57 protein-coding genes and 1 pseudogene (2 of these 58 running past the window's edge) are annotated in these 57,671 nt (G+C 34.8%); 15 read left to right on the top strand and 43 right to left on the bottom strand.

Annotated elements, in window-relative coordinates:
• A protein-coding gene (locus VHP32_08150) for a TonB-dependent receptor (protein ID HEX2787862.1) crosses the window boundary here: on the top strand, positions 1–1,622 show its 3' portion. Its footprint begins 799 nt before the window's first position; only the last 1,622 of its 2,421 coding nucleotides appear in the window; its start codon lies off the left edge, out of view; its stop codon occupies positions 1,620–1,622.
• Positions 1,623–1,714: 92 nt separating this feature from the next.
• Here VHP32_08150 and VHP32_08145 read toward each other — a convergent pair whose 3' ends face one another.
• Genes VHP32_08145 through VHP32_08130 form a run of 4 tightly spaced genes read right to left on the bottom strand, consistent with a single transcriptional unit; the run spans position 1,715 to position 6,102 of the window.
• A complete protein-coding gene (locus tag VHP32_08145) occupies positions 1,715–3,082 on the bottom strand; it encodes an aldehyde dehydrogenase family protein (protein ID HEX2787861.1) in 1,368 nt (455 codons plus the stop codon).
• 20 nt (positions 3,083–3,102) lie between these two features.
• Entirely contained in the window at positions 3,103–4,146 is a 1,044-nt protein-coding gene (locus VHP32_08140) for an NAD-dependent epimerase/dehydratase family protein (GenBank protein HEX2787860.1), read from the bottom strand.
• 4 nt (positions 4,147–4,150) lie between these two features.
• On the bottom strand, positions 4,151–4,882 hold the full coding sequence (locus tag VHP32_08135) for an SDR family NAD(P)-dependent oxidoreductase (protein ID HEX2787859.1): 732 nt from the start codon (positions 4,880–4,882) through the stop codon (positions 4,151–4,153).
• A complete protein-coding gene (locus VHP32_08130; GenBank protein HEX2787858.1) occupies positions 4,882–6,102 on the bottom strand; it encodes an anhydro-N-acetylmuramic acid kinase in 1,221 nt (406 codons plus the stop codon). Before VHP32_08130 ends, VHP32_08135 begins: the two co-directional genes overlap by 1 nt.
• A gap of 160 nt (positions 6,103–6,262) precedes the next feature.
• Here VHP32_08130 and VHP32_08125 point away from each other — a divergent pair, with 160 nt between their 5' ends.
• The 3 genes from VHP32_08125 to VHP32_08115 are packed head-to-tail and all read left to right on the top strand — an operon-like array spanning position 6,263 to position 8,811.
• Entirely contained in the window at positions 6,263–6,607 is a 345-nt protein-coding gene (locus tag VHP32_08125; protein HEX2787857.1) for an STAS domain-containing protein, read from the top strand.
• A 22-nt stretch (positions 6,608–6,629) separates the two neighbouring features.
• Positions 6,630–7,052 (top strand): ATP-binding protein, encoded by a 423-nt coding sequence (locus tag VHP32_08120; GenBank protein ID HEX2787856.1) that lies wholly within the window; start codon positions 6,630–6,632, stop codon positions 7,050–7,052.
• Positions 7,053–7,083: 31 nt separating this feature from the next.
• Complete coding sequence (locus VHP32_08115) at positions 7,084–8,811, top strand: PP2C family protein-serine/threonine phosphatase (GenBank protein HEX2787855.1); 1,728 nt, start codon at positions 7,084–7,086, stop codon at positions 8,809–8,811.
• On the opposite strand, the gene VHP32_08110 is transcribed toward VHP32_08115, so the two are convergent.
• The 11 genes from VHP32_08110 to VHP32_08060 all read right to left on the bottom strand — a co-directional run bounded on the left by VHP32_08110 (position 8,808) and on the right by VHP32_08060 (position 19,396).
• Positions 8,808–9,788 (bottom strand): thermonuclease family protein, encoded by a 981-nt coding sequence (locus tag VHP32_08110; GenBank protein ID HEX2787854.1) that lies wholly within the window; start codon positions 9,786–9,788, stop codon positions 8,808–8,810. The two genes, VHP32_08115 and VHP32_08110, sit on opposite strands and share 4 nt — an antisense overlap.
• A gap of 116 nt (positions 9,789–9,904) precedes the next feature.
• Positions 9,905–10,189 (bottom strand): 30S ribosomal protein S18, encoded by a 285-nt coding sequence (rpsR, locus tag VHP32_08105; protein HEX2787853.1) that lies wholly within the window; start codon positions 10,187–10,189, stop codon positions 9,905–9,907.
• 93 nt (positions 10,190–10,282) lie between these two features.
• Entirely contained in the window at positions 10,283–11,530 is a 1,248-nt protein-coding gene (gene lysA / locus VHP32_08100; protein ID HEX2787852.1) for a diaminopimelate decarboxylase, read from the bottom strand.
• On the bottom strand, positions 11,527–12,366 hold the full coding sequence (locus VHP32_08095; GenBank protein ID HEX2787851.1) for a 2,3,4,5-tetrahydropyridine-2,6-dicarboxylate N-succinyltransferase: 840 nt from the start codon (positions 12,364–12,366) through the stop codon (positions 11,527–11,529). Before VHP32_08095 ends, lysA begins: the two co-directional genes overlap by 4 nt.
• Before the next feature lies 1 nt (position 12,367).
• Positions 12,368–13,255: a 4-hydroxy-tetrahydrodipicolinate synthase gene (gene dapA, locus VHP32_08090; GenBank protein HEX2787850.1), complete on the bottom strand. Its 888-nt coding sequence runs from the start codon at positions 13,253–13,255 to the stop codon at positions 12,368–12,370.
• The gene (gene dapB, locus VHP32_08085; GenBank protein ID HEX2787849.1) at positions 13,256–13,936 is read right to left on the bottom strand and encodes a 4-hydroxy-tetrahydrodipicolinate reductase; all 681 of its coding nucleotides are present in this window, start codon (positions 13,934–13,936) and stop codon (positions 13,256–13,258) included.
• 16 nt (positions 13,937–13,952) lie between these two features.
• The gene (locus VHP32_08080) at positions 13,953–14,333 is read right to left on the bottom strand and encodes a hypothetical protein (protein ID HEX2787848.1); all 381 of its coding nucleotides are present in this window, start codon (positions 14,331–14,333) and stop codon (positions 13,953–13,955) included.
• Positions 14,334–15,677, bottom strand: coding sequence for a lysine-sensitive aspartokinase 3 (gene lysC, locus VHP32_08075; GenBank protein ID HEX2787847.1), 1,344 nt, complete (start codon positions 15,675–15,677; stop codon positions 14,334–14,336).
• A 5-nt stretch (positions 15,678–15,682) separates the two neighbouring features.
• Positions 15,683–16,720, bottom strand: a complete 1,038-nt coding sequence (asd, locus tag VHP32_08070) for an aspartate-semialdehyde dehydrogenase (GenBank protein HEX2787846.1) — start codon at positions 16,718–16,720, stop codon at positions 15,683–15,685.
• A gap of 9 nt (positions 16,721–16,729) precedes the next feature.
• Entirely contained in the window at positions 16,730–17,716 is a 987-nt protein-coding gene (locus tag VHP32_08065; protein HEX2787845.1) for a M20/M25/M40 family metallo-hydrolase, read from the bottom strand.
• A 174-nt stretch (positions 17,717–17,890) separates the two neighbouring features.
• A complete protein-coding gene (locus tag VHP32_08060; protein ID HEX2787844.1) occupies positions 17,891–19,396 on the bottom strand; it encodes a hypothetical protein in 1,506 nt (501 codons plus the stop codon).
• A 160-nt stretch (positions 19,397–19,556) separates the two neighbouring features.
• On the opposite strand from VHP32_08060, the gene VHP32_08055 reads away from it, so the two are divergent.
• The 4 genes from VHP32_08055 (at position 19,557) to VHP32_08040 (ending at position 22,247) form a co-directional block, all read left to right on the top strand.
• Complete coding sequence (locus tag VHP32_08055; protein HEX2787843.1) at positions 19,557–19,781, top strand: hypothetical protein; 225 nt, start codon at positions 19,557–19,559, stop codon at positions 19,779–19,781.
• Between the two features lies 1 nt (position 19,782).
• On the top strand, positions 19,783–20,166 hold the full coding sequence (locus tag VHP32_08050; protein ID HEX2787842.1) for a hypothetical protein: 384 nt from the start codon (positions 19,783–19,785) through the stop codon (positions 20,164–20,166).
• A gap of 145 nt (positions 20,167–20,311) precedes the next feature.
• On the top strand, positions 20,312–21,841 hold the full coding sequence (locus VHP32_08045) for a PAS domain-containing sensor histidine kinase (GenBank protein HEX2787841.1): 1,530 nt from the start codon (positions 20,312–20,314) through the stop codon (positions 21,839–21,841).
• A 1-nt stretch (position 21,842) separates the two neighbouring features.
• Positions 21,843–22,247, top strand: a complete 405-nt coding sequence (locus tag VHP32_08040; GenBank protein ID HEX2787840.1) for a response regulator — start codon at positions 21,843–21,845, stop codon at positions 22,245–22,247.
• A 1-nt stretch (position 22,248) separates the two neighbouring features.
• Here the strand turns inward: VHP32_08040 and VHP32_08035 are convergent, their stop codons facing one another.
• The 6 genes and pseudogenes from VHP32_08035 to VHP32_08010 form a co-directional block, all read right to left on the bottom strand.
• A complete protein-coding gene (locus VHP32_08035; protein ID HEX2787839.1) occupies positions 22,249–22,935 on the bottom strand; it encodes a ubiquinone/menaquinone biosynthesis methyltransferase in 687 nt (228 codons plus the stop codon).
• 2 nt (positions 22,936–22,937) lie between these two features.
• Positions 22,938–24,155, bottom strand: coding sequence for an FtsX-like permease family protein (locus tag VHP32_08030; protein HEX2787838.1), 1,218 nt, complete (start codon positions 24,153–24,155; stop codon positions 22,938–22,940).
• A gap of 44 nt (positions 24,156–24,199) precedes the next feature.
• Positions 24,200–25,231 (bottom strand): annotated as a pseudogene (gene prfB / locus VHP32_08025) (peptide chain release factor 2).
• 67 nt (positions 25,232–25,298) lie between these two features.
• On the bottom strand, positions 25,299–25,613 hold the full coding sequence (locus tag VHP32_08020) for a hypothetical protein (GenBank protein ID HEX2787837.1): 315 nt from the start codon (positions 25,611–25,613) through the stop codon (positions 25,299–25,301).
• The gene (locus tag VHP32_08015; protein HEX2787836.1) at positions 25,613–26,122 is read right to left on the bottom strand and encodes an isoprenylcysteine carboxylmethyltransferase family protein; all 510 of its coding nucleotides are present in this window, start codon (positions 26,120–26,122) and stop codon (positions 25,613–25,615) included. The genes VHP32_08020 and VHP32_08015 overlap by 1 nt, the downstream gene beginning before the upstream one ends.
• A gap of 84 nt (positions 26,123–26,206) precedes the next feature.
• A complete protein-coding gene (locus VHP32_08010; GenBank protein ID HEX2787835.1) occupies positions 26,207–27,268 on the bottom strand; it encodes a 3-oxoacyl-[acyl-carrier-protein] synthase III C-terminal domain-containing protein in 1,062 nt (353 codons plus the stop codon).
• A gap of 176 nt (positions 27,269–27,444) precedes the next feature.
• Here VHP32_08010 and VHP32_08005 point away from each other — a divergent pair, with 176 nt between their 5' ends.
• Entirely contained in the window at positions 27,445–28,665 is a 1,221-nt protein-coding gene (locus tag VHP32_08005) for a YCF48-related protein (GenBank protein HEX2787834.1), read from the top strand.
• 53 nt (positions 28,666–28,718) lie between these two features.
• On the top strand, positions 28,719–29,978 hold the full coding sequence (locus VHP32_08000; protein ID HEX2787833.1) for a YCF48-related protein: 1,260 nt from the start codon (positions 28,719–28,721) through the stop codon (positions 29,976–29,978).
• Between the two features lie 75 nt (positions 29,979–30,053).
• Here the strand turns inward: VHP32_08000 and VHP32_07995 are convergent, their stop codons facing one another.
• The 15 genes from VHP32_07995 to VHP32_07925 form a co-directional block, all read right to left on the bottom strand.
• The gene (locus VHP32_07995) at positions 30,054–30,980 is read right to left on the bottom strand and encodes a tyrosine-type recombinase/integrase (GenBank protein HEX2787832.1); all 927 of its coding nucleotides are present in this window, start codon (positions 30,978–30,980) and stop codon (positions 30,054–30,056) included.
• A gap of 17 nt (positions 30,981–30,997) precedes the next feature.
• Positions 30,998–32,335 carry a TldD/PmbA family protein gene (locus VHP32_07990; GenBank protein HEX2787831.1) on the bottom strand — a complete coding sequence of 446 codons (1,338 nt, stop codon included), beginning with the start codon at positions 32,333–32,335 and terminating at the stop codon, positions 30,998–31,000.
• 22 nt (positions 32,336–32,357) lie between these two features.
• Positions 32,358–33,965, bottom strand: coding sequence for a TldD/PmbA family protein (locus tag VHP32_07985; GenBank protein ID HEX2787830.1), 1,608 nt, complete (start codon positions 33,963–33,965; stop codon positions 32,358–32,360).
• A gap of 8 nt (positions 33,966–33,973) precedes the next feature.
• Positions 33,974–36,298 (bottom strand): type I DNA topoisomerase, encoded by a 2,325-nt coding sequence (gene topA, locus VHP32_07980; protein ID HEX2787829.1) that lies wholly within the window; start codon positions 36,296–36,298, stop codon positions 33,974–33,976.
• A gap of 32 nt (positions 36,299–36,330) precedes the next feature.
• A complete protein-coding gene (locus tag VHP32_07975) occupies positions 36,331–36,786 on the bottom strand; it encodes a DUF494 family protein (protein HEX2787828.1) in 456 nt (151 codons plus the stop codon).
• The gene (gene ybeY, locus VHP32_07970) at positions 36,786–37,247 is read right to left on the bottom strand and encodes an rRNA maturation RNase YbeY (GenBank protein ID HEX2787827.1); all 462 of its coding nucleotides are present in this window, start codon (positions 37,245–37,247) and stop codon (positions 36,786–36,788) included. Before ybeY ends, VHP32_07975 begins: the two co-directional genes overlap by 1 nt.
• Before the next feature lie 12 nt (positions 37,248–37,259).
• Positions 37,260–37,703, bottom strand: a complete 444-nt coding sequence (locus VHP32_07965; protein ID HEX2787826.1) for a hypothetical protein — start codon at positions 37,701–37,703, stop codon at positions 37,260–37,262.
• Between the two features lie 74 nt (positions 37,704–37,777).
• A complete protein-coding gene (locus VHP32_07960; protein ID HEX2787825.1) occupies positions 37,778–37,981 on the bottom strand; it encodes a cold shock domain-containing protein in 204 nt (67 codons plus the stop codon).
• Between the two features lie 183 nt (positions 37,982–38,164).
• On the bottom strand, positions 38,165–38,689 hold the full coding sequence (locus tag VHP32_07955) for a gamma carbonic anhydrase family protein (GenBank protein ID HEX2787824.1): 525 nt from the start codon (positions 38,687–38,689) through the stop codon (positions 38,165–38,167).
• A gap of 3 nt (positions 38,690–38,692) precedes the next feature.
• Positions 38,693–39,244, bottom strand: a complete 552-nt coding sequence (locus VHP32_07950; protein HEX2787823.1) for a ubiquitin-conjugating enzyme E2 — start codon at positions 39,242–39,244, stop codon at positions 38,693–38,695.
• Between the two features lie 89 nt (positions 39,245–39,333).
• Entirely contained in the window at positions 39,334–40,323 is a 990-nt protein-coding gene (locus tag VHP32_07945) for a LysM peptidoglycan-binding domain-containing protein (protein HEX2787822.1), read from the bottom strand.
• A 5-nt stretch (positions 40,324–40,328) separates the two neighbouring features.
• Complete coding sequence (locus tag VHP32_07940) at positions 40,329–40,529, bottom strand: (2Fe-2S)-binding protein (protein ID HEX2787821.1); 201 nt, start codon at positions 40,527–40,529, stop codon at positions 40,329–40,331.
• Positions 40,530–40,612: 83 nt separating this feature from the next.
• Positions 40,613–41,290 (bottom strand): cob(I)yrinic acid a,c-diamide adenosyltransferase, encoded by a 678-nt coding sequence (locus tag VHP32_07935; protein ID HEX2787820.1) that lies wholly within the window; start codon positions 41,288–41,290, stop codon positions 40,613–40,615.
• Between the two features lie 68 nt (positions 41,291–41,358).
• Positions 41,359–41,754 (bottom strand): hypothetical protein, encoded by a 396-nt coding sequence (locus VHP32_07930; protein HEX2787819.1) that lies wholly within the window; start codon positions 41,752–41,754, stop codon positions 41,359–41,361.
• A gap of 31 nt (positions 41,755–41,785) precedes the next feature.
• On the bottom strand, positions 41,786–42,979 hold the full coding sequence (locus VHP32_07925) for an aminotransferase class I/II-fold pyridoxal phosphate-dependent enzyme (GenBank protein ID HEX2787818.1): 1,194 nt from the start codon (positions 42,977–42,979) through the stop codon (positions 41,786–41,788).
• A gap of 134 nt (positions 42,980–43,113) precedes the next feature.
• On the opposite strand from VHP32_07925, the gene VHP32_07920 reads away from it, so the two are divergent.
• The gene (locus tag VHP32_07920; GenBank protein ID HEX2787817.1) at positions 43,114–44,103 is read left to right on the top strand and encodes an NAD(P)-dependent oxidoreductase; all 990 of its coding nucleotides are present in this window, start codon (positions 43,114–43,116) and stop codon (positions 44,101–44,103) included.
• A gap of 95 nt (positions 44,104–44,198) precedes the next feature.
• Complete coding sequence (gene argS, locus VHP32_07915; protein HEX2787816.1) at positions 44,199–45,842, top strand: arginine--tRNA ligase; 1,644 nt, start codon at positions 44,199–44,201, stop codon at positions 45,840–45,842.
• On the opposite strand, the gene VHP32_07910 is transcribed toward argS, so the two are convergent.
• From VHP32_07910 to VHP32_07890, 5 genes are all read right to left on the bottom strand, one after another.
• Positions 45,843–47,054, bottom strand: a complete 1,212-nt coding sequence (locus VHP32_07910; GenBank protein HEX2787815.1) for an MFS transporter — start codon at positions 47,052–47,054, stop codon at positions 45,843–45,845.
• Positions 47,055–47,213: 159 nt separating this feature from the next.
• On the bottom strand, positions 47,214–48,074 hold the full coding sequence (locus tag VHP32_07905; GenBank protein HEX2787814.1) for a hypothetical protein: 861 nt from the start codon (positions 48,072–48,074) through the stop codon (positions 47,214–47,216).
• Positions 48,075–48,168: 94 nt separating this feature from the next.
• Positions 48,169–48,693: a transposase gene (locus VHP32_07900; protein HEX2787813.1), complete on the bottom strand. Its 525-nt coding sequence runs from the start codon at positions 48,691–48,693 to the stop codon at positions 48,169–48,171.
• 105 nt (positions 48,694–48,798) lie between these two features.
• On the bottom strand, positions 48,799–49,011 hold the full coding sequence (locus VHP32_07895; protein HEX2787812.1) for a KTSC domain-containing protein: 213 nt from the start codon (positions 49,009–49,011) through the stop codon (positions 48,799–48,801).
• A gap of 215 nt (positions 49,012–49,226) precedes the next feature.
• The gene (locus VHP32_07890) at positions 49,227–54,260 is read right to left on the bottom strand and encodes an MG2 domain-containing protein (protein ID HEX2787811.1); all 5,034 of its coding nucleotides are present in this window, start codon (positions 54,258–54,260) and stop codon (positions 49,227–49,229) included.
• A 115-nt stretch (positions 54,261–54,375) separates the two neighbouring features.
• Between VHP32_07890 and VHP32_07885 the strand changes: the two genes are divergently transcribed.
• On the top strand, positions 54,376–55,077 hold the full coding sequence (locus VHP32_07885; protein ID HEX2787810.1) for a DUF2461 domain-containing protein: 702 nt from the start codon (positions 54,376–54,378) through the stop codon (positions 55,075–55,077).
• 76 nt (positions 55,078–55,153) lie between these two features.
• Entirely contained in the window at positions 55,154–55,969 is an 816-nt protein-coding gene (locus VHP32_07880; protein ID HEX2787809.1) for an alpha/beta hydrolase, read from the top strand.
• A gap of 55 nt (positions 55,970–56,024) precedes the next feature.
• Here VHP32_07880 and VHP32_07875 read toward each other — a convergent pair whose 3' ends face one another.
• Complete coding sequence (locus VHP32_07875; protein ID HEX2787808.1) at positions 56,025–56,711, bottom strand: DUF4397 domain-containing protein; 687 nt, start codon at positions 56,709–56,711, stop codon at positions 56,025–56,027.
• 50 nt (positions 56,712–56,761) lie between these two features.
• The gene (locus VHP32_07870) at positions 56,762–57,436 is read right to left on the bottom strand and encodes a DUF4397 domain-containing protein (protein ID HEX2787807.1); all 675 of its coding nucleotides are present in this window, start codon (positions 57,434–57,436) and stop codon (positions 56,762–56,764) included.
• A gap of 216 nt (positions 57,437–57,652) precedes the next feature.
• Here VHP32_07870 and VHP32_07865 point away from each other — a divergent pair, with 216 nt between their 5' ends.
• Positions 57,653–57,671, top strand: the 5' end (the start) of a protein-coding gene (locus tag VHP32_07865; protein HEX2787806.1) for a TIGR01777 family oxidoreductase. 908 nt of this gene lie beyond the right edge of the window; 19 of the gene's 927 nt are visible here — the first part of the coding sequence; its start codon is at positions 57,653–57,655; its stop codon lies beyond the right edge, outside the window.

The raw sequence follows: 57,671 nt of genomic DNA, 5'->3' as shown, positions 1-57,671 counted from the left end.
GGCTCGTTCGGGGAAGTTCTAAACTTGCAGGAAATTTTCAGAATAAATACGATGGTAAAGTTTATAACTCGGGATTTAATGAATGGAATGTCAATGGATACCTTGGTTTAAATAAAAGCTGGGGTTATTCACATCTGAATTTTAGTTTCTTTAATCAAAACCTTGGGATCGTTGAAGGTGAACGTGACAGTTCAGGAGATTTTGTTAAACTTGTTAATGAAAACGGTGAAGTTATCGAAGTTCCTGTAAATCAAAACGATTTGAATGGATATAATATCGATGTCCCAAAACAAAATATTCAGCATTTAAGAATATCAAATACATCAAATTTATTTTTTGGTAAAACAAATCTCGAGTTTTCATTTGGTTATCAAAAAAATATCAGAAAAGAATTTGCAAATCCACTTGATGAAAACGAAACAGAACTTTATTTCTTGTTGAATACATACGATTATGATGTTAAATATAACTTGCCTGCAATGAACGGCTGGCTTACTTCATTCGGCACAAATGGAATGTATCAGACGAATTTAAATGAAGGAGTGGAAGCATTAATTCCCGATTACAATTTATTTGACATCGGTGCATATTTAATCACACAAAAGAATTTTGGAAGATTTAGTCTGAGCGGCGGTGTTCGTTTTGATAACCGCCATGTAAATTCTAAAGGAATGTATTTTGACTCTGAAGGTTTAACTACATCTACAACAGATTCAATTAAGTTTTCTCCTTTCAATAAAAATTTTTCAAGTTTATCAGGAAGCATAGGATTTTCATATTTCTTTGATGAAGATTTTTCAATGAAGCTGAATATTGCTCGCGGATTCAGAGCGCCTAACATTGCTGAGCTTGGTTCAAATGGGGTTCATGAAGGCACAATAAGATATGAAATCGGAAACGATAACTTAAAACCCGAACACAGTCTACAGGGAGACTTAGGATTTTTTCTGAATACAAGCCACGTTTCATCGGAACTAAGCGTGTTTTATAACAGCATCGATAATTATATTTTTCTTGAAAAACTTATTAACACAACTGGACAGGACAGCATAGTATACCCGAAAGACCCGCTTGCAGTCTTTAAATTTGTTCAGGGAAATGCTTATTTACTTGGCGGTGAATTTTCCATAGACATTCATCCGCATCCTTTGGATTGGCTTCATTTTGAAAACAGCATCGCGTATGTTCTCGGTATTCAAAGAAACCAGCCGGATAGCATGAAATATCTTCCATTCATTCCTGCTGCCCGACTGCGTTCGGAGCTCAAAGCTGAGATAAATAAAATCGGAAGTTTTATTAATGACGGATATGTATTTGTCGAGGGTGATTATACTTTTGCACAGAATAATTATTTCAGTGCCTTTAATACTGAAACTGCGACTCCGTCTTATTTATTATTCAGTGCAGGTTTTGGCGGAGACATTATTAACAATAACGGCAATACAATCTTAAAATATATACTTTCGGTTAATAATATTTTCGACGTTGCATATCAAAATAATATGAGCCGTTTAAAGTATGCTCCCGAAAATCTGGCAACAGGAAGAGAAGGGATTTATAACATGGGGAGGAATATAAGCTTTAAGGTTTCGGTGCCGTTTATGTTCAGTGTGAAGAAGTAAAAATTTTTATCATTTTGAACGAAGTGAAGAATCCCATTTTAAAATCGAATGGGATTCTTCGTCGTTACACTCCTCAGAATGACACGGTGGGTTTATTTCTTATACGATACTTTCTTTGGAATTGTAAATTGTCTCATTCCATCAATTGAGCCGATATAACCAAAACCGCTTTGTTTGATTCCAACCCACGGAGTTCCTGGAACACCGCCGATGCCCTGATTCAAACCTATCATACCCGATTCAATTTTTCTCGCAAGCTCTTTGCCCTTGTTCACATTTTTTGTCCAAATTGTAGCTCCCAATCCGAACGTTGAGTCATTTGCTTTCTCCAAAGCTTCATCTGCATTTTTGACTTTCTGAATGCAAACAACGGGTCCGAAAGTTTCCTTTTGCATAATTGCGTGCTTGTCCGCTAAATCCGTTATCACAGTCGGCTCGATAAAAAATCCTTTATTCTCGATTTTCTTTCCACCGTATAAAATCTTTGCGCCCTTTCTTTCAGCTTCTTCGATTTGGTTTAACACATGATTTCTCTGGTTTTCACTTACCATTGGTCCCATATGAACGTCTTCTTTACCATTTCCGACTTTCCAGTCCTTAACATTCTTAAGTACAAGTTTTTCGAATTCATCTGCAATTTTTTCTTCAACATAAATTCTTTCTACCGAAACGCAAACTTGTCCGGAGTTTCTAAGTGAACCGTTGACAGCATACTTTGCTGCTTTATCAAGATCAGCATCTTTTAACACAATCATAGGATCTTTTCCGCCAAGCTCAAGAACGATTCTGTTCAATCTTTTTGATGAAGCTTCCATAATTCTTTTCCCGACCTCCTGAGAGCCAACAAAAGCAACCATATCAACGTCAGAAGTAATCAAAGTCTCACCAACCTCCTCAGCGCCCTGTAAAAGATTGATAGCGCCTTTTGGAAAATGCCTGTTATAAATTTCATAAACGGCTTTGCCGGTTAACGGAGTAAGTTCGGAAGGTTTAAAAACCACAGTATTGCCTGCAAGAATGGCAGATGTAATTAATGATTCAGGCATTCCGACAGGAAAATTCCAGGGAGTAATTACAGCAACAACGCCAATAGGTGCACGATGAAGTTCAGTAATCGTATTTTCATGTGAAAGCATTTGAGTATCAAACGCTTCTGTTGCCATTTCAACAGTTTCTTCAATTGCATATGAAGTCCCAAGAACTTCCCCGACAGCAGCTTTAATCGGTTTGCCCATTTCCATTGTAATCAATTCGCCGATTCTATCTTTTTCCTTTGCAAAATCTTTGGCAACTTTTCGCATTGCAGCAATTCTGTTTTTTAGTGGAACATTGCACCACTGACGATAAGCTTTTCGGGCAAGCTTTATAGCAGATGCAATTTCACCGTATGAAGAGCATTTAATTTTTTCAATCAACTCCCCCGTTGCAGGATTAATATCCAGAATAAATTTTTGTTTCATTGTGTTCATAGTAGTAGTAATTATAATGCTTTTTTAAATAAACCCAGAACTCCCTGCTTCCAGGCAATTCTGTGTGTTACGCCGGTTCCCTGTTGTATTTTATCCTTATTATCAAGATACCATTGATACGACCTTATCAGTGCCTGCGCATTTGAATATTGCGGTATCCAGCCGAGTTTCTTCTCGGCTTTTTCGATTGACACATAAGAATCGGTATCAGCCGTTCCGTATATCCATTTGTATAAAGGTGATACGTTTAATATTTCAAAAAATCTTAACATCGGCTTAATTAGCTTTGCAGGCGTTGTCATAATTTTAGAACCCGTTCCTGCATATTCAAGCATAGCGCCGACATCTTCATTTACTGTTTTAAATTCTTTTGCACCAACGTTGAATGTATCGTTGATAGTTTCCAAAGGTAAAGTTGAACATAAAAATATTGCCGTTACCAAATCTTCAACTTCAAAAAGCTGGTAGCGGTTTTTTCCGTTTCCGATAATCGGAATCTTAACACCTGACTCAACCCAATCGTAAAGAATCTGGAAAACCCCGAGACGTGCAGTTCCGATAAAGCTCTTTGGTCTTAATATTGCAATCGGCAATCCTTTTGCTCTGAACTCCTCGCAAACTTCTTCAGCCATTACCTTGCTTTCACCGTAAGGTCCTACACCGTGACGCTGATGGGTTTCATAAAGCGGATGAACGTCCGGAACTCCATAAACAGCAGTTGAAGAAATATGAACAACTCTGTTCACTTTATTTTTCAATGCTGCTTCAAGAACAGTTCTTGTTCCGCCGACATTTGTTTCATAAATGTCTTTTTTCTTCCATAGAGGAAGCGCCGCTGCGCAGTGAATAATCACGTCAACTCCGCGCATCATTTCATCCATCTGCTTAGGGTCTCGAACATCACCGTAAATATATTTGATTGCGGGATTATATTCTCCTTCCTCAAATGGAGCAATATCAAAGAATGTAGAATCTTTGAATGGTGTTATTTCATTTATCCTTGTTGCTATATGATAACCAAGAAATCCGGCTCCCCCGGTAACAACTACCTTCATCCTATTAATATTCTCCTAAAACTTTTATGATTGAATTTCTCACTGATTTAAATTTTTCCGATACTAAATCGAAAATTATGTTACTTATTTCTTCAGGTTTGACCCATTTCTTTATATCATCATCACTTCCCCATTCACGGTTGGCAGGTGTATCAATAATCGAAGGCACAACTGTGTTAGCTCTTATATTAAATTCTTTCATTTCTTCCGATACAGTATCCATTAACGAAATCACCCCGGTTTTGGCATAACCATAAGCAAATCTTGCCGGAGTTGTTTCCAAAGCCGCTAAAGCGCCAATTGAAACAATACGACCGAAGTTATATGTCCTCATATAAGTTAGGCATCTTCTTGTAAAATTCAACGTTGACATAAAATTAAAATCAAACATCCTCTTAAAATATTCGTTGTCCATATCCGCAACTTGTTTCGGAGGAGCAATGCCGCCAATTGTATTAACCAAAATGTCTATTCTATTCTTTTCAAGCTTTGCGACACTGTCAACAAAGTTATTCACGGAAATTTCATCGGTTGCATTACACTCGAAGCCGTAAATCTTTTTTAGTTTAAACTCATCATCTGGCTTTGATTCATTAAATACTTTCTTAAACTCGTCAATCGTAAGTGCAGGGACATAAACTTTCATCCCTTCGGAAGCGAACTTATTAACTATTGTTCTGCCTAATGCACCTGTTCCGCCTGTTACAATAGCAACTTTAGTTGAATTATCTGTCATCAGTTCGCAACACTTAATTTACCAAGGATAACATTCTTCTTAGCTCCCGTAACAGATAAAACATTTGCGCTGTTTCCTCTAATAGCTTCATTAGCAAGTAAAGCAAACAACAATGCTTCTTTGTTTTCTGCAGTTACACCCGAATGATTCATTACTACAACCTTTGCAGGATAAAGTTCTTCTAATCTTTTCTTAACATATAAATTCTTTGCACCGCCGCCGCTTAAAATAATTTCATCTATATCTGCATTTATAAAATTCTTAATACTGTAATCAATTGCGTAAGCAGTATATTCTGAAATGGTTCTTATGATATCTTCTTTAGGTATGTTTTTGACTTCTCTATCGCCGCCGTTGTTGGTGTTTTCACCAACAACAGAAAACTTCTCTAAAATTTTATTCAGCAATATTCCGTAATGCTCTCTGCCGGTTGACTTAGGTGGCTTGGCAGCAACATATTTATCTTCTGTTTTCAAGAAGGAAAAAAGTTTATCATTTATCTTACCTGAAAAAGCAATCTTTCCGTCTTCATCAAATTGTTTTGAGTAAAGAACATTCATAGCTCCATCAATAAGCATATTTCCGGGACCGCAGTCAAAAGCAATAATATCATTAAGATTTCCACCGGCTTGCAGATATGTTAAATTAGATATTCCGCCGATATTTATCAATATCCGGTTAAGTTTTTTATCTCTGAAGAGCACATGATCAAGATAAGGCACCAATGGAGCGCCATCACCACCAACAGCAATATCAGCCGTCCTGAAGTCTCCAATTGTTGTAATTCCGGTTTTATTGGCAATAACCGAAATATCACCCACCTGCAATGTGGATTTGAATGAATAATCTGAAATTTTGTAGTAAGATGGTATATGATGAATTGTCTGACCGTGAGAACCTATCAAATCTATGCTTTCTTTATTAATGTTATGTTTTTGCAGAAATTTGTTAATACAATCAGCAAATAAATGTCCTATCAGGAAATTTAATTTGCATATATTTTCAACGCTGGCGGTATCGTTTAATGAACAATTTAAGGTAAATTCCTTTATTTCCGGTAGAATTTTAAAGGAATCGAATGTTTTTACTTCAAAATTTGTTGTTTCAGAAGAACCCTTTACAGTCACTTGAATTATATCTACAGAATCAACGGACGTTCCCGAGAGAATTCCGATTATATTCAGCGATTCTTTATTAAAAACATCCTTTAAATTTTGCATCTAAATCTGTAACAAATATACACTAAATACGAATTATAATCTATGAAATAACTATAGTATATCAGAAACTATTGATTTTATATTATTTATTATCAGAAACTTATATATGTATTTAATATTACAATTATTTTCACAATTTTCGTGAAACTAAATTTTTAAAATGGAAGAGTTTAACATCGAGATTAAAAATAATGGGGATATAGCGAAATTATATCTAAATGGTTTTCTGGATGCCCATACCTCAAGCGAACTTGAAAAATGCTTCGAAAAGCTAATTGAGGAAAATAAATACAAAGTTGTGGTTAATTTCGAAAAATTGTCATATATCAGCAGTGCAGGGCTTGGAGTTTTTATGGCTTATATTGAAACTATGCGAGGAAATAATGGCGACATAAAGCTAACAAATATGACTGAAAAGATTTATAATATTTTTGACATGCTTGGATTTCCGATTTTATTCGAGATTTATAATGAAGAAAATACGGCTTTAGAAAAGTTTAATTAAGAAGATACACAAAGACGATAGAATGAATTCCGGGGGGAACAATAAAATAACGATAACAAGCTCAACGAAAAATCTTTCGGCAGTCCGAAATTTTGTTGAACATAAAGCTATTGAGCTTGGATTTGATTCAAACATCGTAAACCAGATAATTTTATCGGTCGACGAGGCTTGCACCAATATTATCAAATATACCCACCGATTTGATGAAAACGAAAAGATTGAAGTTAAGATTGATGTTAGAGATCGTGAGTTCAGAATCATACTAAAATACAAAGGCAGAGATTTTGACCCTAACAAAATGACAGAACCTGATATGAATGATTACTTTAATCATTTCAGAGTCGGAGGTCTCGGAATTCCTATGATGAAAAAATTCATGAATAAAGTCGAGTATAACCATAAAAGCCCGAATCAGAATTCACTGACTTTAGTAAAAATTATATAACCCTCTTTTAAAATTCCTGTTTCCCTAACCAATGGAAAAAACCGATAATCTTTCCAAACAGCTTGAGTTAAATTCTCTCATAGAATTTTCACAGCTTATCAACAGCAATCTGGATTTAAAATTTATACTTGGTAATATTTTGCTTCCTATAATGGGAAAAATGATGATTGGTAAAGGACTTATGCTCATCAAAAAAAATCCAGATAAAAAAGATGATATTTATTGTGTCGGTTGCGCAAAAGGTATAAAGCTTTTGGATGCAGAGCAAGAAATAGAATTTGAATTTCCTAAATCAGCTTATTTTGAATCGTCTGAGCTCCCTCAGGATGATAATTTTTTTGTAAAAAACGATTTAAGATATTTTTTCAAGGTTTATTTTGATAATAAGCTTCTTGGGGTTTTGTGCCTCGGGAAAAAAATCAACCCTAAAGATAGTTTATCTAAAAGCGAAATCATTTTTATAGAAACGCTTTTAAATCTTTCATCTTCTTCGATTGAAAACACAATTAAATTCAGCGAAATAAAACGCCTTAATGATGAATTAAGCAATAAGCTCACACAGCTTAATTCCCTGTTTGAGCTGAGCAAAGAATTTAATTCTAATTTTCTTGAAAAGGACAAAGTGCTTAAACTGCTCGGATTCACTTTATTAGGCAACCTTGGCATAAAAGATTTTGTGATTTTCACGAAATATAAATCTGATAAATTTTATCTGCTTTATTCAAATAAGAAACTTGATTTGGAAGGACATGACTTGAGTATTTTAGAACGTGTGAAACTTCCAGTATTTTTAAATGCTTCACATGAAAACTCTCTTATAAAATTTCTTGCATCAAAAAATTATGAGCTGATTGTCCCTACAATAAATGATAACGAAGTTCAGAATATAATTTGCCTTGGCAAAAAGTTAAACAAAACCGGATACAATCAAAGTGATATAGAATATCTTTCTTCAATTATCAATCTTTCTGTCATGTCAATCGAAAATGCTATGTTGTTTGGAGAATTTCTTGAAAAACAACAAATGGAAAGCGAACTGAGAATTGCAAGAGAAATACAAGTCGGTTTATTGCCAAAAGAAATTCCGCAAGTAAAAAATTATGATATATCAGCCGTTAATATTCCTGCTATGCACGTGGGTGGTGATTATTATGACATTATAAAATTAAACGATAAGAAAACTGCCTTTGTGATTGCAGATGTGTCAGGTAAAGGAACTCCTGCCGCGCTGCTTATGGCAAATATACAATCTGCTGTGCATTCATTTTTAAAAGTTTATGATGAAAATACTTTTGATATTTCAGACATAACTTTAAAAATTAATGAACTGATCTATGAAAATACAACTCCCGAAAAATTCATTACTTTTTTCTGGGGTATTCTTGATAATGAAACGCATAAGTTTGAATATATAAATGCGGGACATAATCATCCGGTAATTATTCGTGACGGAAAGGTAGAAGTGCTGGATAAGGGCGGCTTAATGATTGGCGTAATGAACTTTGGATTGAAATATGAGTCCGGTGAGATAGGACTTAACGAAAAAGATTTATTGGTTTTATACACAGATGGGGTTACCGAAGCGCAGGATGAGTTTAAAAATGAATATGGCGAGGATGCACTTATAAATTTACTTCAGGAGAGAAAAAATGAAAAATGCAAAGACATAGTTATTCATATTAAAACTGAGGTAGAAAATTTCTCAAAAAACTGCAAGCAATTCGACGACATAACAATTATTTCACTAAAACGGAATTAATTGATCCAAATTTGTTCAGGCGATTTTAAAACAATCTGATATCTATTTTTATATTTCTGTAACTTTCCTTTTACATAAATCGAATTCTCCATAAGTTCATCCATATTTAATTTACCCATCACATCTTTATCACTTTCAAAAACTACAAGCTCAAATCTTTCTTCTTTGCTTTTCGGAATTGTTATCAGATACGGAAATCTATTTTGCAAAACTTCACCGATATTTCCAAAAATAATTATTTCTTTATCAAGATTGCTCTCAAGCTGCGTAAACCCGTTATCATTGGTCAAGTTTATATATTGAGAATTATTGGAATAATTTTTGTCAAAATCACTTAACTGTTTCTCACGTTTGCTCCACCATTCTATTCTTAACGGATAATCAGGGTAATGCTGAACGGTATCATTCCAGATGCCAAGACGGTTTGTTCTCGCATAGTTCTGCGCATCGATAAATTCCTGGTGAAATCTTTTGCTGTTTCCGTATTTATTAAAATAAGGAGTAATTCCCTGCTTAACCGCTTCGATATTATAATTTATTTCATTGCCGTCTTTATAAACAATCATATAAACCAGATGCCTGTTGAACATATCTTTTACACGAGTCATATCGTCACGTTCAAGACGAACCGAGTCAGCATCTTTCATAAATTCTTCTGCCCATTTCCAGCTGTCATATCCGAATGGCGAGCTTGTCTTCGCGGGATATTTTGAATCACCTTTTTCCATTTGGTAATACTGAAGCCAAAATTCTCTGAGCTTGTTTGTAGATGCTTCAGCAGTATCACCTTTTATTGTTTCCTCGGTATCAATGAAAATTAATCTTGCCGAACCATCAAGCTTATCATATCTGAAAGTATCACCATCAGTGACTTTGGTAACCTTATAAGTCCCTAAAATAAGTTCATCATTTTGTGCATGACATGACGCAGCAATGAAAACAAAAAAATATACAAGAAGAAATTTTATTTTATTCATTAGTTTGAATATGATTTTGAATCTTAGTTGAATTAAGATTTAGACATAAAAAAAAAATCCTCACGAAAATTCGCAAGGATTTGTTATAAAATCAATAAACAAAAGACAATTTTATATTAATATTTTGTGCCTTCGCTGACGAAAGGAATCAATGCAAGATGTCTTGCTCTTTTAACCGCAACAACAAGCTTTCTTTGCATCTTGGCAGTAGCACCGGTAATTCTTGCAGGAAGCAATTTACCCTGTTCATTCAAAAATCTTGTTAATAATCTTGTATCTCTGAAATCGATATAATCTTCAACACCTCTTTCTTTAAAAGGGTCTCTTTTCTTAACGTTAAGATTTTTCTTAGCTGTTTGCTGAGTTAATTTATAATTTTCTTTTGGTTTAAGCTTTTTCATCAAATAAAAAATTTTGTGTAATTACAAATATACATAAAAATCAGCTTATTTTCAAGGGTTTGAAATCGGGATAAATACTGAAATATTATTAATTTAATTAATAAATATCTCTTTTGCGGGCTTATGAGAGAGAAAAAGCGGCATAGATTCAGTATATCCATACGCGCCTGCATTTAAAACTGCAAGAATATCTCCCTGCTTAATTTCTTCAATTTGTGATGCCTGATTAAATTCATCGAGTGAGGTGCAGAGCGGACCCGCAATAAGATAATTATCCTTAACTAAACGCTTCTCGATTATACCTGAAAGATTTACAATCGGATGAGATTGTCCGATAAGCGCAGGACGAATCATGTGGTGAATGCCACCGTCTATGATTGCAACTTTTTTACCTCCTGATTCCTTTGTGTATAAAACTTTTGTGATATAAATTCCACACTGCCCGCTTAAATATCTTCCCGGTTCGTAAATCATTTTTATCTTTTCAAGAAAGCTTGAGTATTTTTTATTGCGGTATAAAAAGTTTAATTCTTTTTTCAGCTTGTCAATATCGAGTTCAAATTCTTCTTCGGAATATGGGATTCCAAACCCACCTCCTAAATCAATAACTTCAAAAGATACATTGTATTTTTTTTCAAGCTCCATTGCAGTTTCGATAACCGCGATTGTATTTTCATAAATCCTTTTCCAGAATAAAATCTGTGATGAATTAAAAATATGAATTCCCTTTAAGCGAATATTCTTCGTTTTCTTTAAAGCTTCCATAAATTCATCTATTTGGTCTATGTCAATTCCGAATTTGCTAACTCCCATTCCACCGATGATTCTGTTTTCTTCACCTGCTTCGAACTTAGGATTAATGCGGACAAGAATTCCCTGTTTTCGTCTTTGTTCTTCGCAGATTTTATCAAGCAGTTCAAGCTCCTGAATTGATTCGACATTCACCGACATCAAATTTTTTCTGACGGCAAATTGAAGTTCTTCTTCAGTCTTTCCGGGACCCGTGAACATTATATCTTTCGATACAAACCCTGCGTCAATCGCTGCAGAAATTTCTCCAAGTGATGCAGTATCGCACCCAACACCAAGAGATTTTAAATGTTTTAAAATTTCAGGATTAGGATTACTCTTTTGAGCATAGAAGATTTTTATCTTTGAAGGTAAGTCTTGTGATAATTTATAATGCTGGTCTGTTACAACTCTGCGCGAATACAAAAATGCAGGTGATTCATAGCTATCGATATATTTTTTTAATTCATCGAGAGAATTCTGCTTGAAGAATGGATGAACTTTTAGCCAATGATTTTCATCTTTAACAAGTTCAGGGGTAAGTTCACTCATCTCAGAAGCTCCTCGAGCACAACTGCCGTGTCGGTTTTGCTGTCACGGTATTTTATTATCACCGGACAATAAATATGAACACCATATTTTTGTCCCATTCCGGAATTTATCGGTCTGCTTCCTGCAATTACTACAGCATTTTCAGGAATTATTAAAGGCTTGTCCTGAGTTTTCTTCAGAAACTCTCCTGTGGTATTATCAAATACAGGAGTAGAGGCATTTAAAATAACTCCTGTTCCAATAACAGCTTTTGTTTTAATAATTACACCTTCATAAAGTCCGCAGTTGCCGCCAATGAATACATCATCTTCGATGATTACCGGCATTGCACCGATTGGTTCAAGAACACCTCCAACTTGCGATGCGGCTGACAAGTGAACGTTCTTTCCAATCTGAGCACAGGAACCAACCAAAGCGTGGGAATCAATCATGCATCCGGTATCAATATATACTCCAATATTAATGTATGACGGCGGCATAACAATCGTTCCGTTTGCAATGTATGAACCGCACCTTATCGAAGAACCACCCGGAACCAAACGAATTCCGTCTTTCAAGCTGATGTTCTGCAACGGCAAAGTATCTTTATCAAAAAAATTCTGATTTTCATTTGAAATTTTCTCAAGCACTCCCGTTTTAAATCCAATCATTATTGCTTCTTTAACCCATTGATTAACCTGCCATTCATCACCGACTTTTTCTGCAGAACGAATTTTTCCCTCTTCAAGATATTTCAGAACTTCTGCAAATAACAATTTAATTTTTGATTTGCCTAAGTTATCTTTTTTAAATTCGCTGATAAAATTCAGAACTCTATCTTTTGGATTTTCTGCCATCTTAATAATTTATTCCTGAATCTATTATTGTTTGTTTCATAATGTCATTAGTTGCATCTGTTGAAATTGTGAGTGGAAGACGCAAAACATTTTCAATATGTCCGAGCAAATTCAATCCTGCTTTTACGGGTATCGGATTGCTTTCTACAAAACAATTCTTTAATAAATTTAATAATTTATGATGTTGTTTATTTGCTTCTTCAAAATTTTTATCAAGAATTAAATTAACAAACTGTGAAACCTGTTTTGGAGCAAGATTTGATGCAACGCTTATTACACCGACACCACCGAGTGTGCAGATTTCAAGTGTCTCGTCATCATTGCCTGAAATTACATTGAAGCTCTCACGTGCATATTTTAAAATTTCACTTATCTGGGTCATGTTCGATGATGCTTCTTTAATTCCGATAATGTTTTCAAGCTCACATAATTTCAAAGTTGTTTCAGAAGTCATGTTAATCGACGTTCTTGCAGGAACATTGTAAAGAACAATTGCTTTATCGGTTGCTTCCGATGCAACCTTGAAATGTTCATACATTCCCTGCTGGGTCGGTTTGTTATAATAAGGAGTTACAATAAGATAACCGTCAATATCATAATTTTTATACTCATTAATATTTTGAAGGACTTGTTTTGTGCTGTTTGAGCCAACTCCAACGATAACCGGAACTTCCCCTTTTGTTTCATCAAGAGTAATTTCGATTAATTTCTTTTTTTCATCTGACTCCAGACACGGAGTTTCACCTGTTGTTCCAAGTGGCACAAGATAGTGAATGCCGTTATCTATTTGTCTTCGAACGAGTTTTCGAAACGCATCGTAATCGACATCAAAGTTTGATTTGAACGGAGTTACTAATGCAGTTCCCGCACCTTTTAATTCTTTTAACATTTATATTTTATACTTTTCTTTGAATAAATCTTTAAACTCCCACACACCTTTTACATCTTCAAGCCATTCTGCAGCCATGATTGCACCAAGAGCAAATCCCCGGCGTGAAAATGCTTCATGCTTCAAAGAAATTTTATCAACTTGCGAAATAAAATCTATATCGTGAATACCTTTCACATCTCCAATTCTCTCAGAAGCAATTTCAATTTCTTTTCCCGTAACATCTTTCACAATTTCAGAAATTGATTTCGCAGTCCCTGATGGAGCGTCTTTCTTCTCAACATGATGAATTTCAGAAATTTCTATTTTGTATTCAGGAAAATTTAAAAATAATTTCGAAGCATTATTAACAAACTCGAAAAAGATATTCACACCAATAGAAAAATTGCTTCCGTATATCAAACTTTTATTTCTTTCTTTAAAATGATTTATAATTTCATCCTTATTTTCATTCCATCCCGTTGTTCCGACAACAGCTCCTGAAAAACTATCCGCAATCAGTTTGTAATTTTTATTAAATGCATCAGGTGAAGTGAAATCTATGCAGACACAGTCATGCTTTTCATTTTCACTTAAAGGATGATTTTCATCATAAATTTTTTCAACAATAACCCCTTTTTCGAGAAGAATATTCTCGATTTCCCTTCCCATTTTACCATAACCGATTAGACATATTTTCATAGAGAGCAAATTTCGTTCATAAAAGGAAGAATATATTTATAATATTTAAGTTATATTGAATTACTCCATTCATTTTAAAACATACTTGCAGTTCATCGTCTCGAAAATAATTTATAACACTGTTTGCTATTTTGTCAATATTGCAATATACTTCTATATAATATACTTCAGATGTAACAGTAAACTCTCCATTATCAATTTTAGTGGGTTTATCATATATTAATTCTAATGCAACATGTTTGATTGTATCATTTGAAAAAATAGGAATAAGTTTATAAAATGCTCTTACTGGTGAACTTCCTTTATAAAAGGAACCTGCATATGCAGAATTTTCATATATTTGCGCATTAGAACTGGAAACAATTAAAAGAAAAAATATGATCAATATTATTTTCATTTACTCAAAAAATTCTTTATGAAGAGTTTTTATAACAGAATCCATTTCATCACGCTGGACAACAAAAGATAAATTAATAACGGATGCTCCCTGCGAAATCATCGAAATAGTATAATCCCCCAGCACCTGAAAAATTTTTTTCTCAATGCCGCGTTCGTATTTCATGTTGTTGCCCACAATGCAAATTAAAGATTTATCCTCTTCCATTTTAACTTCAGAAAATTCGGATAGTTCATTTATTATATCATCGATTCTGTTATAACCATCAAGCGTAAGCGAGACATTAACCTCAGATGTTGTAATCAAATCAACCGACGTTTTAAATTTATCAAAAATTTCAAAAATTCTTCTCAAAAAACCATGCGCAAAAAGCATCTTAGGTGAATAAATATTTATTACCTTAATATCTTTTTTGCTCGTTATTGATTTAATTGTAAAGCCATTTTCCTTAACATCAGCTTTAATCAATGTTCCTTTAAACTTCGGATTTTTAGAATTTAAAATTCTGACCGGAATATTTTTTTCAATTGCAGGAACAATTGTCGAAGGGTGCAAAACTTTTGCGCCAAAAAACGCAAGCTCGGCAGCTTCCTTAAACGAAATTTCATCAATGATTTTTGGTGAGGAAACAATGCGCGGATCGGCTGATAAAACTCCATCGACATCAGTCCATATTTCGATTTCTTCAGCATTCATTGCCATTCCTATAATCGATGCAGTAAAATCCGAACCTCCCCTGCTAAACGTTGTAGTTATTCCTTCGTAAGTGCTTCCGATAAATCCTTGTGTCACCGCAACTTTCCCCGGTTCAATGATAGGACACAAAACCTCAGGAGTTTTTTCTTTTATTTCATTAAACATTGGTTCTGCATTCTGATAATTATCATTTGTCAACATAAACTTCTTCACATCAACCCATTCATTTTCAATCCCTCTATCACTCAAAGCTTCAGAAATAATATTAGTTGAAATAACTTCTCCAATGGAAGAGACTTTTGCCAAACTTCTTGCAGACAGTTCCGACAAAAGAAAAATTCCGTTCACAATATTTTCAAGTTCCTGAAATATTGAAATAATTTTACCGGTGATATTCTTCTGTCTTTGAGAATCGCTAATTAACTCTCGGCAAATCTTTAAATGACGCTCTCTTAATTCATCAAGAATCTCTTTTGTTTTTTTTCCATCGCCAATACAAGCGCTTTTGCCAAGCTGAATCAATGAATCGGTTGTCTTTGAAGTAGCGGATGAAACAACGACTGGTTTTCTTACAAGCCGTGTTTTAATAATTTCAATTGCATTATTTATTGCTTCAGCATCTTTAACCGATGTCCCACCGAATTTCATCACAATCATTTCAAGTACCCCTTATATAATAAATACTCAGCATTCAAAATTGCAGCACCTGCCGCACCGCGAACAGTATTATGTCCAAGCGCAGTGAATTTCCAGTCGAGGACATTGCATTTTCGTAAATTACCCGTTGTTATTGCCATGCCCTTGTCCTTATTTACATCAAGCAATGGCTGCGGTCTGTATGGGTCATCATAATAATAAATAAGCTTTGACGGCGAAGTAAAATAATTCGCAGCTTCGACAGAATCAAAACAAGAAATTATTTCCTCTCTCGTAGCTTTTTTATCAGTTTCAAATGATATACAGGTTGTATGACCGTCTTTTACCGGAACACGATTAACCGCGACAGATGTTTGTATATCAGCAAAATTTATTTTGTCATTTTTATACTCACCCAAAATTTTCGATAGTTCAACTTCAATTTTTTCTTCTTCATCTTTTATGTGCGGTATAACATTTCCTAAAATATCAAGCGATGCGACACCGGGATAACCTGCACCTGAAATTGCCTGCATTGTTGTTACAATTACGTTCTTCAAGCCAAATTTTTTAAAAATTGGGTAAAGAGCAATTGCAATAACAATAACGGAACAGTTAGGATTTGTAACAATATAGCCACCTGAATTCCATCTTTTTTTCTGACGTTCGATAATATCAAAATGAGATTCATTTATTTCAGGAATGCTAAGCGGAACGTCTTCATCCATTCTGTGATTTTTGGAGTTGCTCACAACGATATATCCGGCTTTTGCCATTTCATCTTCAACGTTTCCGGCAACACTTGAATCAAGTCCCGAAAATAAAATCTTCGCATCAAGTTCCGGTTTGCATTTTTTGATTATCATATTGGCAACAGATTCAGGAATATCAACATCCTGTTTCCAATTTACCTGTTCTTTGTATTTCTTTCCGGCTGAATTTTCCGATGCCGCAATTTCTGAAATTTCAAAATCAGGATGATTGTTTAACAGTGCAATTAATTTTTGTCCAACCGTTCCGGTACAGCCCAGTATTCCAACTTTAATTCTTGGCATCAGCTATAATCAATTTACAATTTTCTTATAAATATTCTTTACATCCTCAACTGCTTTATGCAAGTCGGCAATTTTGATGAACTCATCATTTGTATGCGCAACCAGAATGCTTCCCGGTCCATATAATAGCTTGTTCGGTATATTAGTAAATGATGGTGCGTCGGTGCAATAAGAGACAATTCCCGTTTCAAAACCATCAACAATATAAAACTCCATCGGATCATCGCTATAAAGAATTTCCATTTTTGATTTATCATCGAGCATCATAATCAATTTATCTATTATTTTATTGTGGCTTTCAAAAGTTGTTCTAAAAAACATTTTCATCGTTACAAAATCCGATACAACGTTATGAGCATTGTTTGATTCAAGCTTCCCGATGTTATAGGTTGTCTTACCTAAAATTTTATCATTACCGAAATCTATCTGATTCAATTTATTTATAAACCCAATCATTTTATCAATAGCATTATCACCAAGCTCGGGATATCCCGAATGACAATTTTTTCCGGTAAACGTGAATTGAAGGCACCAATTACCTTTTGAAGCTTTAATCAGAATATTTTCTGTTGGTTCACCAACAATTATAAAATCACAATTTTTAATGATTTCGTTGGCTTTTATTGCTCCGTGAGAGCCGTCCTCTTCCCCTGCAGTCATCAGCATTCCAAAGTCATTATAACCTTCTGCATTTAACTGCTTGCATACTTCAAAAAGATAAGCAAGCTGTCCTTTTGCATCACACGAACCACGTCCAAAGATTAAATCATTATCTTTGGCAGGAGGAATATACGGTGGAACGGTATCAAGATGGGAATTAAAAATTATTTTCGGTTCTCCCCACTTGAAAAAAACATTCAGCCGGCCTGATTCTGTTTTTTGAATTTCAACATCCGCATTTTGAGATTTATATTTTTCCGAAATGTATCGAGCAAGCTCATTCTCTTGCCCCGAAGTTGAGTCAAACCGCAAAATATCCATTAAGAAATCAATCACAAAAATTATTCTCCAAACAATTTAAGTTATTAATTTACTTTAAATAAAACTAAAATTAAATTTATTAATTAGGCAACCCGGAGCTGGATGTGGTTTCCTCACGGAATGAAACGGTATGTCTTCATAAAGAAGGAAGTAAATTTTTTCAAATCGAATTTATCCTTTTAAATACAATTATTTTTTTAATTCTTTTAATCTTTTAGTATATTTTTCTATCAGCCAATTAGCATAGCTAACATTTTCGGTTTGAAGCTTGTGTAAATTAAATTCAAGTTTCTTTTTTGAATCATGATTAAGAATTAATTTCTCAGCATAGAATAAAAACTTATTATATTTTATATAAAAATCTTTTGTAAGGAGTTTATCAACTCTCAATAATTCCCTGTGACTGTGAATCAAATGGATAATACCGTCAAAATCGCCTGTCGAATAATAATTTTTCAATTTAAGGAAATTAAGATCGTGCTTAAAAATGAAATTATCTATGTCTACTTTAGAAGCATAATTTAAAGATTCATCATAGTTTGCTCTTCTATTTGATATAATTGCTTTTGAATAATTTAAAAGGTTAACCTGATATTTAGGGTTTAAATAATTCACATAAGTGTCAACAAAATTTTCCGCCCAAGATAACTTCTTTAGAGTCAAAGCGTTCATAAGGATGTTTCTAAAAATATTGAAATCGATATAAATAGTCTCGGAAATTATAAACATTTTATGTGTGAGATACTTTTCATATAATTCGAACAATTCAATTTGAAATTTACTCTGATTTTGATTTGAAGCCTTAAACTTCTCGTGAATGCAATAGCTAATCATATTGGAAAAATGAAAATAAAGTTCATCCTTGCTCATTTTATCAAAGTTCTCTTCTACTATTTTTTTATAATCATAATATCTTTTAATATCGTCATCATTGATCAGCTCAAGCAGTTTTTTATAAACCAGCAGAATAAAATAATCTTTCGAATGTTTCGCATATATATTCATCAGGTTATCAAGATTTAACGACTTGATTAAATCATTAACCAATGAATCGGAATAATCATTTTGATAATTTTTCAGAAAATTATATGATTGAATAAATTCACAAATTAAATCAGTTATATAAAAGTTACACAAATTTACTGAAACTTCATTTATTGCTTCTATCCCATATTTGATTTCTTTATTCTTTAATATCTGAAAATTATTAGTTAAAAAATTTAATTTCTCAGTGCTAATTAGATATTTTTTTCGATAACAATCATTTCCTTCCAGTTCAAGTTCAGGCCAGCTTTTCGTTTTGTTGATTTTTTTTTGAAACAATTCAACTTGATGCCTTTCAGATAATTCCTTCAATAAACCAAGCTCACCCTCAAAATTATTTTTGGCAAAATAATTTACTTTTAAAAATTCCAGTGTAAGTGTTTGAAGTTTTGATAGATACACCCTCAACTCATCATAGGATATATTTTTCTTTGTATTTATCGAATCCCATAAATATTCATGTGTTAAATTACGGTCATTAAATTCCGGGTAAAAAAATATTAATGATTCATATAAAAAAACAATTTTTTTATTTGTGTTATAATAGACGGAATGTAAAAACTCCTTTAAACCTAATATTTCTTCTTCACTGAAACTTTTTAAAAGTAAAATTACAGGATGTTTTAAAATAGGTTTTTTCGTTTTAGGCATATTTTTACTATAATTGCTACCCTAACTTCTTAAATAATATATATTTACCTAATACTCAATACAAATTTATTTCTCGTTTCATTTTTCAAATAATCAAAAGTTTGTTTGAATTATCTCCTTATTCAAATCAAATTGTATGCAAATAAAATGAAGATGAAAAATGAAAAAAATAAAATTAATAGCTCTTTCAATTTTTACAATTCTCTGCATTTCAATCTTTCCATTTAAATTAAGTTATTCAAACGTTTTTTTTGAAATAAATGAAAGTACTGCATACTTAGATGCTTACACATACGTTCCAACCCTAATAGAAGGAGTGTGGTGGATGTACGTTTATGAAGATGACAGATTAGTATATTATTATCCAATGGAAGACGGAGGGTAACTTGAAAAGAGAGCATTTAATTAAAAATCTTGATGTCTTAATTGTAGAAAAGTTTGTTCATAAAAAAAACAAGGAACTTTTGGAGCAAAAATTTAAAGAATTAAATTTTAAAAAAGAATTTTCGGAAGATAAAATAAATTTCGGATTTAACGGATATTCGAAAAAAATCGATTCTCTTGATAATCTAATGCATTCTTTGAACGATTTATTTGAAGACATAATATTTTTTAATGAAGATGATAAGGTTATTTTATTTTATCCAAAGACAGAAAAAAAAAATCTCAATACATCCTTGAAAAAAATCGAGCTCCTTAAAAACGGAAAGAACAACATTATGAATTATATTTCAATTTCAGGAGACGTAACAAGAGTGAATAGATATTGATGTGATGAGGTCCCGTCTAAACCGGCCGGTAGATAGGGATAGCTTAAAATATTATTTAAATTACTAATACCTGGTATAAAATGCAATAAATTAGTTTTATTGTATTTTAGTTTGCTTACTTCTTTTATATTTAATTACTTAGTTAATGACGCATCTTAAAGACGGAAATAAGATTAAAGAATTTAATTCTAAACTTGAGAAGAAAATATTTGAAAAAAACAAAGAACTTTCAGACTATAAAGAGGCATTAGATCAATCATCAATTGTTGCAATCACAAATCAAAAAGGAATTATCAATCATGCCAATGAATATTTTTGTAAAATTTCTAAATATACAAGAGAAGAGCTTATTGGTCAGGATCATCGAATAATAAATTCAAATTTTCACCCGAAAGAATATATTAGAAATTTATGGGTAACAATTGCAAATGGTAAGATTTGGCGAGGAGAATTTAGGAATAAAGCGAAAGACGGAACATTTTATTGGGTGGATACAACAATAATTCCTTTTCTAAACGAACAAGGAAAACCTTATCAATATCTTTCAATTCGTAACGACATAACTGAGCAGAAAAAATACATTGAAAAGATATTTGAAAGCGAGGCTCTTCTTGCAGAGTCTGAAAAATTGGCGCACTTAGGAAGTTTCCAGGCGGATTTAATAACTAATGAAACAAAGTGGTCTGAAGAATTCTATAGTGTGTTAGGGTATAAGGCAGGAGAAATTGAGCCATCATTTGAAAATTTTTTAAACCGTGTTCATCTTGATGATGTTCAATACGTTAAATCTACCGTAGAGCGTGCTGTTAGAAACTTAAATTCTATTTTGATTGATTTTAGAATAGTTCAAAATGACGGCACTATTAAATACATACATTCCGAAATCGTTGTTAAAAGAGATTCTCAAAACTTTCCAATAGGCTTGATAGGATTTAACCAGGATGTTACAAAAATAAAAAAAGCTGAAAAAGAACGTGAGAAAATTTTGAACGACATAGTTCAGCGAAATAAAGATTTGGAACAATTTGCATATATTGTTTCACATAACCTCCGGGGACCCGTTGCGAACATATTAGGATATTCTGCAATTTTGAAAGAAGATAACATTAGTGATAAGTCGGAAATAATTGAAGGAATTTCATCTTCGGTTGAAAAACTTGATGATGTAATTAAAGATCTGAATCAGATTCTTGCAATAAGAAATAATCTCGAAGAAAAGAAACAAAAAATATTATTTTCCGAAATTGTAGAAGATATTAAATCATTAATTGCAAATCTTTTAAAAGATGAAAACATTGAAATAAATGTTAATTTTTCAGATATAAATGAAATTTTAAATATAAAAAGCTATTTTAATAGTATTTTTTATAACCTAATTTCTAACAGCATAAAATACCGGCGTCCTGGTATCCCCCTCGTAATCAATATCACAAGCAAAAATTATAAAAGTAAATATGAACTTATATTTGAAGACAATGGCCTTGGAATAGATATTAAAAAAAATAAAGAAAAATTATTTGGTTTATATAAAAGATTTCATCCGGAAATAGAAGGAAAAGGTATGGGGTTGTTTATGGTAAAAGCACATGTCGAATCTCTCGGAGGGAAAATTTTACTGAAAAGCGAAATAAACGTTGGTACAAAATTTATAATGGAATTTTCAAAAATAATATAACATGAAATTCATAATCGTTGATGATGACCCTTTAAATAACAAGCTTTGTCGACATATTCTTAAAATAACTACTTCAGGTTCAGAAATATCTGATTATCTCTATCCATCTGAAGCTCTTGACTTTATAAAATCAACCAAACTGGAGACTGAAGACGACGCTTCATCAATAATTTTTCTTGATTTAAATATGCCGCTGATTAGCGGATGGGATTTCCTTGATGTATTCAGTCAGTTTGATGACAGAATAAAAGCACAATATAAAATTTATATTTTATCATCATCGATTGATGAACGTGATAAAGAAAGAGCAAGAAAAAATCCTCATGTTTTACAATTCATTTCAAAACCACTTACAAAGGATAAAGTAAAAGCCATTATTGAAAACCAGATTAATGGTGAGAAATAATTTATTTTTTATACGCATAAAAAGTTGTGACAATCCCCATTAAATTGTTTTCAACATTTTCAATTTTGAAATTATGCTTCTTTAGAAGAGATGCAAATTCATTTTTTGTCATAAAATCATCTACAGATTCAAACAAATATGTATATGCCTTGCTGTGAGAGATTAAGTTGCCGAAGAAAGGAATTATTTTCCCAAAATAAAGATTAAACACTTTCGTTTTAAAAGACCTGTTTTTAAAAATATCTATTATTACTAAGACTCCATTTTTTTGAAGCACTCTGTAAATTTCATTTAACACTTTTCCTGGATTTTCAAAATTTCTTACACCGAACCCGATTGTAACAATATTAAATGTCTCGTCTTTAAAAGGAAGATGCTCTGCATCAGCTTTAATAATGTTAACATTATCTGATTTAACTTTATCTTTTAAGACTTCAAGCATGTTTTCTGAAATGTCGCACGCATAAAGCATATCAGGGTTTAACGCAGTGAGCTCTTTTGTTAAATCCCCCGTCCCGGCAGCAATGTCAAGAATATTTATTTCTTTAAAGTTGTTTAATGAAAGATTTCTTACAATTTTTTTCCGCCATAAAATATCAAGTTTCAAAGTAAAAAGATGATTGAGGAAATCGTATTTGGGAGCGATTTCATCAAACATAACTGATATTTTTTGGGAAGATTTATCCAAGCTTATGCGAAGCTGATTGATTTCACAGGATCGAATTTTGATGCAAGATAAGACGGGATGAGTGTTGCAATGAAACAAAGAAACAAGCTGACAACGGAAATTAAAATCACATATTCAGGTTGAATCAAAATTGGAACTGATTTCATATAATAAATCTCGGGAAGTTTAAAAAACTTAAACTTCAATTCCAGATAGCACAAGCCGAGACCGATAATGTTGCCAAGAACAATTCCGATTATTCCGATAAGCAAACCGTCATATATAAAAATTTTCATAATACCGCCATTGCTTGCGCCAAGTGCTTTTAGAACACCGATTGAGTGAGTTTTTTCAAGCACCATCATTAACAGTGTGCTGACAATGTTAAAAATCGCAATAAGAATGATTAAACTTAAAACAATCGGTGTCGGTGCTTTCTGAAGCTCAACCCAATTGAACAGCGGTTTATATAAATCAAACAATGTTTTGGGATAATAAGGATACTTTAATATTGTTCTTAGCTTTAATGCGGTTGCAGCAGCATTGTCGATGTTATCAAGCTTTAATTCAATTCCGGAAACATTATCGCCAAGTTCAAATAAACTTTGAGCTGTTGTTAAATCAGTATAAATTATTAAATCATCGTAATCGCGCAAGCCTGTTTCATAAATTCCGCTTACAATGAACTGTTTAATCTTTGGCTGGTTCAATGGCGACGGTATTCCTTTCATTCCGAATACGATAACCTTATTCCCGATTTCGATATTTAACTTTTTTGCTAATTTCTCACCGATTAATAATCTTGAGAAGGTCGTATCAATTGGCGCAAGGTTATATTCTCCTTTCACAATTTTATTGCGTGCAGTTGAAATATCGGTTCCGGCAACAATGCCCTTCAGCAAAATGCCTTCAATGTTTTCTTTATATCTTATGACTGCTTCTTTCTGGACAAACGGAGAAATTCCCGTTACACCTTTTATTTCAGTATTTATTTTCTGAATGGCTTCTTCATAATCAGGCAATCCTTCTGCACGGAATGAATTTATTTGAATATGTGAGACAAGTCCCGAAACTTTGTCTTTAATTTCTTTCTCAAAGCCGCTCATTATAGAAATTGCTATTATCAGAGCAGCAACTCCGAGAGTAATTCCGATTATCGAAACATAAGTTATGAAGGAAATAAACTTTGAATCTTTCTTCGATAATAAATACCGCTTCGCTATGAGAAATTTATAGTTCAACAATATAATATATTGGGATTCCCGCCTGCGCGGGAATGACTTCGCTAATCGCTTAATAAATATGCACGGATAAACTCATCCAATTCACCGTCCATAACTGCCTGAGTATTGCTTGTTTCATGACCGGTTCTGTGGTCTTTGACCATATTATACGGATGAAAAACATAACTTCTTATCTGGCTTCCCCACTCAATTTTTTTCTTGGATTTTTCAATTGTCTGAATTTTATCGAGCTCTTTTTGTTTTTCAATTTGGTATAATTTCGATTTTAACATTTTCATCGCATTCTGACGATTTTGCAATTGAGAGCGTTCAGTTTGGCATGCCGCAACAACTCCCGAAGGAACGTGTGTTATTCTCACGGCAGTCTCAACTTTATTAACGTTCTGTCCTCCTGCACCACCTGAACGATATGTATCGATTTTTAAATCTGCCGGATTAATTTCAATTTCAATTGTGTCATCTATTATCGGGGTGACATAAACTGCTGCGAATGATGTATGTCGTTTTTTGTTTGCATCGAACGGAGAAATTCTCACAAGGCGATGAACCCCGTTTTCTGCTTTTAAATAACCGAAAGCATACTGCCCATATACTTCTATTGTTGCGCTTTTAATTCCCGCGCCATCGCCGTCTAATCTATCGACAAGCGAAGCTTTGAATTTATGTTTTTCCGCATAACGCAGGTACATTCTCAAAAGCATTTCAGCCCAATCCTGAGATTCTGTTCCGCCCGCTCCTGAGTTTATAGTGATAATGCAATCACGAATATCATCAGGGTCTGATAACATATTTTTGAACTCAAGCTCGTCAAGTTCTTTTATAAATTTATCAAGCTCGGCTTGAATTTCATTTTCTGCGGATTCGTTTTTTTCAGACTCTGAAATTTCAATTAGAAGTTCAAGATCAGAGTAAAGCATTTCTACCCTTTTATATTCATCAACCCATTTTTTTAGATTGGAAATTTCCTGAAGTGTTGCTTGTGCGGATTTTTGGTCATCCCAGAAGTTTGCAGCTTCCGTGATTTTTTCGAGTTCCTTTACCTTAGATGTTTTCTCATCTAATTCAAAGAAACCTCCGTAGTTTTAGTAACTTTTCTTTATAATCTTTTAAAATATATTTTTGTTGGTCAAACATTTTCTATCATTTCCTTTCTATTTCCATTTTTAATAATGCAGAAGCAAGAGTCTTTCCTTGCGCATCAAGTTTTAAAGATACAGTGCCGCCGCCGCCAAGCGTATTATTTAAAATAAAATTCAGTGCATTTATATTTGGCATTTCATAACGAATTACTTCGCCCTCACAAATTCCTTTAAAAAATTCTTTAACACGTTCCGCAGTAACTTCTCTTTTAATCAAATCATAATCTTCTTTTTTATAGGCAATCAATCCGATGTTGGCAGCATCACCTTTATCACCGCTTCTTCCATGACAAATTTCTCTTAATTGAATTTTCATTATGTATAATTTAAAGCTTTATTTTCTTCTTTAACCCTTATGTTTAATATAACTAGATTCAAAACCGTAAAAATTATTGCAGTCCAATATAAATCAAATATCATAGGAATCACGAATATTTCACATATAACCAGAACATAATTCGGATGTTTTACATATCTATAAATTCCTTTCGCTACCAATGGAGTGTTTGGAATCCGTATAATTCTGGTGTTCCAATACCTGCCAAGAGTTGAAAGAATTATTACCCTGCAAATCTGCAATATTATGAAAATTACTAAAAATACATAATTTATTAAATGCAGTTCAAAATTACCTTTGGTAAAGACATATTCAACTATTAAACTTATAAAAAAACCGGCATGGAGTAAAACAATAAACTTATAATGCTCTTTGCCGTATTCAACAGCTCCCTGAGATAATAACCATTTCTCATTTCGTTTGGATATTACTAATTCGATTAATCTTTGCAGTATTAAGAAAATTATTAAGTACCAGAAGAAAGGCATTTGATAAATTTGTCATTCCTGCGAAGGCAGGAATCCATAAGCGTTACTTTGACCCTGAATCAAGTTCAGGGTGACAATTTAAAATTAGTTTTTCATATTCAATAATAACATCTCGCTTGAAAAGCCCGGACCGAGTGAAAGCATAACTCCATAACCATCTTCAAATCCTTCTTTCAAAAATTTATTCAGGACATAAAGAACTGTTACACTTGACATATTACCATAATCCATCATCACCTCACTTGTAAATTTTAGTTTTTCTTCAGAAATTTTTAGACTCTCAATATATGCTTTAATTACTTTAACACCGCCGGGATGAATTATGAAATTCTTAATATCACGAAGAGTTATTTTATTTTGTTCAAGAAAATAGTTTAAATCCTTTGCAACATTATTCTTAACAATTTCCGGAATGTCCCTTGAAAACACAACCTTTAATCCGTCATTAATGACTTCCCATCCCATTACATCAAGCGAGTCCGGATAAATCTTGCTTAAAGAAGATTGATAATTTATTTCATACGCTTCATTCGATTTTACATTGTCACCTGTCAAAAGACAGACTGCAGCTCCATCTGAGAACAAACTTGTTGCAATAAAATTACTTTTTGAAATATCATCCTTAATAAAAGTCAAAGTGCAAAGCTCGATGGCAATAACTAAAATAACTGCATCGGGATTTGCCTTCGCAGCAGTAAATGCTTTTGCTAATCCTGAAACGCCGCCCGCACACCCTAAGCCAAACATCGGATATCTGTTGACATGCTCATTGATTCCTAACTTATTTATTAACATAGCATCAATTGTCGGGGTTGAAATTCCTGTAGATGAAACAAAAAAGATATCTGTCATATCCTTTAATGAAATTCTTGCTTCAGATAAAATTTCACTTACCATCGGCTCTAAAATTTCTAAACTTTTAACAATAAAAATATCATTCTTTGACTGCCAATCATGTTTTTCATAAAAATATTCAACAGGCAAGCTCATATTTCTGGTCTTTATCTGTGTATTTTCAAAAACATCCAAAAGTTTTTCAGTATCCTTGAATTTTGATGAAAACATCTCAGAAACAAACTCTTTTAGGTCAGATTGTCTGACTTTATTCGGTAAATCGGCAATTTTGACAGAAATTAGCTTTGGCAATGACTTTTATTAGATTTTACTTAATGTATTAACAAAAAATCTTTAATATTAGTTAAAAATTTAAGTTTTTTTAGAAAGTTTTATTGCTTAAATCGGAAAAAATGGTCTGCAATTTGCATATAATTTTATGGTGGCAATTCGAGAAATCGAATTATAACTTCGAAATAAATTAATATATGAAAAAATATATATTGGTTTTTATAGTTTTTATAAGTTTTAGCTCACAAGCATTCTCACAGGGGTGGCAAACACAAACTTCAAACGTTACTAACCGTTTATTTGGAGTTTCATTTTTAAATGCAAACACCGGAATGGTTTGCGGTGAACAAGGCAGAATTTTAAAAACCACAACAGGCGGAGCTTTCTGGTTCCAGGTAAATTTTAGCAATGAATTTTACCTGCAGGCAATTCAGATGGTTGATGAATTTGTCGCTTACGCGGTTGGTTCACTCGGCACGGTATTAAAAACAACAAACGGCGGCCAAACCTGGACAGTGAATAATCCTCACCCAACAACAACTTTTAATTGCTTGTCATTCACTGATATTGACAACGGATGGATTGGCGGGTTTGCAGGCAGTGTTTTCAGAACGACAAACGGAGGTCAGAACTGGCAGCCGCAATCTGAGGTAAACTTTACTATAGCAGGTATAAAGTTTACCGATGTTCTTAACGGAACTGCGGTTGGAGCAGGCGGAAAAGTATTTAAGACTACTAACGGTGGTTTCAATTGGAACATCGTCAACAGCAATACAATGCTTGATTTAAATGCAGTGGACTTTATTACAACTGATACGGGTGTTTGTGTCGGCTTAAACGGATTAGTCTTAGTATCGGAATTTGGAGGATTTGTATGGACGCAAAAAACAACCGGTATTACGGATGCATTAAACGGAGTGTCATTTTGCGGAAACAGTAAAAATATTTGTGCAGTGGGAAATAACGGAAGGATAATAAGAACTACAAACGGCGGAGAAACCTGGATTCAGCAGTTTGCAAGTACTTCAAATGCTCTTTATGCTGTCGATTTCGTAAATTCTTTTACGGGATATGCAAGCGGATTAGCAGGTACGATTTTAAAAACAGGAACAGGAGGTGGTATCAACGTGAAAAAGATAAGCACAAACATACCGGATAAATTTAAGCTTGAACAAAATTATCCTAATCCTTTTAATCCAAATACAATTATCAAGTTTGCTTTAAACAAATTTGCTAATATTAGTTTGACTGTATTTGATATTGCGGGAAGAGAAATAAAACGTATTATTGCAGAAAATTTAGGACCCGGTGAATACGAAATAAATTTCAATGCGAAGAATTTAAGTTCAGGCATTTATTTTTATAATTTAACCGCGGGAAATTACTCTGAAACTAAAAGAATGATAATTTCCAAATAATTGAACAAATTGGCATAAGATTTGTATCAAATATTATGGCAAATTGCATTTTTATGAGAAAAATAACTACGATTTTAATATTATTATTAGTAACTAATATATCATTTGCTCAATCGGGATGGCAGTTACGACCCGCCGGGACAAATGTTATTCTTTTTGGAGTATCCATTTCAAAGACAAATCCAAACTATGTAAATGCAGTTGGTGAAGCGGGTAGGATTTTTGGCTCCTATGATGCAGGTAAGACATGGTGGACTCAGAATAATAACCTTAATTATTGGCTTAATTCAGTTGTTACAATTGACCCCTTCACAGCGGTAGCAGTTGGTTTTCAGGCAGATGACGAGCTCGGTAAAATTTTAAGAACAACAAACGGCGGGCAGAACTGGTATCCCCAATGGAGCAACTTTGTTCATACATTGAACGGAGTTGACTTCCCTAATCAATGGAATGGTTACGCAGTGGGTTGGTTCGGAACGATTTTGCAGACAAGCGATGGCGGTGAAACATGGGAAAGAAAGTTTGTGAATACAAATTATAATTTATACTCGGTTGACTTTGTTGATGATAATACCGGCTTCATAGTCGGAGCATTAGGAACAATGCTTAAAACAACTAATGGAGGTTTGAACTGGTTTAACATGCAGAGTCCTGATACTAATTCATTACACTGTGTTTCATTCTGTGACCCCATGAACGGAGCTGCTGTTGGCGTTAAAGGAATAATTATTACAACCACTGACGGCGGTGAAACATGGGTGCGAAGACAAAGCTGGCTTGAGTCTGATTTGAATGGTGTTTTTATGTCAAACCAATGGACTATAACTGCAGTAGGAAATAATTCAGCAATACTTCGTTCAAATAACGGCGGTTATTCATTTACCTGGCAGGAAAATCCGGGACCGACTGTAACATATTTCGGAGTTAATTTTTATAATGCATATTTTGGAATAACAGTCGGCGGCGGCGGAAAAGTTTTGAGAACCGTTTCAGGCGGCGGCGACAGCAGTCAGGTTATCGGCATAAACCCGATAGGAAATGCTATACCTGATAAAATTCAGCTTCATCAGAACTATCCAAATCCGTTTAATCCGTCAACGACTATAAATTTCGACATACCGAAAAATTCTTTTGTTACTTTAAAAGTTTACGATATGCTTGGCAAAGAAGTAGCTTTGCTGGTAAACCAAAACCTCAATGCGGGTAGTTACGATTACGTCTGGGAAGCAAAAGGATTTTCTTCAGGAGTTTATATTTATAGATTAGAGACATCAGGACAAATATTTACAAGAAAAATGTTTTTAGTGAAGTAACAATAAGGTTGTGTCATTCTGAGTGAAGCGAAAAATTTCGTTTTAAATTTTAATCTCGCAACAGCGGGATTTTTTTTATGCTTTAGGATGTGCTTTCTCGTAAACTTTTTTAAGCTTATCGGGAGTGATGTGTGTATAGACCTGTGTCGTTGACAAGCTTGAGTGCCCCAGCAAATCCTTGATTGCCATTATATCAGCGCCGTTTTCAAGCAAATGAGTTGCAAACGAATGACGCAAAACGTGAGGTGATTTCTTTTTTATATCAGAAATCTTTCCGATATTTTTCTTAACCATACGGTATATAAACATTTCATATAGCGGCTTTCCGCGCTTGTTGAGAAAAACCAAATCTAAATTATTTACATTTACAATCTCTCTTATGGACAAATAATCTCTCAATGCTTCTTCTGCCTTTTTACCAAAGGGAATAATTCTTGTCTTACTTCCCTTCCCTAATACTTTAATTGTATTCTTGTCAAAGTTAACGTCTTGTAATTTTAAAGTTCGCAATTCCGCCGCACGAATCCCTGTGCTGTAAAACAATTCAAGTATTGCTTTTTCAAGCAAGTCGGTTTCGATGATTTTCTTCTCATCAAATAATCTCTCAACTTCTTTTTTATTCAAAAACTGCGGAAGGTTTTTCGATGTCTTTGGAAAAACTAAGAACGATGCTATGTTTTTTTCGATTAGTTTGTTCTTATAAAGATATTTATAAAATGCCTTTAATGCCGAAATCTTACGTGAAACTGATTTAGAAGAATACTTAAAATTCTTTGTCTTATTTATGTTGAAAACTTTGCTCGCAGGGTCGGAGATTTCAGCAATGAATGATTTAAGGACATTTAAATCAATATCCTCAAATTTAATCTTTGACAAAATCAAAAAATCTCTGAACTGAGACAAATCATTTAAATAAGAGATTAAAGTGTGGTCGGAATAATTTTTTATTTTCTTGAGGTAAGAAAGGTAGTTATCGATATGGGATATTAAAACAGTATCCACTTTTGATTATTACAAATTTAAACTGCGTCTGAAATGGAAGAGAAATTAAATTCTTCAACTTTAATGTCAGGCACCACGATTTTTGCGTTTCCTGTTTCGCTTCCGACAACCTTCTCGGCTTTAGAAACATCAACAACATTTGAAAGCATGTTTGCAGGTGATTCATTGAACCTGAAATTTTTAACAGGATATTTCACTTCCCCGTTTTCGATATAAAAAATTCCATCGCGTGTAAGTCCTGTTAGCAAAATAGTTCTCGGGTCAACACTTCTGATATACCATAAACGAATCACAAGAATCCCCTTGTCAGTCGAAGCGATTAAATCTTCGAGAGATTTATCCGAGCCATTCATTATGATGTTTTCAGGATAAGGCACAACTGGTGAATTCGTCTTTTGCGCCCAGTATCTGCTCGTTGTAAGATTTTTCAAAACACCATTCTCATACCATGAAGTTTTCTGAATCGGAAGTCCTTCTCCATTAAAAGGACTCGAAGGCGCATAAGAAACTGTCGGGTCAGTGTAAATCGTAACTTTATCGCTCAAAATTTTCTGACCGATTTTATTTCCATTTGTCTTATCAGAAAAATAACTTCTGCCTTCATCTGCACTACGTTTGTTCATATATCCGAACAAATTTCCAACCATGTCACATGCAGCCATCTTTTCAAGCACCGCAGTGTATCTGCCGGGTTTTAACTCAATCGGATTGCGCGTTAAGGCAGCCCTATCCATGACTGTTCTTGTTAAATCCTGATATTTAAGTGAAGCTAAGTCTGCATACATTCTTGCAATCTTGCTTGAGCCCGTTCCATCGGGAGTTCTTGATGTTGTAGAAAAATCCAGTTCAGTTTTTTTATGATAAGCAAATAAACCGTTTGATGTTCCGATTGATTCAAAACCTGAGCTTGTTTCATAATATCCTGCGGAAATTAAATCCTTCTGACGTGAATTCTGCAAAACATGCGAAACTGTTTCAGCTCTTTGTTCGGGAGTAGCATTTGCAGTGTCTTCGAAATATTCTTTGACTGTTAAGTAACCGCTTTGAGGTCCAAGAGGAGGCATAAATTCATCGTTAGCAGGGCTTAGCTGGGCAATGTCTTCTGATTTTTTTACACCATCACGAATAACATCGTCATTTAATGATGTAATTGTAACGCTTCCGGATTTTTTTCCGAAGTTTGAAGTAATCGAAGCAGAAATTCTATCCGAAGAACCACAGGTCGTAACAGTGTTAACTGCAAACCTGATATTTTCAGCCAATCCACCATACAGATTCACTGTGGCAGAATCTGCCTTTGAATATGATAAAATCTTTTCTGTAATTCTTTTTGCTTCTTCTTCGGTTAGAAACATTTTAAAAAATTATTGTATAAAATTATGCTTGTTCTTTAGCGTTTAAAATATTTACCTGTCTGAATCTTGCAGGCGAAGAACCATGACTTACGGGAGCGACCTGTCCCGGCTCACCTTTTCCGCAGAAAAAGGAACCGCCGAGTGAATACTCAGACGCATCACAAATTTTATCAAGTGAATTCCACAGATTAACCGTATTGCCCTGGTAAATAACATCTTTCAACATTCCTGCAATTTTTCCGTTTTTGATTTCCCAAAATTCCTGACCGGTAAATTGAAAATTATATCTTTGCATATCAATGCTCCAGCTTCCGTCCCCTTTGATGTAAATTCCATCTTCGGTATCGGCAATCAAATCGTTTAATGAAAGTTTTTCCGTGCCGGGTTTTAATGAAACGTTCGGCATTCTTTGAATCGGGAACGTTCCCCAGCTGTCAGCATAAGCGCATCCGTAAGATTTTTCGTTGTTGATTAATGGAGCAAGCTCACGTGTTGTCTGATAATCAACAAATGTTCCGTCTTTTACAAGATTCCATTCAGTTGTTTTAACGCCGTCATCATCATAACCGCGTGTCGATAAACCATTTCTTTGTGTCTTATCAGCAACCATATTGACAAGGTTAGAACCATACTGAAGTTTGTTCAATTTATCCGTGGTCATAAAACTGGTTCCCGCATAGTTTGCTTCATATCCCAATGCTCTATCAAGCTCAGTTGGATGTCCGCATGACTCATGAATTGTAAGCCACATATTTGTAGGATGCAAAATAATATCGCGTTTCGCGGGAGTAACTGATGGAGCTTTCAGCTTCATCTTAGTATGTTCAACTGCTTCGAGAACATCGGACTCAAAAGGATAATCCTGAATGTATTCATACCCCATTCCAATCGGAACTGTGAAAGTATCTCGCGATTCAAAATCACCGGTTTCTTTATCTATCAATGTAACATCTGTTTTCGTCCATAGTCTATGTAAATCCTGGATAATGTAGGAGCCGATTGATGAAGCAAAATATTTATTTTCATTCACAAACCACATAAACGAATCTACATAGTTTGCGCCGGCTTCTTTTGCAATTTTATTAAGCTTTAACTGGAAGTCTATCTTTTCTGTGACCGGAATATTGAAAGCATTAACTCTGATTGGCGTGTTCCATTCATCAACATAAGACTGCGTCGGCGCAAGAGTAACGGGTTTTATTTGTAAAATCGAATTAGCTTTTGCGATATCACAAGCTTTCTTGACGATTTTAACAATCTCTTCGTTGTTCAAAACCGAGCTTGCTGCAAAACCCCATGTACTGTTGACAAGAACACGAACTCCAAAGCCGAAATCATCGCTATCTGAAATATATTGAACCCTGTCTTCGCGGGTACCGATTCGCTGGTTGCGATTTTTGCAAATACGGATATCAGAATACTCAGCTCCGTTTTTCTTTGCAGTCTCTATTGCGAGGTCTGCAAAGTTTTTATAATCGTTGTTTGAAAATTTTGTATCGGAGAAATTTTGATTGGGCTGTCCGTTAATCAAATAACGGTTTTTGGCTGTTGCGGTTTCTAATAAAGAACCTGCTACAACCGCACCACAGCAGGAGTAAATTGAATTTTTTAAGAAGTCCCTTCTTCTCATATTCAGCATTAAGCTGCTTCTTCCTGTTTTACAGTTTCCTCAATCGGATATTTGGTCTTGCATTGCGGACACTCAAGGAAGTCGCCGTCTTTTTTAGTTGATTTTTTTACGAGATAATTATTTCCACAACTTTTGCAATTCTCGATTACAGGAAGATAATTAGTAATAAAATCACATTCAGGATAATTCGTGCATCCGTAAAATATTCTCTTACCTTTTCCGCCGCGTCTTTGGAGTACTTCACCTTTTCCACACTTAGGACATTTAATTCCCAAAGTTATTGGCTTTATCCCATTACATTTAGGATAATTTGAACACCCGTAAAATTTACCAAATTTTCCGACTTTTACAAGCATATCTGCACCGCACTTATCACATTTTACACCTTCAGCTAACTGCTGATTTTCTTCCTGTTCTTCAGGGAGAGGCATTGAGCATTTGCATTTCGGATATTTCTCACAAGCCATGAACTCACCATTCCTTCCCCACTTTCGAACCATATGCGCGCCTGTCTCGGCTCCGCATTCAGGACAAAGAATATCCGTTTTTTTGATTAAGCTTTTCTTAATATCAGTTGCCTGCTTATCTGCGACTCCTAAATCTTTGCTGAAAGGAATGTAAAAATCATCAAGAACTTCTTTATAAGTTGATTCACCGTTTGCAATAGTATCAAGTTCATCTTCCATCTTTGCAGTAAAGCTGTAATCTATAACATCAGAAAAATATTGGGAAAGAATCTGATTAACAATTATCCCAAGCTTCGTTGCATAAAGCTTTCTTTCAACAAGGTCAACATATTTTCTGTCAATAACGGTTGAAACAATTAACGCAAATGTGCTCGGTCTTCCGATACCAAGCATATCAAGCTGTTTAATCAAGCTGCTCTCAGTATATCTCGGAGGAGGATTTGTGAAATGCTGGTTCTTGCTGATTGATAAATCCTTTATAGTATCTTCTACTTTTAAATCAGCCGGAATTATTGAAAAATCATCTTCTGCCGGTTCAACCTCTTCAGCATCTTCATAAACTTTTAAAAATCCGCTGAACTTCACAACACTGCCTGTTGCTTTAAAGAAGTATTCGGTTTTATTTCCTCTCGGAGATAACGCTTTTATGATAATCGTTCTCTGGTTATAAACCGCTTGTGACATTTGCGAAGCCACAAATCTCTGCCAGATGAGTGTATACAATTTTAATAAATCTTTGTCGAGTTTTTTTAACGACTCAGGAGTTCTGAAAACATCTGTCGGTCTTATAGCCTCGTGCGCGTCCTGTGTTTTCTTGCCTGTATCTTTCTTTGCGGGAGCTTTGCCTTTTAATGAATATTCGTCACCATAATTATCATGTATAAATTTTTTTGCTGATTTTACCGCATCATCACTTATTCTTGTTGAATCGGTTCTCATATATGTAATCAAACCGACATTACCTTCGCCTTTAGTTGTCTCAACACCTTCATAAAGCTTTTGAGCAAGCATCATGGTTCTTTTTGGAGCAAAACCAAGACGTGACGATGCAACTTGCTGAAGAACGCTTGTAGTAAAAGGAGCTGGAGCATTTCTCTTAACTTCTTTTTCCTGTATGTCGGTAATTCTGAACTTATTGCCTTTAAGTTCTTCGATTATCTTATGTGCTGAATCGATATCAGGAATCTTTGGCTCGTCACCATTAAACTTAAGAGTATCGGCATTAATTTTATAAAGCTTTGCATTAAACGGTTTTGGACCGCCTGAAGGTTTTGCAAATAGACCATCGATAGACCAATATTCTTTTGGAACAAAACTTTTAATTTCTTCTTCACGCTCACAGATTAGTTTTAATGCAACAGACTGAACCCTTCCTGCTGATAATCCAAAATAAAATGTCTTCCACAAGAAAGGACTCACTTTATAGCCAAGGATTCTATCCATCACCCTACGCGCCATCTGGGACTCAACAAGATTCTCATTAATATCAAGAGGATTTCTCATTGCTTCCTCCACACCTGATTTGGTTATCTCATTAAACAAAACACGCTTAATGTTCTTATTTATTTTTTTAACTTCATCGGCAATATCTGCTGCAATGGCTTCGCCTTCGCGGTCAGGGTCAGTTGCGATAAATATTGTTTTAGATTTCTTTGCAAGGTCTTTTAAAACTTTAATTACTTTTTCCTTGCCTTCGATTACTTCATAATTCGGCTTGTAATTATCCTCTATGTCAACGCTAATCTTGCTTTTAGGAAGATTTTTTATGTGTCCGACTGTTGCCTCGACAACATAATCGCTTCCTAAATATTTATTTATAGTTTTAGCTTTAGATGGTGATTCTACTATTACTAATGACTTTTCCATTTTTTAGTTTACGGGGTTTTAAAACGAACTTATCAGTTTATTGTATCATTATTTTGCAGCAACATCCTGTTCAATATATCGGAGTTGTCCTGAGCATCAAACAACAATGAAGAGATTATAGATTTGACTTCCGGTATACTTGCTTTGGTGATACCGGTGAGATGTAGTTTTTCTATTATTGATTCAATATCAAAATTATTTATTACGCCAAGCTCCGACATCTGAAGAATATATCCCATAGCTTCCGTAGTAAGAAGATTTTTTTCAAGCTGATGGAAAAATCTTTTTGATTTAGAAGATTCTTCTTCATCTTTAAATATATTTTCAGATTCGTTTAATTTGCTGTTGAGCCATACAAACGCTGTGTTAATCTCCGCGCTTGAATAACCCTTTTTTTCCAAATCTATAATGTCTTTCTCAGTAATCTGCTGCGTATCGTTCATTTGCGTAAGCAAATACTCTATTATTTCTATTACTTTTTCGTACATTAAATATTCAATAATTTTAAATAATAATTTTCTTTCTGTTTCATCTTTCTTTTGGTCAACATCGTTTTATCTTTATATCCGCACACATGCAGTAATCCGTGTATAATAACTCTCATCAGTTCATGCCTGAAATTGACATTATAAATCTTCGAGTTCGATTTAACTGTCTCTGTTGAAATAACCAGCTCGGCAGATTTAGTTCTGTTTTCACGATACTCAAACGTTATAATGTCCGTTTCGTGGTCATGGTTTAAATGATGTTTGTTAAAGAACTTTATTTTATTATCACCGCAAAAGAAGATGCTTAATTCTGTTAATTTCAGCCCTTCTTTATTTTGTAACTCCGATAATGCTAAAATAGTTTTGTTTTTAATAAAATCCTTGAGTTTCTTATCAAAAAACCTCTTTTCGTAGTTATAGCTGACATCAATTTCGTAATCGTCGCTGATTCTGACAATCATTTTTTAATTCTATTACTCGGGAATTTCTTCTGATACGGAAAGTGCAACCGCCGATAAAAGTTTTTCCGAATTTAATTCTGCAAAATCTTTTGAAAGAATATCCTTATTCACATTTGAATACAAAGCGCAGTCGCCTTTTCTGGAAACAATTAATCCGGAAAGCTTAGTTTCTGTTTCGGAAATAAAAATTATTTCCTCAAGCATTTGACTGATTATGATTCTTTTGCAGTTCTGAAGCTGTAAGTGGCAGTTATTGGTATAAACGGAGATTAAATAATTATCCTCATCATTTGTATTGGCGGAATTATCCGTAAACATTTCGAGATGAATTCTGAAATTCGTCTGCTCGTTTTTTATATCTAAAATGATTGAATTTTCAGCGCTTTTAAATGAGGTATCGAATAATTTCTCTATTCCGGCTATTATGTCTTTATTTCTTCCGTTTATTATGCTCAAATTGACTATGTACCCTTCTCTACTAAAGTAAAAAAACCCCGGTAAAAGGTAACCGGGGTTAAAGATGTTAAAACTTAAACTGCTTTAACATTCGCTGCCTTCATTCCCTTGCCATCTTCAATTAATTCATATTCGACTTCAGAACCGTCTTCGAGAGTCTTGAAAGATTTCTCGTTAGCGATTGCTGAATAATGAACGAATATGTCTTTTCCTTCTTCTCCAACAATAAATCCAAATCCTTTTTTAGCATCGAACCATTTGACTTTACCTTTCGGCATTGTCACCTCCTAATTTAAAATACCAGTATATTGAGCATACTTAACACAGACTAAAAGAGCTTAACTTTATGCCTAATTTACCGGTGTAAATCTGTGTTAATGTAAAAATAGATATATAAAATTGCATTGTCAATTTATATACACAAGCAGATGAATATAAATTTCTAATAAACTTTGACTTATTTAAGGGTTAAAAGTGTCCTCTTTTTGATACATTTCAACATACATCATATAGTTCTTTGCACTCTGCTGAATCATTTCAATCTCATCCTGTTTGAGGTCTCTAATTATTTTTCCGGGCACACCGGCTATCAGAACCCCTTCAGGAACCTCAAAACCTTGCTTAATCAACGTTCCTGCTCCGATGAGGACATTTGAATTAACCACACACTTATCAAGCAAAATTGCGCCCATCCCGATTAAAACTTTATCCTTTACAGTACATCCATGAACAATAGCATTGTGGCCGATTGTTACGTCTGCTCCTATTACAAGCGGGTACTTTTTATAAGTAACATGAAGCGTCGAGTTATCCTGAAGGTTTGTTCTTGCTCCAACTCTTATGTAATTTACGTCACCTCGAATGACAGTATTGAACCAAACACTGACATTTTCTTCAAGAACAACATCACCGATTATATGCGAACCCTCGCACATAAAAACCGAGTCGTGAATCTTAGGATATATGCCTTTATATGGCGCTATCATATATTATTTAAATTCAATATTTATTTCTTCCTTATCAGCATTATCAATATTTATATCCAACTCACCTATTCTTAAATCTTTCTGGTCAGTAGGAAAATATTTGGTATGCTCTCTTGCCCATTTTGCGGCAACCCCATTGAGCGGACTGGTAACGTTATAATTTTTATACTGAAGCATTTCACCTATCTGATAAATTATATCAACAAGCGTCTCACCGGGAGCCCAAAAATCACCTATGCAAATATCATGAGGCGATGCCATTCTGAAATTCGGATGAAAAATCGGAGTCAGCAAAAAACATTGTGGTTTTACTCTCGGATAATCAAGATGCAGATAAATTTCAATCTTATGCTGTGAAATATATCTCAATACTTTTTTCTCTTTAGTCGAGCCGTCCTCAAGCTTTATTCCGCGAACATCTTTGAATGTAACAAAATATCTTTCCGGCACTGCTCCGTTATTATCTTCAACTTCTAATTTTATGTACGGGTGATTCTTGAATTCGGTAATAAGCTTTTCGTAATCTGAATTTAATCTTCTTTTTCTTGGTGTCATAAATATTCTCGTATGTCATTCTGAGCGTAGCGAAGAATCCCCTTACTTTAATACTGGGATTCCCGCCTTCGCGGGAATGACTTCGTTTTTTATTTTAAAACAGGAATCTTTAACTTCATTCCTTTAACAACCTGGTTAGGGTCGGATAAATTATTAAAACTTAATATATCAATATATTTGCTCGAATCATTCAAAAAAAAATATGCTATTCCTTTAATGTTGTCATTATCTTTAACTGTATAATCAATTGAACCGGCATTATCTAACTGACCTTCGATAATATGGTCTTCGAGCTTCTGGTTCAAATATTTATAATCTGATTTCAATTTTTCGGTTTCAAGCGTATTAACCGCAAGGTTCTCAATATTGCTCTTAATCGAGTATACCTGATAAATTAAAAAGGATAGAATTGCAAAGTTAATTATCAGCAATAAAATGGTAATATTATTTATGTTCTTTGGCTTCACTTCAATCTGTTTTTCGAGCTCATTTAAATCATTTCCTGTTTTTCGCTCAGCTGATTTTTCATTATTCATTACTAATTCTTCATTATTAATTACATAAAATCCTTTTGCTTTTTCAATTTTGTCGCCGTTCCAGAAGAAAAATCCACGCTGAGTTATGGTCGGGTCAAAAACATATGCAACCATGAACTCCAAATTAAAAAAATTCTTTTGAATAAAAACATCATAATCGGATAGAAAAACAGAATGTCCGGGATGAGAATGATACCAGCCGAGAATTATCTCATCAGGAAATTTATTTTCAAGCTCGTTGTTTATTTGCTCCCAGGTCTGATAAGTAAAAGTCAAACGCGAAACGGAGGAATTCGTAAAGCCTGCCTTAATGAAATTTTTTATTATTATAAAGGATTCACCTGAGTGCAATTTGCAGTTATATCCGGTAAGGACTCCGCCAAGTTCGTTGTTTTTATCCGATGATAAATGATGTTCAATTCCTGATAAAGCAGCCTGTTCTATGTATATCTTTATATGCCCGTTATCAGGAATACTTCCAGTTAATTCAGCTGAAGGCAGCGAATTAAAATATTTTATCTTCGAAGTATCTTTTAACTGCATAGTAATCAGGAAAGCTCCACTGCAAAAATTGTTTTACCGGTTTCAATCATTTTTTTTATGTAAGGAAGACATAGTTTACAATTGCCCGCTACCATTTTATACTGCTGAAGTTGCTCCAAAGTTTTGAAATCATTTACTTTCATAATTTCCTTCATCTCTTCAAATGAAGTATCGTAACAAATGCATTTTGTTATTTTATATTCCAATTTTGTATGGACTGACTAAAATATTCGATTTAAAATTTTCAATTCTTTGGATTCCCGCCTTCGCGGGAATGACAGAAGGTTGCTTAAAACTCAATCCCTTCACGTGCAGGAATTCCCGCATCGAAGTAATGTTTCACTTTTCTCATTTCAGTAACAAGGTCGGCTTTTTCTTCGAGACCTTCCCACAATTTATGCCCGGTCATTACTAATTCAAATTTTTTATTTTTTTTGTATAAATCAATAAGTTCGTCAACATCTTTTTTATCAAGCAGATGATAATCAACCGCAGCAATTGCTTCATCTAAAATGAGCAAATCAATTCCGCCTTTTTCAATTAAATCTTTTGCAATACCCACCCCTCTCTGTGCTTCTTTAAAATCCTCCTCCTGATTTTTGAAACGGAACGTTCCATCCGCGTTCATTCGCTCGCATCCTGTCGGGTAAATATCAATCGGATAACCAAGTTCTTTAAGTTTTCTCAAAATAATTCTTTCTGCGTAATGCTCTTTATCAGGATTATGACCTTTATCAAATTGTACAATTGCAACTTTCTTCCCTGCGCCAAGTGCACGCATTGTTAAGCCCATAGTTGCAGTAGTTTTGCCCTTCCCGTAACCATAATAAATATGAAAACAATTCTTCTCCTCATCAGTCAGCTTTTTATAATTCTCGATTGTTTCAAGAATTTTTTTATTAAATTTCTTGCCTCCTGTCTTTTGAAGCTCTTCTATTTTTTTATCTGTATTTTCGGGTTTAACCATTTCTTTAAAACGAAAAAGGGAATAATCTTCTTATAAGATATTCCCTTTTTCTCAAAATTTATATTTATTTATTTTCCGCTTTGCCCGGTATAATCGCTTCTTTCAAATAAAACTTCCTCAGTCAGGGGATTATAATATTTTTGGATTAACATTTTTTTGATGGTTCCGGCATCATCATAAGTCAGAATAAAATCAGAAGAAGATATTTTGTCAATTGCTACCTTCTTTGAGGTCGAAACAAGCGGATAAATTTGTGTAATTAAATATGTTTCCAAATCCGCATCATCTTCATGCAAAAAATCATTTGTTAAGACCGCTCCAAACATCTCGTCTTTTTCAAGTTCTGCAGTATCAAGGTCATCACTTTGTGATTCCGTATTTGAGCTTGTATTTGTATTTTGATTATCTTTTGAACAAGCAGTAATTAAGGCACTACAAAAAAATAGTATAAATATATATTTCATTATCAGAAGTTTTTAGCTATAACACTAAATATTACTTAATAACTCCCAATTCTTTTCCGATGTCGCCAAAAAGTTCAAGAATTCTGTCAAGATGTTTGTCTTCATGCGTCGCCATATATGAAGTTCTTAACATTGCCATATTTGCAGGCACACCAGGAGATATGAACGCATTGACGAACACACCTGCATCAAAAAGCTTTCTCCAGAACTGGAACACAAGTAAATCATCGCCAAGAATCACCGGAACAATTGCGCACTCACCGTCGATAATTTTGAATCCCATTTTCTTAAAACCGTCCCGCATTTTCTGAGCATTATTAAGAAGCCTGTCAATTCTTTGCGGTTCAGCAATTAATATATCGAGCGCTGCATCTGCCGCCGCTGCTGAGGCGGGAGTGGGTGATGCAGAGAAAATCAATGCCGGAGAATGATGCTTAATGTAATTAATCACATCTCTTTCACCCGCTACAAATCCTCCAAGCGAAGCAAAAGTTTTTGAGAATGTTCCCATAATCATATCAACCTGGTCACCAAGCCCGTAATGCGAAGCAGTTCCTCTTCCACCCTTGCCGATGACGCCGGTTGAATGCGCATCATCAATCAAAATTCTTGCATTATATTTTTTTGCAATCTCAACAAGTCTCGGCAAGTGAACTATCTCTCCGGTTGTTGAAAAAACTCCATCTGATACTACAAGCTTTGCGGCATCAAGAGGAAGCGAACTCATAATCTTTTCTAATGAGTCCATGTCATTATGTTCATAACGTTTGAAATCAGCAAAGGCACCTTTTGCCATTAAATTTGCAGCAACAATACATGCGTGATTATCTTTATCTGAAACTACATATTCACCTCTTTGAACAAGCGTCGGGATTATACCCTGAGCTGTCTGATATCCTGTTGAAAACAACAACACTCTTTCTTTGCCAAAAAAGTCTGCAAACTTTTCTTCAAGCTTGTTGTGCAAATCCAGTGTTCCGGTTAAATAACGTGAACCTGAGCAGCCCGTTCCATACATTTCAATTGCTTTTATTGCAGCTTCTTTCACCTTCGGATGCGCAGTCAAACCAAGATAATTGTTTGAGCCTGCCATAATGATTTTCCTTCCTTCTATCATTACTTCCGGTCCCTCGTTAGCTTCGATTGCTCTGAAATAAGGATAAAAACCCGCTGCTTTGACTTCGTCTGCACGTTTAAAATTATAACACTTCTGAAATAAATCCATTAATTATAAGTAGTTAATTGTTAATATTAGGATAATGTTGAAAAATTTCGAAATAGAAAATACGAATATTAATTTATAACTTCTATGATATTTTTCGAATACAACGCCAAAATTCGGATACAATCTAAGGAATTATGAAAGCATTTATAACAGGAGCAACGGGTTTTGTGGGCAGTCACCTTGCCGATAGACTCTTAAAAGAAGGTTTTGAAGTATATTGTTTGAAGCGTTCGACCTCGTCAGTGAAATGGCTCGAAGGCAAGAACGTTCACTATGTTGACGGTGATTTATTTTCGAATGAAGCGCTTGAAAAAGTAATAAAAGACATGGATTATGTTTTCCATGTTGCGGGAGTTGTAAAAGCAAAAACAAGCGAAGGTTTCGAGCGCGGAAATTACCTCGCAACAAAAAACCTGCTTGATATAACATATAAAGTTAATCCGAAGATAAAAAAATTCGTTCATATCTCTTCTCTTGCGGCATGCGGTCCGACCCCTACAGAAAAACCGTTGACAGAAGATGCTCCGTGCCATCCAATAACGACATACGGTGTTACAAAGCGTCATGCTGAAGAAGCTGTTTTGAATTATAAGGATAAAATGAATGTTTGTATTATAAGACCTCCTGCAGTTTTTGGTCCGAGAGATACCGAGATTCTTGTTTATTTCCAGGCGTTTCAAAAAGGTCTTAACAGTGTGATTGGTTTCGGTGAAAAATATCTGAGTTTGGTTTATGTAGAGGAACTTGTAGATGGAATTTATTTAGCTGCAATAAACGATGCTGCAAACGGACAGATTTATTTTATCTGCATGGATAAAGCATATAACTGGGATGAAATCGGAAGCTTAACATCTAAAATACTTGGAAGAAAAGCTTTCAAAGTTGCACTGCCTCATGCGGTTGTGTTTACCGTTGGTTATATTGCGCAATTCTTTGCAAAGTTTCAAAAAAATGCAGCAACATTGAACGTTGAGAAATGCAAAGACATAACACAAACTCGATGGGTTTGTTCAAATGAAAAAGCAAAACTCGAACTTGGTTATAAACAAAAATTATCACTCGAAGAAGCATTTAAAAAAACCGTGGATTGGTACAAACAAGAAGGCTGGCTAAAGAACAATTAGCAATATGTAATTAGTAATGAGTAATAAATAATTTAATGAATAAATTTGAAGTCATTCCCGCGCAGGCGGGAATCCCAGGATAGGTACAATTTTTAATGACCGAAATAATAAAATATCTTACGAATTTATTAACGGAATATCTTAATAAAACCGGTTCGGATTCAAAAGTCATTTTTGATAAGCCAAAAGATGAAAAACACGGAGACCTCACGACCAATATTGCACTTGTTGCGTCGAAGCAATTAAACAAAAAACCGCGCGACTTAGCGAATGAAATTATTTCGAATATAACTTTTGATGAAAAATTTATTTCAAAAGTTGAAATCGCGGGACCCGGATTTATAAATTTTTTTGTTTCGGATTTTTATTATCGTGAAGTTCTTGGTGAAATAATAGTAAGCGGAAATGATTTCGGAAAGACAAAAGACAACTCAGGCAAAAAAGCAAATCTTGAATGGGTAAGCGCAAACCCCACAAAGCCGCTCCACGCAGGACACGGCAGACAAATTGCTCTTGGCAAAGCTATTGCAAATCTTCTTGAATGGACGGGATATCAAGTAACTCGCGAGTATTACTACAACGACGCAGGCAACCAGATGCAAAAGCTTGCGGAGTCTGTTTATGCACGCTACATGCAGATGATTGACCGAAGCTTCCCTTTCCCTGAAGACGGTTACCAGGGCGAGTACATAAAAAATATTGCGCAGTTAATTTACAGCCAGAGAAAAGATTCTTTAAAAGATTCTAAGGATTTAGAATTTTTCAAAACCGCAGGAGAAAATTTTAATTTCAAAGTTATTCGAAATACTTTAAACAAACTCGGGATAAACCACGATGTATTTTTCAATGAAACCGAATTATATAAAAACGGAGACATCGAAAAGCTTCTTGCATTATTTAAAGAGAAAGAAATGTCTTATGAAAATGACGGCGCGGTATGGCTAAAAATGAATCAGGCAGAAGGTTTTGATAAAGATAAAGTAATTGTTAAAAATACCGGAGAGCCGACTTACCGTTTGCCGGACATGGCATATCATATAAATAAACTCGAACGCGGGTTTGATTTAATCATTGACATCTTTGGTTCTGACCATGGCGACACATATAAAGAAGTCCTATACGGTGTGCGTTCAGCAGGATATAATACAGATAAAATCCACGTCATCATTCACCAGATGGTCACGTTTAAAATGGGAGATGAGTCCGTTAAAATGAGCGGGCGAAGCGATACTTCATATTATCTCGATGAGCTTATAAACGACATCGGTGTTGATGCTACGCAATTCTTCTTTGTGATGCGGGGAGCAAACACGCATCTCGATTTTGACATTAAGCTTGCAAAAGAGCACTCGGAAAAAAATCCTGTATATTATTTACAGTATGCTCACGCACGTATCTGCGGAATTTTGCGAAATGCTGAAACAAATTTTCCCGATATTTTGTGTGCTGATTCCGAACCGGCTCTCTTAACTGCTCCCGAAGAAATGCGTTTATTAAAGACACTTGCTGACTTCCCTGAAGAAGTTCAGGATGCCACAAGAACTTATGAACCGCATAAGATTATTACTTACCTAAATAAAGTCGCAAGTGACTTTCACTTGTTTTATCACAACAACCGTGTGCTTGATGCCGAAAATCCAAAACTTTCTGCCGCTCGCTTGAAGCTTTGCATGGCAACACAGCAGGTTTTGAAAAATGGTTTTAGCATTATCGGAATTTCCGCCCCTGAAAGAATGTAATTATTGCTCTTCGGCGGGTTCTATATACTTTCCATCTACCTTGAAGCTCTGACCACGGAACGTAATCAATAAATACGCCGCTACAATTATTGCGCCTGCTCCTGCATAAGCAAACATTACAGGTGCCCCGAACGAAGTCCAGATTAATCCCGCGATGGTGCTTGAGAGCAAAAGACAAACGCTATTGAATCCTGTGAAAAATCCCAAAGCAGTTGCAATTTTTGTATGCACAATGCTTGCAATCCACGCCTTGGAGACGCTTTCGTTTAATGAAGCATACAGTCCGTAGAGCAAGAATAATCCGTAAATGACATAAAGCGAAGGCGAAGTTGACATAACGCCGTAAACGATTGCAAAAATAATCAGTCCGATGACATAACTTTTCTTGAAACCGATTTTATCGGCAATTGCTCCCATCGGATATGACGTTGCAGCAAACACAACATTATAAAAAATATAAACCATAAGCACATCCTGGTCGGAGTTTGTGATGTTCTTAATCATCAGCAGCAAAAACAAATCAGAGCTGTTTATTACTCCGAAAGCAAGGAACCCGATGACGGCTTTTTTATAATCCGGCGAAGCTTCCTTCCAATATTTTACAAAAGTAAAAAAACCGGGAATACTTTTTTTAACTTTATGCTCCGATTTTTTTTCTTTAACAAATAAGGTCAATAAAAATCCGACAAGCGACGGAGCGAAGGCAACTAAAAAAATTGTCTGGTAGCTTACATCATAGAATGTCAGCAGCAGCAAAGAAATCAGAGGACCAATCACTGCTCCGGTCGTGTCCATTCCTTTATGAAATCCGAAAATTCTTCCTTTGGTCTGAGCAGTTGCCTGGTCGGATAAAATTGCATCACGGGCTGAAGTGCGGATTCCTTTTCCAAACCTGTCAAAAAATCTCGCAAGGAAAATCCACAGCGGATAAATGCTGAGAGCCAGCATTGGTTTTGAAAGTGTGCTTAAAAAATATCCGCTTGAAACAAACGGCTTGCGAGTGTTATACTTATCCGATAAGTATCCGAAATATCCCTTGCTAAGCCCCGCTGTTGCTTCGGCAAATCCTTCAAGCAGTCCGATAAGAAATGCCGTGAAGCCAATGCTCTTAAGAAAAATCGGCATAATTGGAATAAGCATCTCGCTTGATATGTCATTGAACAAACTGACAAATCCCAAAATCCAGACAGTCTTTGAAATTATTTTTTTCAAATTTTCAAAAGATTAAACCACAGATTGACACAAATTAGCACAAATTATTTGAAAGTTGGAGGTAAGAAGCTGAGCGTAGCGAAGTTCCGACTTGTCGGGATGAAAGAACAAAAATTCCCCTCTCGAGAGGGGTGCTGCGAAGCAGCGGGGTGTGTAAAATTATTTATATTTTATCGGATAATAATCTCGCATATAACTTATAAACTGCTCCTGACGTTTTTCCGTATCTTTCAAAATCACTTCAAGTATTTTATTTTTATCCGGACAATTATTGTGTTTTAAAAACCACGCCTCGGCAAGATAAAAAACATTATTGATGTAGGCATTGTAAAAAACATTTTCAACTGCACGCCAGTAATATGAGTAAAACTCTTCCATCGTTGGACTAAGCGGAGAATTTTTGCAGATGTCGTCTTCGGGACTCATCTCTTTATGGTTTTGCATAATATTCTGATAATTTTCATTCGAAAGCATATCATAAAATTCATCGCTCATATACGGCACAAGCTCAAGCTGTCCGTTGTATTTCACATGATAAATATTCCAAAGTCCAAGCACAGCGGGAGATTCTTTCTCGATGATTTCAAGAATCATGTTAACCGAATCTATCGCCTGCATGTTCAGATTCTGAATTTCATAAAGCGGCAGGTAGCTTTTTGTTTTGTCGATGATGTAACCGTTGCCGAAAAGAAAATAGGGCGACATACCGACATATCCGTTTAAAATCAACTCATCGCTTCCATCACCGTTAATGTCAATCAATCTGTACTCCTGCAGATATTGAAACCCCGTTTTCTCTTCATCCTTTTTTATTTCATCCATCATATTTTCATAAAGCACCTTGCCGTCAGACTGATTAACAATCTTCACTTTCGTATCAGTCACAAACCCATCTTTCGATTTCACTTCCGTGAATTCATAAACTACATCACCGTAAGAGATGGATTTGGTGGGTTGGGCGAAGGAAAGAGAATAAATTAATAATAACAAATTTGTAAAAGTCAGAATAATAACTTTCATATTGATTTTTATTTATTTTGCTAATAAACAGACCATAAAATCTAACCGTGTCTATTCCATCAAACCAAAATCATCATCGCCGTTGTTGGTGTTTTCACCAACAACCGTCATAATTCATATAGTTTTCTAAAATTCCAAACTCATCTGTTCCTTCGAGATAATATTTTGTTGAAGCATATTTATACAAATGCGATTCTTCAGCTAAATTCCATTTTGGCATTAAAGGATTTTTATGAATATAATTGATTTTTTGTTCTGTTATTTCTTTAGAGATTAATTCAATAGACAAAGGATTTCGTTCCCAAATTTGATATTTCCTATCTTTAGCATCCACATAAAATTCATTTAACAAATCAACATTTGTTTTCTCTAAATCAAATTTAATCATTTGAGAGGTGTATTTTAAAAAATCACGTTGAATGTCCGAATAATTTAATTCATTTTTAATTTTCCATATTAAATGAATATGATTCGGCATTATGACAAACGCATATATTTTTATTTTATTGTTCTCAACAAGATATTTTAAGCTGCTAATAATTATATTTTTATATTTATCAAGTGTGAGCAATGGTTTCCATTCAAGAATTGTAGCAGTGAAAAATACAAGATTGTTCATTTACTTTAAGAAAATTGGTTGTTGGTGAAAACACCAACAACGGCGTAAACTATATTTATTTCACAAACTTATAAAAATCATTATTTACTTAAAATACGAATTTCGTTATTCCATCTTCCTATACTCAAACTTACCTTTGATTTCTTTATTCAGATATGCGCCGATGGAGCTGGCGGTGAGGAGGTCGAGGTAAATTTTTTCGGGGACTTTGAAATATTGATAAACATCGCCATCGATGAATTTTACTTCGAGAGTTTTCGTTGCTTCGTCATAGCCGATTGAACGAACGCTTGTGGAATTGACGTGCTGTCGTTTCATAAAACATAAAATATAAAATGTAAAACAAAATTCGACTTATTGTCATTCCAGCGAAAGTTGGAATCCAGGTTAGGTGACCTGAAGACTGGATCCCGGATCAAGTCCCGGATGACAAGTCCTCTTTGCGACATCGTCGTCCCTTTGGGAGAGGAGGATTTAGGAGGAGGACATCACTTAAATCCTCCCCCTGTTTCCCCCTCCAAAGGGGGATAAAACTACTTGTCAGATATATTCATCCTCATTGTCGGGGAGTTGCCGTTGACTTCGGGATAATACATAAGCGCTCCCACAGAAGGATTGACGTTATACTGTCCCGGTATCTGCGCGCGCATTATGTATGAGAACTCATAATGGTCTCCGTAAAGATACGTCGCGAAGAAAGTAACTTTGTTATCGCGGATGTCCTTGTCGGCATACCACCATCTCCAGTAAGGATAATCATAAACAACTCCGTAATCTTCCTCATCTTCGATGTTATAAGCCCAGTCGTCGGTGATGACTTCGCATCCCGCAGGAATCGGGTCTTCGAGCATGAAGTAAGAAAGATTATTTTCTTTTGTATAAACGCGGAGCTTCACGAGAAGCATATCTCCCGATTTTATATTGCCGTCGTAAGGATACTTTCTGTAGACAATATTGTTGCCTTTGTATGATTCATATTGCTTAATGACATAATACTCACGCTCGACTCTGAAACCGTTTTCCATCGCGCTGACGTTGTTTGAATTGACATAATAATTCACCGTTCCCGAAAAATAAACTTTTCCTGTTCCTGATTTTTCAATGCGGATAACATTATTGTTCATCTGCAAAGCAGTGTAATCAACTTCGATGATTTCATCTTTTTTAAAAACATCGTCGCGGGTCATCTGCTTTGACATATATTCTTTTTCATTCACAAAAACTTTTATGGTATAATCAGGATTGAGCTCATCTGAAGTTTTTAAATAATCAACCATTGAGTAAACAATGAATGCGGTCTCCTGAGTATTTCTCCATGCAAAACCCATTCTTTGCATCATAAGCCAGCGGACGATTTTATTTTTCAAATCCGCATGCATGTTTGTTTTCACAAGCGCGCTGAGAGCCATTGCTGTAGTCTGAACTTTATCATCCTGCCAGTTATAATGAAACGACTTACCTTCCCAGTAAGCTGCGCCTTCGCCTGAATATTTAACGTCCTTCACTAAATCAGCCACCACATCATTTGCCTGCTGAGTATCACCGATTTCATTGAGAGTTAAGATTATCAAGCTCTTTGCATAATCATTCAAATCTTCTTTTTGTAAAAGCTTTATGTATTCACGAATAAGTGTATTAGAATTTTTATCCGCAAGAGCAAGAGAATACAGAACATATGCGCGTGTTGTTGACTCAAGGTTTTCACCTTTCAATTGAGACTTCATTGCTTTAACGCCATTGTTCAAAACACCATTCTTAATGGTATATCCCGCAGATTGCGCAGTTGTCATTCCGTAAACAACATAAGCGGTCATGAACGGATTAGTGCCGTCATTTGTCCACCAACCCCATCCGCCATCCGAATGCTGGAATCCATATAAGCGGTTCAATCCTGCTTCGACCATCTTAGGCAAATCCTTCTGTGTTGCCGCGCTGATTGGCGCATCAAGCTCTCTGAAAGCTCTCGCAACTACAACAGTCGGCAAAAATCTGCTCATAGTCTGCTCGACACATCCATAAGGATAACCTGCAAGCTCATCGAGCGCAGTCAAAATCGTGGAAGCAAGCGATGGTGAAACCGTGAACTTCAAGCTTGCTGACTGCAAGTTGCTCGTAATCGGTATTTCAAAATTTTTTGTTTCGTTTTTGTAAGCATCATCAAAATCAGCAATCAAACTGTTTGTCATCTTCAGACCCGTCGGTTCCAAAGGAACTTTAAGCTCAACCGCATCAGATTCTTCATCGGTTAAAGCTTCAACATAAAGCTTTGCATCACCTGTTACACCTGTTACATTGATATTCCAATCTAATCTGACTTCACCGTTTGATGGAATCGTAATCGTCTGCTCTGTTGCATTCATTGGCTGAACGTTATCCGCTGTAAATTTCACCTTTGCTCTTTTTTCTGAACTCAAATAATTATGCACGATTGTCGAAATCGTCACGTTATCATTTTGCTGTAAAAATCTTGGAGTTTCCATTCTCACAAGCAAATCTTTTCTTGTGATAACAGTCTTTACATTTTGTCCAACCTTTGAATCTTCAGTAATAACTCGCGAAGTAATTCTCCACTCGGTTAAGTTATCAGGATACTGAACCTCGACAGTTGTATATCCGTTGTCATCAGTCATTTGTGAAGGTGACCAGAGAATTGCATCTCTGAAATCAGAACGAACCTCAGCAGTTTGGTAATCATCTTTTTCACCATTCTTTTTAGATTTAGGGGCATTCATTTTTTCTTCAGAAACTACTCCTTCTGTAAGAGCAACTATATCAGATGTTCTTCCTCCGCGAAAATTAAATGCACCTGTTTGTTCAAGTGATTTCTGCTGTTCAAGCTCATTCAAACTCTCATCTGTATATAAAATAAAATTCTTTGTTTCTCCTTTTGAAAGCATAAGCTCACGAACGTCTTCGTTCTTTTCTTTACCCGTGTATATAGAAATTGAATACTTCCCGGCAGGAAGCTTGAACTCAAATTCTCCGCTGTCATTTGTAATTGCTGCTTGATATTCATCGTCAATAATAATTATTGCACCGGGAACAATCTTGCTATCCCTGTCAAGCAATCGGCCAGTAACCGTTGCAAGCTCGCTTTCTTTTATTGAATGAATGTTGAAGCGTTCAAATATTGTCAGCAAGCGGGAATATGCATAAGTATAATTTCCGCTTTCATAAGAAGAAGACACATAAACATATTTCGGTCCGTAGAAAAATTTACGGATGTCTTTCGTAGTTTCTTCTTTTATTGCATAAATGCTCTCGTCTATTATACCAAGCGATACTTCAGCGTTTCTGACAGGCATTCCGGTATAGTCTAGCACACGAACTTTCAGCTCACCTTTTTCTTTCGGTTTATATATCAGCTTCGACGGGTCGATTTCAACTGTTAAGAACTTTTGCTCCTGAATTACCATCAGCATTTTTTGCACATCATACATAGTTCCATCTTTTATATAAGCCGCTTTGACATAAAAATTTGAAGAAAATTTTTCGGTAACGGGAATTAAAACTTCTTTCGAAGTTCCATAAAATTTTTCCGTTGCATAATAAAGTATGTTATCGCTTTCAGCTGTCATTAAGACAGTTGCATCCGGAGTCGGGGTAATCACAACTGCTTTCACAGTATCGCCAACCTTATAGCTATCCTTGTCAGTCATAATCAGCACGCCGCTGTTATCATCCCACCAGCTCATGCTTTCTTTATAAACCGAGAAGTTAGTCGAACCGGTTATTTTGTTTCCGCGTTCATCGGTTGATTGAATTTCAGCAATGTAATATCCTTCTGCATCATAAGGAAGCTTGTAAGTCACGGTTCCCTCTCCCTCGCTTAAAGTTTTTCCGTTAAGCGATGCGACAAAATCTTTTTTGTATTCGTTATCTTTATAATAACTGAAATCATACTTGTATATGCTTATCAAAAAATCGGTAGATACCGGCTTGTCTGAAAAATCCATTGTGCGCACTGTGATGGTAACGTCATCATTCGGTTTATATAAATATTTATTTGCATTTGCCGTGATGAAAAACTTTCCGCGCGTTACAAGCACCGTTCCTATGCCGTCAATTTCACGACGTGATTTATCAACAACCTTTGCCTGAATTATGTATCTGTAATCAGTCTCATCACTCCATCCATACCACCACCAGTCACGTCCGTTATTATCGTTTTTAAAATCTTCTTTTATGTTGTAATAAATAGTCATCTCGCCGTATTCATTCAAAGATCCTTTGCCGGAATAAATCATTTCGGAATTGTTATACATTGAATTCTCATCCTGATTTTCATAATAATCTGCATACCACCATGCATACTCACTGTAGCTCCACCACGGTTTGTAATATCTTTGCTTAAAAATATTATACTCAACTTCAGCGTTTGCAACTGGGCTGCCGAAATAATAATCTGCTTTAATTTTTGCTTCGATTGTCTCGCTGTTTAGATATTGCGTATTCTCAGGAGTAACGGTTACTTTATATTCGGGCTTTTTGTATTGCTCGACGGAAAATGTCTGTGAGTATGTATTGCCTTCACCTATTTCAAAATAAATCGTATATGTTCCGAGAGGTGCTTCTTTTTCGATTTTATAACTTCCATTAACACTTCCCATTGCATCACTTCTTAATACTTCCTTATACACTTCAGCATTTCGTGAGTCTTTTATCTTTACCGTTATATCCTGATTTCCAACTGCCGAATACTGGAAGTTGCTCATCGTTCTTATGATACCTTTGAAGTCAACTTGCGAGTCGGTTCTATAAACCGGTTGATTTGTATAAATATAAACCGAATATTTGCTTTCGCCGTAGCCAAAATATAAATAGGAATCGGAGATAACCACATCATCGCCGTGCTGACCGATAATTAACGCAGCAATTTGATTATTGAAGTCACTGTTAATATTCGAAACTTGTTGAATATCGAAAGTCTGGTAAGCCGTTCCGAAATTTGTAACTCCTGAACCGACTTTGTTCATACCGAGATAAAAATTTAAACTTACGTCATTCACCGGCTCACCCGATTGTTTCTGAACGACATATCCGAGCATAGAACCGGTTCCCGCTTTGGAAAGAATGCCTAAAGATGTAATTACAAATCCAATGTATGCGACTTTATTTTTGTTTGTAATCCGTGCTATGTATGCTCCTTTTTCAAGACCGCTTATATCAATCACATCATTCATATATGCATACCCGTATTCATTTTTTTGTCTGATAGTTTTATCGAATGACCGGACTTCTTCGGTAAGATATAAAAGATTAGTGCTATCAGCTCCGAGAACATCAAGACTTCCGCGAGATAATTGTTTTGAATAAAACTCATCAAGATTTTTTATTTTCAGAACCTGAACTTTAAATGTGTATCTTCTTGCTGATTTATTTGAGTAATCATAAGAAGAGATGTTTATTGATACTTTATCACCGGGGTTATAATAATGATTGGCGGAAAGATTAAAATTTATGTCTGTAGTTTGCGCCTGCGTTAAATGAGGTGTTATTAAAAGAATTGAGGTCAGAAAAAGAAACAGTATTCCCTGTGCAAGTTTACATAGCTTATCCGTTTCCATAATGGGGAGTTTTAAGTTAGTAAAATTTTTTCTATAATGAAATAAATTACTTATTTTAGTTTTATAGTATTGCTATTTTTAAATAGTTCCCGATTTTGTCTAAAAAAATATACACATGCTTGACGAGTTAATAAAACCGCCCTTTCTTGGATTTTCACCTGAAGCAATAAAATTCTTTAAAGCGCTATCGAATAAACGGAATAACAATAAAAAATGGTTTGATAAGCATCGTGAAGAATACGAGGTCTATATAAAACAGCCGATGAAAGACCTCATAGATGCTCTTGCAGTGGAAATTAAAAAAATAGATAAAGATATTGTAGTTAATTATAAGTCGATATTTAGAATCAATCGCGACATACGCTTTACCAAAGATAAGACCCCATATAAAAATTATGCATCGGCAGCATTTGCATTCAATAAGGTGAAATCGTCCGAAATTCCTCAGTTTTATTTTCATTTTACACCCGATGAATTTCTCGTCGCAGGAGGACAATACAGCACTGACCTTAATAATTTAAAGAAAATCAGAAGTTATATCTTTAAAAACTATAAACAGTATTTAAAGGTTATAGATAATAAAGAGATAAAAAAAGAATATGGAGAGGTGCTTGGAATAAAAGCTGTTAAAACTCCACGAGGATATGAAAATATTACTGATAAACGTTTGCAGGAAATTCTGAAAATGACACAGTTTTATATTGAGAAGCAGTATGAAGTAGATGTTATTTATGATGCGTCAATTGTTGAATTAATAGTTCACCACCTTAAGTTGATGAGAGATTTTATAAAATTTTTAGATGACGCAATAAAATAGTATTTTTGTCACTCTGCATATTTATATGTAGAATCATTTTAGCTTAGATTTCCGTCTGCGCGGGAATGACAATGTTATGAAAAAATCAGAAATAAACGGCATTGCAGTTTATGACACAGGAGGAGATAATCCTGTAATTATATTCATTCATGCTTTTCCTTTATGCAGCCGCCAATGGGATAAGCAGGTTGAACATTTTAAAAATGATTTTCGAGTAATAACTTATGACATCCGCGGACTTGGTTACAGCAAATATGATTCTCCCTATCCTCTTATGATGGAAGATTTGGTTGATGACCTGCTGAATATCATTTCTGAATTACAGCTTGATGAAGTTAATGCATGCGGGCTTTCAATAGGCGGATATATTATCTTGAGAGCTATACAACGTTCACCGGATTTGTTTAATTCCATTATTCTTTCCAATACAAGAGCCGAACGAGATACAAATGATGTTTTAATTGCGCGTAATACATTAGTCAAACAAATGAAGAAAGGAAAGAAAGATTTATTCCTCAGCCAGTTTTTAAAAAATATTATATCAGAACAGTCATATAAAAATGATGATATTAAAAATTTTGTTAAGGAAGTTATGAGCTGGCAATCGCCGGAAGGAATTTCTCAGGTTGCAAATGCGCTCGCAACCCGCACTGAAACTCTTGAAGAATTAAAGCACATTAATATCCCTGCATTAATAATCGCCAGCGATAAAGATGCAATGACAGGTGTCGAGTATGCAGAGCGTATGAAAGAAAATTTAAAAAACTCTTATTTAAAAGTTATGCATGGCGCAGGACATTTATCAAATATAGAAAAACCTGATGAGTTTAACAGATGCGTTGAAGATTTTTTGATGAAAATTCCGTTTCCCAGAAGCGATTCAGAAGTGTAAAAAAAATAAGGATGCTTTTGAGCAAAAGCATCCTTATTATATTGTTGTACTGAAATTAGTTTGATAAGTAAACAGTAAAAATGATAGGTGAACCAAGTGTATTTAACCCCGAAACTGCCAAATCATAAATCCTTCCGTTTGTAAAAGTTACAGTTTGCGGTGTTCCATATAAACTTCCGTTACTTGCATCTCTGATTTCTAAAGAATAAGTTCCTTCATCAAACTCTAAATACCCTGATACGCTTGACATCGATACATTCGAAAACATATCATTAGGAGCGCCGGTAGATTTAATGTTTATTGCACCCGTTCTCGGAGAAACATTTGCAACTCTTAACTTAAATTTACCTGAAGCAGGACTATTAAGGTTATCGACTGCTGTAGTATAAACAAACCCGTTCAGATTTATGTTATCATGAACAAACCATGTATGCGTTGTATTAGCATCCAGAGTTCTTCCTAAGGTTGCTTCAGTAGTTGTGCTTCCTGACGTTCCAACGACGCGGACAGAATGAGTACCACTGGTAAAACTTCTATAATCGGTAGCTTCAGTATAGCCAAATGTTGGATTATATGTAACGCTGTCGAATTGCAGCAATACCGAACCGTGAGTTGCAATTGAATTAATAACTTTTAATCTTGCATTTCCGGTAGGATTTAAAGGGTTATTTTCATCACATGAAGAAAATAAAATTGCAGAAAAAAGGGTAACAACGAGAACGATGCTTTTAAGCAGTTTCATAATTTTAGGTTTAGTTTCCAAATATAACTAAAGCTAATTTAAAATTAGCCTTAGTTATAAACTGTAAACCTAATTTCTTTAAGTCCGGTTCCTCCGTAATATCCGCTTACTACTAAATCATATATATTTTGATTGGAAAACGTTACCCCGTTTGCAGAATACAACAGTTTATCATCCGAAAAATCTCTTATTTCTAAGTTATATGTCCCACTATTTACTGAGGCATAACCCCAAACTGCGCCATTGTTGATTCCGGTTATTAAATTATCTCCGCCGGTAATTTTTATATTAATAGTATCTACATTGGTAAAATTTGATATTCTCACTTTGGCTTTTCCGTTTGCAGGAATATCAAGATTATCAACAGCCGGGAGAACACTCAGGGGCGCTCCGTCAATTATGAACCATGTATATGCAACATTATTGGAAAGATTATTCTCATGATGTAATGAATCGGTTCCATCCGGTGTCTTAACAAGCATTTTTTGAACACCTGAAGGTAAAGTCTGATATGGGAGCAAATTTTCAAAAGCCAAAATTTGAGGAGAATTGTTATTTATTTTGGCAGATAAAGATGTAAAATTTGTAGCTGTGTTAATAACTTTCAGTTTGGTTTGGGTTGTTGTTACAGTAGTAGGTCCTACCACAGAACCATCATAACGGCTGCAAGCGCTAAAAAGCACTGCAACGAATAAGAAAAGTGATGTTAATTTAAGGTATTTCATTTTTTTTTTTATTTACTTGCTTTAAAATTTATCCTTTTTTTCAGTATAATCAATAATAAGCCATACTATTTGCAATTTGCTTGCCAAACTTATAATCTACAAAATGCATCAATTTCGTTAGCTTTTGATGTTTTTTTTGATAATTAAAATACAGTAAAAACATAGTTAGATATTAAAATAAGTTTAAATTGAAAGTTTTAATAATTAAGTTCCCAAATGCCAAAAACCGTGTTAA

This window comes from Ignavibacteria bacterium, from assembly GCA_036262055.1.
In the GTDB taxonomy this organism is placed as follows: domain Bacteria; phylum Bacteroidota; class Ignavibacteria; order Tepidaquicellales; family Tepidaquicellaceae; genus DATAJP01.
Note: the sequence above shows the minus strand (reverse complement) of the source record. Positions and strands in the feature narration are given on the sequence as shown.

Coding starts and splice junctions, on each gene's coding strand:
- VHP32_08145 (HEX2787861.1), bottom strand. CDS start 3,082: ATGAAACAAAAATTTATTCTGGATATTAATCCTGCAACGGGGGAGTTG.
- VHP32_08140 (HEX2787860.1), bottom strand. CDS start 4,146: ATGAAGGTAGTTGTTACCGGGGGAGCCGGATTTCTTGGTTATCATATA.
- VHP32_08135 (HEX2787859.1), bottom strand. CDS start 4,882: ATGACAGATAATTCAACTAAAGTTGCTATTGTAACAGGCGGAACAGGT.
- VHP32_08130 (HEX2787858.1), bottom strand. CDS start 6,102: ATGCAAAATTTAAAGGATGTTTTTAATAAAGAATCGCTGAATATAATC.
- VHP32_08125 (HEX2787857.1), top strand. CDS start 6,263: ATGGAAGAGTTTAACATCGAGATTAAAAATAATGGGGATATAGCGAAA.
- VHP32_08120 (HEX2787856.1), top strand. CDS start 6,630: ATGAATTCCGGGGGGAACAATAAAATAACGATAACAAGCTCAACGAAA.
- VHP32_08115 (HEX2787855.1), top strand. CDS start 7,084: ATGGAAAAAACCGATAATCTTTCCAAACAGCTTGAGTTAAATTCTCTC.
- VHP32_08110 (HEX2787854.1), bottom strand. CDS start 9,788: ATGAATAAAATAAAATTTCTTCTTGTATATTTTTTTGTTTTCATTGCT.
- rpsR (HEX2787853.1), bottom strand. CDS start 10,189: ATGAAAAAGCTTAAACCAAAAGAAAATTATAAATTAACTCAGCAAACA.
- lysA (HEX2787852.1), bottom strand. CDS start 11,530: ATGAGTGAACTTACCCCTGAACTTGTTAAAGATGAAAATCATTGGCTA.
- VHP32_08095 (HEX2787851.1), bottom strand. CDS start 12,366: ATGGCAGAAAATCCAAAAGATAGAGTTCTGAATTTTATCAGCGAATTT.
- dapA (HEX2787850.1), bottom strand. CDS start 13,255: ATGTTAAAAGAATTAAAAGGTGCGGGAACTGCATTAGTAACTCCGTTC.
- dapB (HEX2787849.1), bottom strand. CDS start 13,936: ATGAAAATATGTCTAATCGGTTATGGTAAAATGGGAAGGGAAATCGAG.
- VHP32_08080 (HEX2787848.1), bottom strand. CDS start 14,333: ATGAAAATAATATTGATCATATTTTTTCTTTTAATTGTTTCCAGTTCT.
- lysC (HEX2787847.1), bottom strand. CDS start 15,677: ATGAAATTCGGTGGGACATCGGTTAAAGATGCTGAAGCAATAAATAAT.
- asd (HEX2787846.1), bottom strand. CDS start 16,720: ATGCCAAGAATTAAAGTTGGAATACTGGGCTGTACCGGAACGGTTGGA.
- VHP32_08060 (HEX2787844.1), bottom strand. CDS start 19,396: ATGCCTAAAACGAAAAAACCTATTTTAAAACATCCTGTAATTTTACTT.
- VHP32_08055 (HEX2787843.1), top strand. CDS start 19,557: ATGAAAAAAATAAAATTAATAGCTCTTTCAATTTTTACAATTCTCTGC.
- VHP32_08045 (HEX2787841.1), top strand. CDS start 20,312: ATGACGCATCTTAAAGACGGAAATAAGATTAAAGAATTTAATTCTAAA.
- VHP32_08040 (HEX2787840.1), top strand. CDS start 21,843: ATGAAATTCATAATCGTTGATGATGACCCTTTAAATAACAAGCTTTGT.
- VHP32_08020 (HEX2787837.1), bottom strand. CDS start 25,613: ATGAAAATTCAATTAAGAGAAATTTGTCATGGAAGAAGCGGTGATAAA.
- VHP32_08015 (HEX2787836.1), bottom strand. CDS start 26,122: ATGCCTTTCTTCTGGTACTTAATAATTTTCTTAATACTGCAAAGATTA.
- VHP32_08005 (HEX2787834.1), top strand. CDS start 27,445: ATGAAAAAATATATATTGGTTTTTATAGTTTTTATAAGTTTTAGCTCA.
- VHP32_08000 (HEX2787833.1), top strand. CDS start 28,719: ATGAGAAAAATAACTACGATTTTAATATTATTATTAGTAACTAATATA.
- VHP32_07990 (HEX2787831.1), bottom strand. CDS start 32,335: ATGTTTCTAACCGAAGAAGAAGCAAAAAGAATTACAGAAAAGATTTTA.
- VHP32_07985 (HEX2787830.1), bottom strand. CDS start 33,965: ATGAGAAGAAGGGACTTCTTAAAAAATTCAATTTACTCCTGCTGTGGT.
- topA (HEX2787829.1), bottom strand. CDS start 36,298: ATGGAAAAGTCATTAGTAATAGTAGAATCACCATCTAAAGCTAAAACT.
- VHP32_07975 (HEX2787828.1), bottom strand. CDS start 36,786: ATGTACGAAAAAGTAATAGAAATAATAGAGTATTTGCTTACGCAAATG.
- ybeY (HEX2787827.1), bottom strand. CDS start 37,247: ATGATTGTCAGAATCAGCGACGATTACGAAATTGATGTCAGCTATAAC.
- VHP32_07960 (HEX2787825.1), bottom strand. CDS start 37,981: ATGCCGAAAGGTAAAGTCAAATGGTTCGATGCTAAAAAAGGATTTGGA.
- VHP32_07955 (HEX2787824.1), bottom strand. CDS start 38,689: ATGATAGCGCCATATAAAGGCATATATCCTAAGATTCACGACTCGGTT.
- VHP32_07950 (HEX2787823.1), bottom strand. CDS start 39,244: ATGACACCAAGAAAAAGAAGATTAAATTCAGATTACGAAAAGCTTATT.
- VHP32_07945 (HEX2787822.1), bottom strand. CDS start 40,323: ATGCAGTTAAAAGATACTTCGAAGATAAAATATTTTAATTCGCTGCCT.
- VHP32_07935 (HEX2787820.1), bottom strand. CDS start 41,290: ATGGTTAAACCCGAAAATACAGATAAAAAAATAGAAGAGCTTCAAAAG.
- VHP32_07930 (HEX2787819.1), bottom strand. CDS start 41,754: ATGAAATATATATTTATACTATTTTTTTGTAGTGCCTTAATTACTGCT.
- VHP32_07925 (HEX2787818.1), bottom strand. CDS start 42,979: ATGGATTTATTTCAGAAGTGTTATAATTTTAAACGTGCAGACGAAGTC.
- VHP32_07920 (HEX2787817.1), top strand. CDS start 43,114: ATGAAAGCATTTATAACAGGAGCAACGGGTTTTGTGGGCAGTCACCTT.
- argS (HEX2787816.1), top strand. CDS start 44,199: ATGACCGAAATAATAAAATATCTTACGAATTTATTAACGGAATATCTT.
- VHP32_07905 (HEX2787814.1), bottom strand. CDS start 48,074: ATGAAAGTTATTATTCTGACTTTTACAAATTTGTTATTATTAATTTAT.
- VHP32_07900 (HEX2787813.1), bottom strand. CDS start 48,693: ATGAACAATCTTGTATTTTTCACTGCTACAATTCTTGAATGGAAACCA.
- VHP32_07895 (HEX2787812.1), bottom strand. CDS start 49,011: ATGAAACGACAGCACGTCAATTCCACAAGCGTTCGTTCAATCGGCTAT.
- VHP32_07890 (HEX2787811.1), bottom strand. CDS start 54,260: ATGGAAACGGATAAGCTATGTAAACTTGCACAGGGAATACTGTTTCTT.
- VHP32_07885 (HEX2787810.1), top strand. CDS start 54,376: ATGCTTGACGAGTTAATAAAACCGCCCTTTCTTGGATTTTCACCTGAA.
- VHP32_07880 (HEX2787809.1), top strand. CDS start 55,154: ATGAAAAAATCAGAAATAAACGGCATTGCAGTTTATGACACAGGAGGA.
- VHP32_07875 (HEX2787808.1), bottom strand. CDS start 56,711: ATGAAACTGCTTAAAAGCATCGTTCTCGTTGTTACCCTTTTTTCTGCA.
- VHP32_07870 (HEX2787807.1), bottom strand. CDS start 57,436: ATGAAATACCTTAAATTAACATCACTTTTCTTATTCGTTGCAGTGCTT.